Raw genomic sequence first — 57,509 nt, forward strand, 5'->3', positions numbered from 1 at the left:
TCTGGCTCTTTTTCTTCGACAGTATCTTTTTTAACGACTTCTTTTTTTTCGGTTTTTGTTTGATTAATAGGGGTTCCCTTTTTAATTTTGGTATTGTTGTTACAGTTTAAGAGAAGTAGGGAAAGAAAAATGACGGAAAAATATTTCATATAAGGATTTCTTCTTGTAAGCTGCAAAATTCAAAGAGAGGTCAATGAATTTCGATAGGTTTATAAATATAGTGCCAAAATTAAAAAATATACCTCTTCCAGCCGAATCATCTCAATTTAAAATGTCTCCACCATTCCGACAGGAACTTATAAAAAGGGAGCAAAAAAAGATGAAATTCGCAAGGAAGGCAGGTGTTATGGCCCTGTTTTATCCAGATGTGACCAATACCACCAAACTCATTTTAATTTTGAGAAAAACTTACAGAGGTGTTCATTCGGCTCAAGTGGCATTTCCCGGAGGGAAAGAGGAGGAGCACGATGATTCCTTGATGGCTACAGCTTTAAGGGAAACCGCAGAGGAGGTTGGTGTGCCAGAGCATCAAATTGAAGTTTTGAGAGAAATGACGCAAGTTTATATTCCGCCCAGTAATTATTATGTCTACCCTTTTATTGGGATTTCCAAAGAAACGCCACGTTTTATCAAACAAGAAACCGAAGTTGAAGAATTATTGGAAATTACTTTTCAGGATATGATAAGCGATTCCAATGTGGTGACAGAAATTGTAAACACGAGTTATCAAAAAGCCATTAGTGTTCCCGCCTTCAAATTAAACGGTAAAATTGTTTGGGGAGCTACTGCTATGATGCTCAGTGAGATTAAAGACTTGTTAAAGCAAGCCCTGTAAATTTCTTACTTTTATTACCTTTGTACCCTTAATTAAGCATGAAACAAACATGGGGTTGATAAAAAAGAATCCTTTCGGACATATCCTTTTTTTGAAAAAGTGGCTCATTAGAAGCATGGGAGCAATAACCCACAGGAGGTTTAGAGGGTTCAATGAATTACAGATTGAAGGATCGGAAATTATCAGAAACCTCCCTGAAACCAATGTGCTATTTATTTCAAACCATCAAACATACTTTGCCGATGTGGTGGCTATGTTTCATGTATTTAATGCGAGCTTGAGTAATAGGGATGATTCTATCAAGAATATAGGATATCTATGGAACCCAAAGTTGAATATCTATTATGTGGCGGCTAAGGAAACCATGAGATCTGGATTTTTGCCTAAGGTTTTGTCTTATGCAGGAGCTATTCCTATTGAAAGAACCTGGAGGGCAGATGGTAAAGAGGTTAACAGGCAGGTGAAAATGAGCGATATTACCAATATCAAAAAAGCACTTCAAGATGGTTGGGTCATTACATTTCCGCAGGGAACTACCACGCCGTTTAAACCCATTAGAAAGGGAACAGCCCATATTATCAAACATTATGAACCCATTGTGGTGCCTATTGTTATTGATGGTTTTAGACGTTCTTTTGATAAAAAGGGCATACGTGTGAAAAAGAAGAATATCCTGCAGTCTATGGAAATAAAGGAGCCTTTGGATATCGATTATAAGAATGAAACCATCGAACAGATTGTTGAAAAGATTGAATATGCCATTGAGCAACATCCATCCTTTCTAAAGGTGATACCAAAAGATGAGGTTGAGGCACATATGGCGCTTAACAACAAGCGTAGGTGGCACCCAACTGAATATTAGATTTCCAGTTTTTTTAATTCTTTATAATTTCTATTAAGGCCTTTTAGTAGAATTCCATACACCAGCCAATAGAATAATAGGAATACGCCAATAAGTAGTACTAAAGCTATGAAAACCGTAGCAAAGAAAATGGCGTAAAACTTAAATATCTCACCATTTGCAGAGGCCTGACTTAGATGGTCGTTTAATTCTTGGTTCTTGTCAAATTCAATAAAAAGAGCCGCAATGAAGCATACGATTAGGTAAATAATATTGAAAGCCACATATTGCTTGACGGTTCTTCTTGTTTTTAGGATATTTTCCATCAGTGCTTTAGCACTATCAGTTACAGAAATTCTTTTGTAATTTTTAAAGAACGCGATAAAAAAGTAAATCAAAATCCCAAAACCAATTATGGCTATAGGGACAAGGATGTTCTCTCCGTGAAGTTCTCTAAAATGCTTCATGCTTTCTGTATCCCTAAAGGCAACGCTTATAAAAGACCAAAAAACAAATTCAATGATGCTGATGATAAATATCCATTTCACAATGGAGGATGATTTCTTTAAAATCATCTTGTAAATATCGTCATAGGACAATTTAGGATAGCTTTTATCCTGTTTTTGCCAATCTTTTTTCAATAATTCTAACTCATCCATAGCACTACGGATTTAAAATGGTTTTTAGCTTGGTTTTAATTCGGTTCATCTTCACACGGGCATTAACCTCGCTTATACCAAGAGTCTCACTAATTTCTCTATAATCCTTGTCTTCTAAATACAAGAAAACTAAGGCTTTTTCAATGTCGTTCAATTGATGTACTGCTTGATACATCAATTTGAGTTGTTGTTCTTCGGTGTCATCATAAGGTTCTGATTTGATTTTAAACTGGACCATATCAAATTCCTGTGTGTTGACACGTCTTTTTGATTTGCGATAAAGAGTTATTGCTGTATTCAATCCTACTCGGTACATCCATGTACTGAATTTGGAGTCCCCTCTAAATTTAGGATAGGCTTTCCAAAGTTGAATGGTGATTTCTTGAAAGAGATCATTGTGTGCTTGTTGGTTATTGGTGTACAGTCTGCACACCTTATGCACAATATTTTGATTCTCCTCAAGTAGTTTTACAAAGCTATGTTCTAACTCTTTACTCAATCAAATGGTTGTTTAGTTTTCCTATAGGTATACGAAAACGTTATAATGTTACAAAACTTATAAAATCTTTATAAAAATAGGCTTTATAAGGGTTTTGCAATACATTTGTTATACAAATTTAGCACCATGAAAATACCTGAAACCAACCTCCCAAGGGTGGTTGTTGTTGGTGGCGGTTTCGCCGGAATCAACATTGTAAAGAAATTGGCTAACAAACCCGTTCAAGTCATTTTAATTGATAAACGTAATTACCATACTTTCCAACCTTTACTATATCAGGTTTCTTCCGCTGGATTAGAGGCCGATGCCATTGCATACCCTCTACGGAAATTTATTAAGCGCTATAAAAATAGTTTCTTCAGACTGACAGAGGTACATCGTGTGGTTTCAGAGGAGAATAGAATTGAAACATCTATAGGGGATATTACTTATGACTATTTGGTTCTGGCTTTAGGTACAAAAACCAATTATTTTGGAAATGAGACCATTCAAAAATTTGGAATGCCAATGAAAACGGTGCCTCAAGCTCTAAATATCAGGAGTTTGATTCTTCAAAATTTTGAAAAGGCTGCCATAGAGGATGATTTGGAAGAGGTTAAGGCTCTACTTAGCTTTGTTATCGTTGGTGGTGGGCCAACAGGCGTGGAGTTGGCTGGTGCTATAGCAGAGTTGAAAAATCAAATTCTCCCACGGGATTATAGGGATTTAAACTCAGACTTGATGGAGATTCATTTGCTGGAGGGTAGCGATCGTGTATTGCCGCCTATGAGTCAAAATGCATCCAAAAAGGCAGAGAAATTTTTAAAACGATTGGGAGTTCAAGTCCATTGTAACACATTTGTAAAAAATTATGATGGGGTAAAGGTAACCACCAATACTGACCTCAAACTGGAATCGGAAACCTTAATTTGGGCTGCTGGAGTTACATGCAGAACAGTTGAAGGATTACGTGACGAATGTTATACAGAACGTAACAACCGACTCAAGGTAAATGAGTATAACCAAGTGTTGGGATATGACAATATTTTTGCTCTTGGTGACATTGCCAACATGGAAAGTAAAGACTATCCAAAAGGGCATCCTCAGGTGGCTCAACCAGCTATTCAACAAGGGAGTTTGTTAGGTAAAAACTTACTTAAATTGATTGCAGGAAAATCGATGAAGAAATTTAAATATATCGATAAAGGTTCCATGGCCACCATAGGAAGAAATAAGGCTGTAGTTGATTTAAAGCCTTATAAATTTGGCGGATTTTTTGCTTGGTTTATTTGGATGTTTGTTCACTTAATGGCCTTGGTTGGATTTAGAAATAGAGTCATTACTTTCTTTAATTGGGTGTACAATTACATCAATTTTGATAAGGCATCACGCTTAATTATCAGACCATTTAAAAAGTTGAACTGATAATTTAAAATAAGTAAATTATATATCTGATTAGTAGATTGTTAATGTGTTGCTATAAATTTTATCTATCGTTGTTTTATAAGGCCTAAAACAATGAAAAGTTGTGCTGTTGCATACGTAAACATAATACTTAAATGTGACATTGCCAAAGGGGTGTAAAATTTATTTATTGCTAGAATGCTATCAGATATCAAAAAGAAAATAGCTCCTAAAAAAACGAGTAAAAAACTGGAGGCTGATACTTGTTTTATTCTTAAGAATGAGGTGACGGCCATGACTAAAATGACTCCCATATATATCGCTACAGGTACCATGAAATCTCCAAGATGATTTTTTAAGAGGAGAAAAATTAAAATAGCATAACTAGCTAAAAGAGCATAAAGTAAATAAGGTTTTTTATGCGGATTTCTTCGCTTTAGAAAAGTTGAAATATACAGTAGGTGGGCCAGTAAAAAGGCAATTAATCCGGCCAGAAAAAAGCTTGAGGTATGTTCTACAAATAGAAGTAAAATGTCACCTGTAAGAGAACAAATTAATGCTAAAAGTGTTAGTAATTTACTTATGCCATCTAGGTGTTTTGCCCGCAATAAAAAGAAGATGATGAGCGATAAAACAAGGAGAGGTTTGGTTATTATTCTATAAGGTTGGAGACTGGCAAAATGGGAGCATATAAGTTCAATGGCCAGTAGCAAGCAAAAAAAGGCGATAAATCCTTTATTTGATGTCATAGGTTTTTAGTTTGTGTGTGTTCCAAATATAAATATTATGTCAAAAATTTAAAAGGAGTTTTATGATGGTTACCAATCCAATTAATAGGATTAAGGAGAGTGAAATCTTTCTGAAACGGTCTTGTGGAATATAGTTAAGTATGAACTTTCCTATGTAGGTTCCAACGAACCCAATGACAAACAAAAAAGGAAGATATGTAAGTTCTTGTTTTTGAATATAGCCATTGTCATAATAAACAAAGGTCCTTGAGAAGTCTATCAATAAGTCAATAAAAGCTGAGGTGGCTATAAAGACATTTTTCTCAAGATTAAAGGCCGCCATGGTCAAACCTCTTATGGCTCCTCCCGTACCAAGCAAGCCAGCTGAAAACCCAGATAGGGTTCCTCCTGCAATGGCATTTCTATTCGTAGGTTTAAATGTGAGAGTGTTTTTTATAAGGAACAACAGGCTTAAAGCCACTAGAAAAACACCAAGGAATACCTCAAGCCAAAAACTATTGACCATTTTAGATAAATAACCTCCCAAAATAACAAAAGCCACAGAGGGAGCTCCTATGTAAAGCAGTAGTCTTTTATCCAATCCCTTTTTGAACAGGAAAACCTTACTTAAATTACTTGATAAGTGAAAAATAGCGGTCATCCCAAGAACCGAATAGAAGTCGAAGTAAAAATTACCTAAAGGAACAAAAAAGACAGAGGATCCAAAGCCGCCTATGGTACCAATTATTTCGGCTACTAAGGCCAACAATAGAAAAACAACCCGAATGTTCATATCTCAGGAAATAGTTCCATTAAGGTACAATTATTTAACCAGAAAAAACATGAATAATGTCAAGTTAAGACATAAGAATCCATAAGGGCTTATGGATTCAAGTTTAGAAGAGAAAGGTTTAATTATTCGGCTGTAACAGGGTCAATTATAGAATAAACTCTTTCTACAGAATTTGCAGGAAACCCACCTTGTTGGGCGTGTTCTCTAACCATTTCTTCATTAGGTGCATTATAAATGCAATAAATTTTATTGCCAGTTACATAACTGTGTACCCATTGAATTTGTGGTCCCATTTTTTCCAAAACACCACAGGATGTTTCAGAAATGGCCTTTAGCTCCGTAGGACTTGATTTACCGATATTCGGAATATCCCGCTCAATGACATATTTAGGCATGACAAAAAGGTGTTAAACCCTACTCGTATGGCTTTTCGGTTCCGCCCCGTTTGGTTTGGTCTCTGGACTCCAAGCTATTAATCAGTCCAAAAATTGGTTTAGTTGTTGGTTTGTTGAAAAAGCATTTAGTCTTCTAAAGGTACAAAAAGGAGTGATACATTTTAAATTTAAATGCGTTTTTATTTTTAAAATGTTAGGTAAAAATGAAGATACACCCAAATTAGAAAGTATTGCTATTAATCAGTATTTGGGTGTATCTGTAAAGACTTAATTGACGGGGGCAGGGGGAATGTAACTTGGTACTACATTCTCGATGGGTTTGATGGATTTTAAGTATTCAAAAATAGCCATCATATCTTCTTCCTTCATATCGACATAAGATTCCCATGGCATGGGAGGCATTAAAGGTCTGCCATTTTCCATTCCTTTATATTTTCCTTTGGTCATAGCTATTTTAAATTGATCGTATGACCAACTTCCTATTCCTGTATCATCTGGGGTAATATTGGCACTAAATGAAACTCCCCAGGGGCCAACAGCAGCTGTTAAACTATTGTTGAACAATAACCATTTATCAGGTCCTAAAGCTTCTGTAACAATCGCTGGGAGGGTATCATTGGCAGGATGCCCCATTAGCCAACGATCTGTATCAGGTACGGGTCCATTGGGTGTCATTTTTTTTGGTGTATGGCAATGATCACAACCTATGGTTTTGGTGAGGTATTCGCCTCTAGTAATTAGTTCTTCTGTTGTGGGTTCATTGGTAACGGTAGTCTCAATAGGTTCCGATTTTTTATCAACGCAGTTAAAAAATAAAATGACAATAAAAATTGGAGCCACACTGAACAGGTTTTTTCGAGTCATGTGGAAAAGGTTTTGGTTGGTTTGTAAAGTTTTGATTTAAGTTAGCATTCTGACATAAATATAATCATTTTTTAATATTAAATTAACTAAAGGTCTAAAATTCAATTATTTATTTATTGACAAGTGAAGATATACGAATATACGATAGAAAGCCACTTAGAGAATTTATGGGCTTAAAAGCTGAACTATTGCCTTATTTTTGAAAAGCAAATGGTATCACAAATAGGCTTATTTGTCATGAAATCCTTTTCCATTTAGGATATGGGAGGTATATTTTTCTATTCTCGAGGCTTTTGTTTTAGATTGTTTAGGAGCTGAGAAATAAATGAGATAGCCTCTTTGTCTGCCCGGTGTTAGTTTGTAAAAAGCCGCTTTGAATGCAGGGTCTTTTTTAAAGACCGTATACAATTCTTCTGGAATAGCTTGCTCTGGAGCTTTGTCTAATTCTACTTTTAACCCCTTTTCTTCCACTTCCATAGCTTCAAAGATGTATTCTTTTATTTTGGAGCGTAATGCTTGAAAGTTTGTTTGTTTATCCAATCGAATCAACCTAACTATTCTGGAATTTTCTCCAGGCTTGTCAAGTATTTGGTATGGGTCTTTTAAAAGTATTCCCTTAAAAAAACTAAGGGTACAATTGTCCTTAAAGGCATTAATTAATAAGATATTGTTTCCTTTGTATGTGTAACAAGGGACGCTCCATTTTAGCTCCTCGGTCAAACCGCATTCCAAAGCTAGAGTTCTTAAATGACGTAATTCATTTTGCCAAAGATGCACCTTGCAGTCTGAAGTTTTGTATAAACTACATCGTCCGCATCCATCTTTTAGATAGAGATCTACGGCCTTATGATTGGAATGAGGTTGCAAAATAAAAATGCATGAGATTAAAAAATAACCTGCTTAATTTTTTAAAAGAATACACCTTTTACATTTTCGAATGATGACTACTTCAAGTTTTCAATAACTTGTTTCATCTTTTTCTGAACTTCTCCAGCTATAGGCCCCAAAGATTCATTTTTTACAGAACTCATGGAGGCAATAGGATCTACGGCAGATACTTCAATATCTCCATTGTCGTGTTCCTCAACAATGACATTACAGGGAAGAAAGACACCAATTTTGTCTTCACTTACTAATGCCTGATGGGCAAAATGCGGGTTACATGCTCCCAAGATGCGGTACTTTTTAAAATCAACATCTATTTTCTTTTTTAAAGTGGCTTGCACATCAATTTCTGTAAGAACCCCAAAGCCTTCTTTTTTTAGTTCGGAAGTAACAAGATCTAGTGCTTCTTCAAAAGAAATTCCATTTAGGGTGGTATTAAAATAGTAACTCATGGTTGTTGAATTTATAATACTTAAAGTTACTAAATTTTATTTCCAAAGTTGCTTTAAGCTACAGTAAATTTATGAGGTTTTAAACGCAAATAAAATGGTGTTAGGTAAATTAAAATCCTGTTTTCTATATGGTAAATTGAGACCATGTATCAACACCATTCTTCAGCTATTTCTTAGGTTTAGAGGAACTAATGTATTTTTATTGAAATCAGATTAAGGTAATAGAAGGATATTTTGCTTTGATAAACATATAAATACCGTAACCTATTAAACCAACAGAAATAACCCCTAATACTAAAGCGCCAAATTGACTTTCAATAAAGCTGAATGCATCTGTTTGGGTACTTACCGAACTGCTAGAATTTAAGCCAGATTTGATTGTTAAAAAAGCCATCAACCCAAACACAAGGCCCCTAGCTGCATGACCAAATCGTCCTGCATTTATCAATATTTTTTGCTGGTTATTACTTAAATCACTTTCTCTAATCTCGTTTCTATATTTTCCAGAATAGGCTCTATACAAATCATAGATGGCTTTTATGGCAAATCCTATTCCAACCATCAAGGCAATAAGGTTGCCATAAGATCCGGAAAAAAGATTTTGGGTTAAAGACGAATTGCTAGAACCAATAAATCCATAGATGGCAAGTTTAAAAGCGTAGAAGGCTAAACCGCCATAGGCCAAACCACTTATAAAGTAAGCAATGCGTGTCGCATAGCCCTTAAAATCGCTTGTTATATTACTGGGATTTTTAAAAACTTGGTAGAACCTCCAAAACAAATATCCAAGCAAACCTAAGCCCATTAGAATGAGTAATACTTGTCCAAAAGGTTGTTTTGCTAAAAATTGTAATGCTCCGGTACTTCCAGCCTTCTCGCCACCATTGCTAAAAGCCGCTAAACCCGTAAGTATACCTATAATACAATATACTGTGCCTTTGGCGGCCATTCCGAATCTGGCAAAGTTTTTTTTATGTGAGCTCATACTATTAAATCTAATTTATATGTATTTGGTGACAATTTATTATCGTCTTTTTTATGATGTTGTTTAGTCGTTCGTTTTTATTTGCAGTATTTCAATCAATTCAACTTCATACATTAGGGTAGAATCAGGATGTGGATAGATATGTGCCCCAGTTCGTTTACTTAATGCTGGTGGTACAATTAGTTTTTTTATTTCTCCTTTTTTCATTCCAACTAATCCCTCGTCAACACCGGCAATAGCTTGACTACCGCCAACCAAAACTTTCACGGGGATTGGTAATGTTCTAGAATCAAATAGCATAGAGTCGTTCATATAGGACATTGTTTCATGAATTAATACTTCCTGTCCCGCTTTCACTGGTACTCCCTTTCCTTCTTGTATAATTTTGTATTTGAGTCCCGTTGAAGTTTTTTTAAATCCAATGTTTTTATCTTTTTTGTTTGAACTACAGCCAACCATGAAAGTGCTTGCTATTAGTAAAATCCAAAAAAAGAAGATAACATTGATGTATTTTTTCATGAATAAGAGTTTTTTGGTTGGGTTTGTGTGTGGATTAGTTCTAGGATTTTATTAATGAGAAACAAGATAACAAAAGTACGGCAACTTTTTGTCCAGATATTTATGCTAGCTTCAAACCGCACATAAGATTCAGGAACTCGAAATCACTGTTAAATTTCTATTTTATCTTTGCTAGTTCTATTAACCTTTCTGAAATAGATAGATTTCATCAATCTTTGCATTTCCCTATTTGAGCTATCAACCAAAGGGCGAAAAAGTAATGGCGCCAAATTCCCAATTGGTTGCAAAACCAATAAAAGCAAGAAGCAAGATGCAGGCTTGGAGAATCATTAGAATAAAGAACAAAAGAATTCTGAGGATTATTCCCCATCGGGAATAATCTGAAGCAAAGGCATTGTAATACCCATAGGCAATGTAACCTAATACCAATACTGGAGTGCCATAGTTGATGCTGGTTGCAATCACTTGACTTTTAGTAAATAGATACAAAAAGAATAGCAAATTGCCCATGGTAGATATGAGTAACATCCCTAGTAATATCATACCGGCAATAATAAAGTGCTCACTTAAGTTCAAGGATTTTCTTTTGAATAACAGTAAACTGTTGATGGCGGCAAATGGAACGAACAGAAATACAATCAATTTTCTTTTTTCTGAAATCATGCGATCCAATCTCTTACTGGCCTCGTCTTGTAATGCAGTGTCATTTATAACATCACCTTGAGCCATGGCCAATTGCTCATAAAAATGACGCAGGAACAAAATCAAACCAAATAAAAACAAGCCAAAAAGGAACAGATTGTAATACCGCCTGCGTTTCCCGTAAATATATTCTAAAGCAGCTTTTCCAGGGCGAAGTAGGGCCTGTTTAGCTGTAAAGACCATGCCTTTTTCTATGCTAAAAGTGCCATGGAGGATATCATTAAATACAAAGTTCTTAAAGGAAATGCGACGTGTATCTGCTTTTTGTCCGCAACCAGTACAAAATTTACCTACTAATTCTTTATTGCAATTAAGGCAGTGGCTGGTGGTCATGTATGAAAGTTTGGGTTAAGTGGTTTTGAACCAAGTTTGTGCTTTAAATATACTGTTTAAATTGAAAAAATGTGCTCATAGCATTCAAGAGGTTTCAAGTTTACCCTGGATAACATCATTTCTTGTTTGTTTGATTTCTATTCAACCATTTTATAACTGTACTATAATTAGTTAAAAGAAGGTAACCAATAATTAAATTTATTCCAGAAAAAATCCAATTAAAATTATCTTGAGAGGTACCAAATCTTTCATTAAAAACCTCATTGAAAGCACCACCTTTTTGAATGGATCCTTTAAATGCTAGAAATGCGTATTGTAGAAAATCGGATAGATTTGAAATTACAAAAAGGCCACCGACTAAAATGATGCCAAGCTTTAAAATATGATCTGGTTTTAAATTTCCAAGTTCCATGGTTTGGTCGTCAAACCCTTTATCTAGTTTAATGAAATCAATAATGAAATCTGTTTTTTTTATTAGTAAATAATAGATTAATAAAGCCAGAAGAGTAAATCCTAACAATCCCAAAATAGGAAGTGCCTCAAAGTCAAAAACCGTATAAATAATGTTTGAGGGAATCCAATTGAATATCGTTAATATTAAGGAATAAAGAGCAAAAATTTTAATTATAATTCTGAAAAAGTCACGTTTGGTCATAAATGATGATTAAAGATTTGGGAACATTAAATGTTGTTACCATTATAAGTTTAAAGATAACTAAAGAGCATAAACTTTGATTTCATCTTCTTACTTTCTTTTCTGCCTATTTGTCTTAAGGAACAGCCTCCAAATCATTCTAATTTTAAGGTTCCTTTTTCACAAAATACTTTATGTAGATAATTATCAAGATTGGAACAAGAACCAGGCCACTAACAAAATTCAATAAGGATGCCCAATCGGTCAATTCATTTCCGCCTTTAGAAACCAAGATCAGTTCGCCCAAAGGCCCTTTTGAAAATAGGGTGTTGTAAATGACATTCCATCCTAAGTGAAGGCCAAAAGGTAGCATCATGGATTTAGTTTTAGAAAAAGCCCATGCCCAAGCGTATCCCATTATTCCGGTTCCAATAAAAACTAAAATCATAGCCATGACATTCCCCAAAACACCGTATGAGAACCAATGATAAACCCCAAAAGCAATAGCAGAAATAAGAATGCCTTTTGATGGACCAATTTTTTGGATGAGTATATATAACAAAGCTCCCCTAAAAATAAGTTCTTCGGTAAAGACAGATTTAAAATCCCACCAAAGGGACTTTAATATTATGGCACTTGTAATATTATCATTTAGGATCCAGGTGGATGATTTTAGATGAGCCTCTAAATACTGAACTACAACACAAAGGATTCCAGTAATTAAAAATCCTAAAAAGAATTGTTTCAATCTTTTGGGTGTAGGGCGGATTCCTAAAACTGAAAGAGTCTTGTTTTCAATAAAGTATAATAGCAACCACGAAATAGCAATTGCAACTAAAATTCCTATCATTTCTTAGTTGGTTTTAAATTAGGTCCATGGACCTTATTATTGATTTGATTGCTAAGTTAAGGAATAACAAGTTGTTTTTGAGGTTGTTGTGATGTTGTTTGTTTAAGAAGTGAATTAAAAATAACGAATTGTGACGCAAGAATTCACTTAATAATCACCCATTAAATCATCATATTTAAATTCATAATTCAACAAGCGCCTCAGTTTCGTGCTATCAATTATTTTGTATTCATTTTTCGAATTTTCATTAAAGGAGATGTAGGAACGTCCTACTTTCTTTGATTCTTTAAGGTAAAACTCACGTCTTTTGGGGTGATTGGCGGAACAGGCATTCAGGGTTTCATTCCAAAGGTCTTTTAAAATGATTTGCTTGATGATTTCGATGCAATCGTCTCTATGAATAAAATTAATATACCCTTCTGGATTGTCAACCGCTTTGTTTGGTTTAATGAAATTTCCTGGTTTCCTGTTATAACCAAACAGTCCGCCAAATCTTAAAATGGTTGTTTTGAATGAGGTGTTGGTAATGAATAATTTTTCAATTTCAACAAGATTACTCTCAATGGTGGGTGTTTCTTCAGTGACAATACCGTTAGTAAATGGATATACAGAAGTGGAACTGATAAATAGGACTTTTTGAACCTTGTGGTGTTGTATTTTATCAATAAGCTTCTTAATATCCTGAATGTTCTTAGAGGTCATAGAAATGATTAAGACATCAGTATTTAAAAAGTCCTGAATGTCCAGATTGGCTGAGCCTATGTCTATAAGAAATGGTTTAACGCCATTTTCAGAAAGTGTTCTGATTTTATCTTTTGAGGTCGTGGAGCCATACACCTCATGTCCTTTTTCAATGAGATCAATAGCTAAGGCAAACCCTAGCCAACCAGATCCTAATATGCTGATTTTTTGGTTCAATTTTTTTGGTTTGTGGGGTGATAGCAAAGTTATCAAATAAAAATAGGTCTTAGATTGGTAGAATGATTTTCCGAATGAAAATCTAGAAGTAATGAATCACATATATTTTATCTGAAAGCTTTAATATTAGTTGTTTTTATAATTTCAAAAGTGTTCAAGTCGTAATCTGTGTTCTCATATTTTTTATAAAAAAAATGAGCATTTCTTCTTTTTATTTTAATGTAATTGAAGGTTTTAAAATTTTCTGAAAAGATGAAATGCTCATTGTACCACGAAATAGGTTCACTTATTATGATATTATCTTTAAGAAAATAGACAAGATATGTTCCCTCAAGATACTGAAATGGGTCATAGGATGGAACCAATACGCCATTTGTTAAATACCCAAGTACTCTGTGGTAGTAATGAGCATCTGTTACAAGAATTTCATCCCATTTTTCACAATAGAATATCTTATCGAAATTATAACTTGAATTAATCTTTAAATTAGAGAGATCAGAGAAATGTGTATTAAAGGACTCTGTAATACAATTACTTGAGAGTGTGTAATTGTTATATGATTTATAAATAGTGCCTAAGCCGAAATAGAGCATTGCCCCTAAAATTATTTTAAATATTATTCTTTTCATCTTTATCCTTGATGGCCCATTTTTTAATCAGTTCGTTTAATGCACCAAAGCCCAATATGGAAAGTAGCATTCCAATGGGCATTCCTATTAAAGTTCGCCAAAATTCTTTCGGATCTCTGCGATAATCAGGAAGGTAAGCCCAATATAAAAACCCTCCAAAAAGGATGATAAAAACAGAAATAATTAGGAATGCAGTCATATGTTAAGTTGTTACTTCTATTTGATATTCAATTGATTTTTTACTTTTGGATGATTCATTATCATCTTTTTAAATACCTCAAATTTTTCGTAGTTATTGGGCGAATCATTGATTTGTTCATAAAAGAAGGATTTGTCCTTTTGAGGATAAATGATGATGGTTTCTCCAAATCGTAAATCAAAAAGTTTCATGTTCAAAATTAAAGTTGAATATCCATCTGGACTTGCCGAAAATACCCAATCAAATTCGTTGTTTTGCGCTTCAAAGGTTCCTTCAGCAGTTAAGTAAGGATAATTTCGAGATTCGACCAAGGTGTTTTCTTTAGAGTTTTTGTCATTTGTTAAAACAAGCAATGTTAATTTATCAATTACGGTGACACTTTCAGGATTTTCATAGGCTCCAATTCGAATGCCTTTAAAAATAAGGTCTCCGCTTTCAATTATAAATGGAACACTAGAGACGGCATAATCATATACAGCCACAGGGAAAGGTGATTTGTTTAAAGGATAATCTTTAAATATTTCAGAATATTGGTCATAGGTTTCAATATCTTGTGCAAATAGTTTTAAATCCCATTTCATACTGTCAAGATGTTGACGGGATTTAATACTTAATTTTTCAATGTCCCATTCTTTTACTTCTGGACTATCTAAAACAGCATTCGTTTTTTCTTTCTCCTGACAAGATGAAAAAGCAAATCCAAAAGCAAGCACTGTCAGTATTTTGGTTATTTTCATAAGGCTATACAATGGTTATTTTCTTATTCGAGTTCTATAAAGCTATTTGAAATTTCTCTATCTAGTCCAATATCGAAGTTTTCATTTTTTATTTCTATGATGCGAAAAAACTCGCGGTTGAATATGGTAAAATAATCTTCAGCAGAATATTCTTCAAAGGCAGGAATAAAAAATCCCATTGTTTTACGCTCTCTTTCATTGTATGACATGAGGTATTCCATCTTTGATTTGGCTTCAGAGATTATGTTTATTTGAACCGATGGCTCTGGCATTCCTGTTACGGCATAAACCTTTTTGGCATTTTCCCAGCCATCTCCTTGGAACCCCCAACTTTTCATACGTTTAGAGTGACGGTTCATTATGGTTGTTTCCATATGGTCGGTATAGACACTTTGGTAGATGTATTGTGGGTGGATGCGGTGAGTCTTGGCAAGATCTAAAATAGTTTGACTTACAACGACGTGTCCTGGGTGCCCATAACCGCCAATCTCGTTATCTAAGGTGAAAATCACTGAGGGGTTAAAGGAATTGACACTTTGTATTATTTTTTCTGCCAACAATTCTACATTAAAAGTTTTGTGGAACTGGTTTTTTGGTATGGCATTGTAAGTTACATTGGCCGTGTCTATTCTGAATTTCTCGTTCCTGAAATCAAAAAAAGTAACTTTATCCAACAGCTTTTGGCAAGCCTGCTGATGGGCACTATCTCGCTCAGGATTTATGGGTGTTGACAAAACCTGGATTTCCCATCCTTTCTTATTTAAAAGCGATATAGTTCCTGACATGGCACACATATCGTCATCGTGTGCTATAATAATCATGGCTCTTTTATCGGCTAGTTGTTCTAGAATGGTATCATTTGGATAGGTCTCAATTGGAGCATAGATAGTAACGTCTTCTCTGTTACAACCCGATAATACAATTGCCAGTACTGCAGTAACCATTATAATGGTAATTTGCCTATTATGTTTCATATTTTGAATATTTGCCAACGGTCTTTTCTATGAACAGCTGAGGTTTTTATGTCCTAATTTTTGGGTTTAGCACCTAGCTTTGTATTTTGTTTATACTTTCATTTTATCACCATAGCTTCTTTAACTTAATCACCTTGATTACAGCAGTTTTTATTTTACTAGTAACGCTTTTATTTCTTTTGCTAGTTTATCAACGTTACCTTCTGAATTTCCAATGGAAATATATCTGATAATTCCCTTTTGGTCAATTAGGAAGCTTTTGGGAATGCCTCCGGTGGCATATTGGTCCCAAATTTCTTTTTTCGGGTCAAAACCCACATTAAAGTTAACGCCGTATTTTTTCATTTTGTCCATTTTTGCTGCAACTTTCTCTTTGCTTTCACCAATAGAGATGGCTATTAAGATAAAATCATCCTCTTTAAATGGTTCAAGTATTTTTTCAGGGAATTCTGCAAATTCCATGAGGCAAGGTGCGCACCACGTAGCCCAATAGTTTAAAAGCACTACTTTCCCTTTTAAATCTGAAAGGGATTTTTTCTGTCCATCAATCATTTCAACAGTAAAGCCAATGGCGGGGTCGTTAATATTTAGCCTTAATTCGTTGTCTGTATTTTTTTCTTCGGGAGCAACTTTAATGGCAGTCGTGTTTTTATTTTCGCGTTCTAATTTTTCTTTTTCTGTTAGCACTTCTACTTTGATGATAAATTCTCTATCGCCAATTTTATCTCCAAATTTTTGGGCGAGTTTGTTTCGTTCTTCCTCCGTAACTCCTTTATTCATCCCTTTAACCCATCCTTGTTGGTCTAATTCATTGAGTTTTTCTTTAGTGATAATCTCATTATTGGCAATGATGACATATTCTGGCTTCTTGATATCTTTTTCTTGAGCAAAGAGTGTAAATCCAAAAAGTATGAAGATGAGTGCAACAATTTTTTTCATGGTCGTTTTAAGGTATTTAGTTTGTTGTTTGATCTTTTTGGTAATTGTTTTTGTGATACCGCCGTTTCGGCTTAGTAAGAATTAAAGATAGTCAAAGAAAGCTGACATTATAAGTTTGCGAGGATTTTCCGAGTAGGCAAGAACCAAGCAATTATTTTTACACGGTGTTAGCTACTGTACTTTTTTAAATAATATTCGCATACTTCATAAGTTTCCTCAAAAGCAGAAAAATTAAGATATAAATTCCATTTCTTATTGTACTCTTGATAAGAGCCATGTAAAATCAAGTCTCTATCATCTTTAAATCTTCCTTTTAAAAAATCCAAACGCGTATCCAAATCAATTAGTACATTTTCTCTATCTATCCCAAATTCGCTTCGATATTCTTTTAATGTTTTATCCTTTCCGAGCATTAAAGATAGTCTTGTTTCATCAATAGTTATGTCTTTTTTCCAAGTAACGTCTCTTAATAATCTATTTAGTGACATGTATTTATCTTCCGAGAAATTTTCTCCTAGTTCGTGAGGTATTGAAAGAAAATTAGCTAATTGTCTCACCATTCCTTCAATGGTTGTCATTAGGATTAAATTGCATCCTCTAAATAGCTTTTTGTCATAACATTTAATAGCTTCATTAATGCTATCAGCGAATGAAAGATAAAATTCCTGATGTTTGAGGTTTGGAATAATTTTAGTTTTGATTTTTTCTAATAAATCAGGTAAATGTTTTCCTAAATCGTCTAAATCCAATTCCCCTTTAGATATTTGAATTGCTTGTAATACAGTTACCCTTCTTGACCATAGAATTTCTGTTCTAATCGCAATATGAAAAGAATTCGATAACATGAATGTAAGGTCTGGTTCGAAAGGTCTGTTCAGACTAATATTGAATGATTTTTCCTTTTCGCTTTTTAAGTTATCACAATAAATCTTGATTTTGTCTTCATCTAATTCCTCCATTAGTTGTTTTACGTATCTAGATAAGTTTTCAATACATTTTTCAGTTTTGAGTTCCTGACGTTTTGTAAGTTTATCCAGACCAGGCGTAATTGCAAATTCCTTCATCTGCATCATGCAACGATCTATTGTTCTTTTAATTCCATTTTCGCGTTCCAGGTAGTCATTTTGAATATCTGTTGGATTTTCAAAATCAAAAATTTGAGTTTTTAATTTGTCAATTATTTCTCCAATTGTAAGTGAATGCGATATCATTTGAGGTATTGTAGCTAACAAGTGAACAAACACACTAGTGTGTTTATCTTATCTTATATACACACCTTAAAAATACATAAAATTCTTACTTAACGCTACGAGTTTAATATCAGCAAAGAGAAGATCTACTGAAAATCACTGATAAGATTTTCCTTTTACCTTTTCAATCACAGGTTACAATTCAGGCATTTGTTTTTACAATTGAGTCAGCTTCCTTTTTAAAAAGGCTGCTTTTGTCTCAATTTTGAGGTATCAATCAAAAACAAAACAGGGCATCAATCAATTTAATGTTACCTTTAATATCCCAACAGAGATTATATGAAAAAGCTTCGTAAAAATACCATCCTTGTTTTCATCATCGGTAGTGTGGTATTTGGAATAGGAAACTCCCTCTCATCAAAAGGGTTTCATTTTGAGTCTACTAAAGGCCTGATGGTCAATTTCCTGTTCTATCAAGCCTATGCGTTTCTGTTGGGGTATAGTAACATGTATTACTTTGCCTTTTTGGAACGCAAACAGTGGAACAATAGCTTAAAACGCATTTTTGTTGGTATTTTCGGTTCGGTTCTTATAACCCTCTTGGGTCTATTTGTACTCAATCTTTTGACCGCAGTGTATTATGACGGTTATACGGTACGAGCTTTTTTAAGTCAAACCTCTTGGAACCAATATGCCTTTGGTGTGTGGATCACCTTGACCATCGTTATCATTTTTCATCTGGTTTATTTTTACAACCGCTACCAACAAAACAAAATCAAGGAACAAAAGGTAATTGCTGGTACGGCTAGTGCCAAGTTTGATGCACTTAAAAATCAATTGGACCCCCACTTTCTGTTCAATAGCTTAAATGTGTTGACCAGCTTGATAGAAGAAAACCCCGATGCGGCACAAAAGTTTACCACCTCACTATCTAAGGTATACCGCTATGTGTTGGAACAAAAAAATAAGGAACTGGTAGGGGTCGAAGAGGAGTTGCGGTTTGCAAAAACCTATATGTCTTTATTAAAAATGCGGTTTGAAGACAGTATTGTGTTTAGCATCCCAGACCAAGTAAGCGACCCAGAAAGTAAAGTAGTACCCCTATCGTTGCAATTGTTGCTTGAAAATGCCGTAAAACACAATATGGTAAACAACAAGCATCCGTTGCACATTAAGATTTATGAAGATAACGGGTATTTGGTGGTAGAGAACAACCTGCAACCCAAACAAATAGTAGGTAAAAGCAGTGGTGTGGGACTGAGTAACATCAAGCAGCGTTACCAGCTTTTAACAGACAAACAAGTAAACATCAATCAACAAGCAAACAGGTTTGCCGTGGCAATCCCTATGCTTACAAAACAAGTATCAATCATGGAAACAATCAATTTTGACCAAAACGGTTCTTATGAAAGAGCCAAAAAGAAAGTAGAAGAAATCAAAGGATTTTACAGCAATGTGTTTTCTTACCTCATTGTAATACCCTTTCTTATTTTTATCAATTACAGAACCTCTTGGGAGTTTAAATGGTTTTGGTTCCCTCTTTTAGGTTGGGGTATTGGTATTGCATTTCATGCCTTTGGGGTGTATGGTTTTGGAAAATCCTGGGAAGAACGTAAAATCCAAGAGATTTTGGATGAAGAAGAACGCAAACAAAGCAAATGGAGCTAATCATGGAAACTAAATTTGAAAAACAACGCCGAATTGATCGAGCTAAAAGACAGGTAAAACGCATCAAGGGTTTTTATACACATCTATTGGTGTATGTGGTAATCAATATTTTTATTTTGGTAGTCAATTTTTCTAGGACAGGGCTAGGAGAAAACACCTTTCAGTGGGAGAATTTCAGCACGTTGATATTTTGGGGAATCGCCTTATTGATACATGCAGCTTCTGTGTTTATGCCAAACATTATTTTTGGCACCGAATGGGAAGATCGCATGATCAAAAAGTATATGGACAAGGAAAAACAGGGTTGGAAATAAAACACTTACCAAAAGAATTTTAAAACACTATGATGCAAGTAATAATTATTGAAGACGAAAAACCATCGGCCAGAAGGTTGCAGCGCATGCTGGAAAAACTAGACATGCAGGTTCATACCATGTTACATTCGGTAGAGGAATCTATCGCTTGGTTTCAAAATAATACGCACCCAGATTTGATTTTCTTAGACATTCAGCTGAGTGATGGTCTGTCGTTTGAAATCTTTGAGGCATTAGATATCAAGTCTTCCATCATTTTTACAACGGCTTATGATGAATATGCTCTAAAGGCCTTTAAGCTGAACAGTATTGATTATTTGCTGAAGCCGATAGATGAAGAAGAGTTGGAAGCGGCCGTAAAAAAATACCAAACCATGGCTCCCAAACCATCTGTGACACTCAACTTTGATGATATCAAGCAGCTTTTGGTCAATCCGATAGAACGGGAGTACAAAAAGCGTTTCTCGGTAAAAATTGGTCAACATATCAAGCTGGTCAATGTCGAAGATATTGAATGCATTTACAGTGAGAACAAGGGCACTTATTTGCATACCGTAGATGGCAGGAATTATTTAATAGACCCAACCTTAGAGGAACTGGAGGTCGAATTGCCTCCCAATCAATTTTTTAGGGTGAATCGTACGTTTTATGTTCAAATCAATGCCATCAAAGACATCATAAGTTATACCAATTCCAGACTTCAAATCAAATTGCAAAGCTATCAGGAACAGGAGGTGATTGTGGCTAGGGAACAGGTTAAGAATTTTAAGGATTGGTTGCAGTGATTTTCGGTTAAATCTCATTTTAAGGGTGTTTATCAAAAAAGTTTTGCAAGTTGATTTAATAATAGTAGCTTTATTTTAAACAACTTGAAAATGAAACATATAACTACCCTGCTACTATTGCTTTTTATGTTACAATCCTTCGCCCAAGATTGGAACATGTATCCTTACGAACCTGTTGGGCAAATTGCTTTTCCTTTGGATGAAGGTCGTCATGATGGCGAGGAAGTAGAGTGGTGGTACACCTCGGGCTTTTTTGAAGGCGCTACTTCTGGCACTTCATACAGTTATATGGTAAGCTATTTCTACTATCCCGCGGCTGGCTTTGATGGATTTCGAATACTGAATATCACTAATTTGGACACTGGTACTTTTTACAAAGATGTTCTACCAGTCACTTATACAACCATGTCAACGACTTCTTTGGACATTGAAGCAGCTATTTTTTTAGGTGGTACCGAAACTTGGTCCAATACGTTGGACGGTTCCAACAATCCCATACCTTTTGAGTATGACTTGAGTACGGGAGCTAGTTTTGGTGATTTAACCCTGAATATGGATGTGACTAAAAGACCACTTTTGGTTGGGGATGATGGCTTTGTAGACCAAGGTTTGGATCGATATTCCTATTATTATTCCTTTACTGGGGTCTCTTTATCGGGATCATTGAGCTTAAACGGCACCACCGAAGCTATTACCGGAACCGGATGGTTGGATAGGCAATACGGAAATTTCAATCCTTATTCCAGTGAAGATTACGAATGGTTCAGCTTGCAATTGTCTAATGGCATGGATATCAACCTTTGGAATATTTTTACCGCAGAGAGCAGCATTCCTGATGCGCCTGAATATCGCATTCTTTCAGCGTATGTAGATGAAGATAACCAATACACAACCGCCGACCTAAGCATTGAAAGAGAAGCGTTTTTCTGTACAACCGAAGATGGCGAAGAGAAATGCTATTCCAAACAATGGCATTTAACATCCGATATCAATGATGTCGATCTAGTGATGACTGCTCAATATGAAGATTCTGAAATGCAATTGCCTTTCCGTTTTTATGAAGGGGCCACAACCATAGACGGGACTGTCAATGGGGTAGAAGTGACAGGAATCGGCTTTGCTGAACTATTACACGGTTATGAACATCCAGAGGTTGCCATAACCACACCTACAACTGTTTTTGAAACGGGTCCTCCAATAACTTGGGAGTTAAATAACCCTGATGATGGTAGACCAATTTATTATGACCTTTCATACAGTGTGGATGATCAAACTACCTTTTTACCATTGGTAGAAAACACCACGGAACTATCTTATTTATGGGAAAGCCCAAGCATTAGTGAAGATGATGTCTTATACTTTAAATTGTTTGCTTATTCGGTGGATGGTACTTTAAACAATGAAATTATTGCAGGTCCTTTTACTGTCAATTTGTTGTCAATGGATGAGGTATCTTTTTCTGAAGTTAAAACCTATCCAAACCCGATTCAGGATACTTATTATTTACAATTTCCCAATGTTGTAAATGGAACGTGGCAATTGTTTGATATCAATGGCCGAAGCGTATCAAGTGATGCCTTTCAAGAGGTTTCTATGCAACAAATTCCCGTTGCAAGTTTGTCCAAAGGCGTTTATTTCCTGAAAGTAGAAGTAGATTCTAAGACTTGGATGAAAAAACTGGTTAAACTGTAGCAGTTATTCTTCAATACGGTTGTCATCAAAAGCAGATGGCAATAATTGGGGAATGATCTTGACAATTAAAGGGAGTAGAAGGGAGCCTCCTGGTAATAAAAAGATTGCCAGACTAGGAATGGTCTTTATGATGTCCATCAATTGGTGATTGACCCTTTTTTGTTCTTCCTCTGTTAAATCTCTTACAGTTGATTTGGTAATCAATTTCATAAGGTCCTTGCTTTGGGAAACCTCTTTAAGCAAGCGCTTGCTATTCCGTTTCAATAGTAAATTGACCAATTTACTGGAGTTGGAATAAAAGGTCTGTACGATGTTTTTGGAACTGAGCAATCCTATTTTTTCCTTATGACTTTGGTAAAAGTGAGTCAAAGCACTTAAGGAGTTTTCGACCCTGTCTTGGGGTAGATTAAGTTGTATGCCTAATTGCTTTAGGATATCTTGTTCGGTTTTTTCAACCACCATATCGGTCCATGCCGCCATACAAGCCAAATCCATGATGTAATACTTTTCTAAATCCTCATTTATGAAGGTGATACCTTCCTCCAAGCTGATGGTGGGATGATTTTGAAAGCGCAAAGAACGCTCCAGCAAATCAATCAAGGTATCATCATATTTTGATTTTTTGACTTTAGAGTCCAATACTTTCAAAACGATGGATTCAATTACGGCCTCCAAATGCTGTAAATGGCTATTGGTAATTTTTCCTCGTTTCAAAAAATGTTGGTAGGCCAAGACATCAGTAAACAATAAGGCATTGGTCACAAAGTAATTAAAACTTTTCCCAATAAACTTATCCTCAATCAAAACCCTTTTGTGTAGAATATGCTCTAGAAGGGCATGGGATTTCAGTTCTCCCAAAAGCTCTGTGAAAAAGGTGGGTTTATGGGCATCTATTTCCTTGTAAAATTGGATGACAGAATCCAAAAAGGAAGTGTCTGTAATATGATTGTCCTTATAGATATAATAAAAGGAAAGTGCCAGATTGATTTTACATAACTCTTCTTCAGTATAGTCATAAAAATCAAAACTATTATTAATGACTTCAATGTTGCTGCCATATATAAAGCCACAAGTCCTTAACTCATCATAAAATTGAGCAGGGGATTTTTGAGTCCAATCTATGGATTCTTTGCCTAAAACCTTGGTGAGTTTCTTGATCCAGCCTTTACTAGAAGGGTTCATTGCTATCAACTTTATCGGGGGATAAAGATATTAGATTCTTTCAAATCCATAACATCTTTTTTGTGTTAACAAATATTTAACAAAACCGCTTTTGGAGTAATTGCGTAGGTAGAGGTGAATGCAAAAAATAATTAACAAAACCTCATGATTATGAAAAAAACAAAATGGATTTTAGGAATCGGTCTACTAGCTGTGGCTGGTTTCTTTTTAGTAGCAGCAGATCATATCGATGCGCCTGCAGTACAAGGTGGTTCAAGCGACATCACCGATTTTTATGCTTTTCAAGGTGAAAACACAAACAACATTGTTTTTGCCGTCAATGTAATGGGATTATTAAGTCCTACAGCAACCGCCGATGCTATGTTTGATGAAAATGTATTGATTGAATTCAACATAGACAATACTGGAGACAACGTAGAAGATTTGGTAATTCAGGCCATACCAAGAGATGGCAAGATGTATTTCTTTGGACCTGCTTCACCAGGAACCACCGGTTTAAGTAGCACCATTTTAACCAACAACATGTTGGGTTCGGTAGATATTTCTGCCTACGGTTCGGCTGCAATGACAAATAGTAACAACGGTGCTATGATGTTTGCTGGACCTCGTGATGATCCATTTTTTATGGATTTTGCTCAGTACAGTGAGATTATAGCAGGAAATGCTTCTGGATTTAATGATCCGGGAAGTGACACCTTTGCCGGAACCAATGTGCTGTCTGTAGTTGTGGAAGTGCCAAAATCTAGTGTTGGTGGTTCAGGAACCATAAACACATGGGTAGAAACAAAAAGAAAACAATAAAAACTTTAAATCACGAAATTATGAAACGAATAACATACATAACACTAGCAGTCTTGCTAGCAGCTTTTACTTTTAATTGTTCAAATGATGATGATAATATGATGGGTGATATGGATAATACCAACCAGCCATCAGAACCAGACTTTTCGGGGACTTACATGCAGGAAGACCAAGTGGCGAGACCTGCTGTAAATACGGTGTTTACATCTCCATCATCAAAGGATATCTTTAATATGACCATTCCTTCGGAACAAGGTGCCGCTTTTCAATCCATGTTTCAGACAAACTTAGAGGGCTTAAGTCCGGCTTATGCCAATCCTGGTGACATGAATGCCTTGGGATTGGATTCAGCCACTTTTACGGGATTATTGGCCACTGATGTCTTAAATGTTAGTCTAGATGGTACCACCACTTTTTATGATGGTACCAATGTCTTAACGGGTAGAGCACTGGCTGATGATGTAATAACAGTAGAATTGCTTTTGATTTTTGGAGGTGAGGATTTTTCAGAAAATCCAACCCTTTCAAATGATCATGTAGATGCAAACGACAAACCTTTTTTGACCTCATTTCCATACCTGGCTTCGCCATGGTAGTTTAAACATATCAGGGTATAACAGCCCGTTATATCCTGATATTTTTACCAATGAACCATCCTACAAACCAAACAAAACTGAAATACCATGAAAACAAAACATACATTTTTATTACTTCTGGTTTGCCTTGTATTCAGTTGTAATACAGACACCAGAAAGAAGAGAACAAGGAATGTGACAAACGCGCATGATTATCGTGGATTTTTTGAGTTGAAAGAGAATGAGGCGCTGCAAAAGGCAAAAAGCGAATATGCTTTTTGGGAAAAAAAGCTAGAAAAAGAACCGAGTCAATATCCGTACCTTGCTAAAATAGCAGCGTCTCAATCTCAATTATTCACGATTACAGGAGATATCAAGTATCTCAAAGAGGCTGAATCAAATCTTACAGCCTTAAATGAAAAATCTCATTACACCAATTCGGGTAGTTTAAGGTCTTTAGCCCATAACTATATTTCGCAACACCGCTTTAAAGAAGCGTTAGCACTTTTAAAAAAGGCAGAGACTCAGGGAGAGCGATTGAAATCGACCCAAAAGATGCTTTTTGACGTGCATTTGGAACTTGGAAATACCGCCGAAGCCAAACACTATTTGGAAACTATTAAAAACTTAAGCGACTTTGATTATTTAATTCGCTTATCAAAATGGAGCGATCATCAGGGTAATTTGGAGGCTGCCATTAAGTATATGGAAAAAGCACAAATTATTGCAGAACGTTCCAATGTTAAGAGCCTTAAGGAATGGTCGTATACCAATATAGCAGACTTTTATGGACACCACGGTGATATTGAGAAATCTTACAACCATTACATAAAGGCATTACAATTAAACCCAAATAACGCCTATGCCAAAAAGGGGATTGCTTGGATTGTCTATTCGCATGAAAGAAATCCAGAAGAGGCTTTAAAAATTTTAATTAGTGTAAGTAAAGAACATAACGCTCCAGATTATCTGCTTCTTAAAGCAGAAATAGCATCGTATATGGGAAAAAATAAAGAAAAAGAAACCTATTTGGAAACTTATGTGGCGGCTGTAAAAAGGCCAGAATATGGCGATATGTATAATGCTTACAACGTTTTATTATACACCGATGAATTCAATCAAGCACAGAACGCTATGGTTTATGCTCAAAAAGAAGTAGCCAATAGGCCTACGGCTTTATCATATGATTTGCTAGCATGGGCTAATTTAAGTGAAGGAAATAAATTAAAGGCTTTAGAAATAGCTCAGTCTCATGTTGTTGGAAAAACTTTTGAGCCAACAGCGCAATATCATTTGGCGGAAATTTTTAAGGCCAATGGCTTAGAGAATGAAGCACAAAAAATCAAAACAGAATTACTTGAAAGTACCTATGAACTTGGTCCTTTAATGGAACAAGAAATTAAGAAAATTTAAACATTTGACACTATTAGCATTTAGTATTTTCGCCAAAAATTATCCCCTATGATTAAATCATTACTCACTTTCTGTTTATTGTTTATTATTAGTTCCTTAGCCCAAGGGCAAACCATGCAAGGGCATGTGTTGGATGAAAATAATAAACCTCTAGATGGTGCTTATCTATATAATGAAAATTCAAAAAAGCATGCGCATTCCAACGAAAGTGGCAGTTTTATTTTGGAAGGCAATCAGGTAAACGACTCGATAACTATAGGGTTGTTAGGATTTGAAAAAAAGATACGTATAGTATCTCAAGAAGATTTGAATAACATGGTAACAATTCATTTGGTAAGTAAAGCATTTTTACTGGACGAGTTGGTATTGACCAATGTGGTCAATGCATTGCATACCGTAGCAAAATTAGATTTAGAAACCAATCCTGTTAATTCATCTCAAGATATTTTGAGGAAGGTTCCAGGGCTTATCATCGGACAACATGCAGGAGGAGGAAAGGCAGAACAAATCTTTCTACGCGGTTTTGATGTTGACCATGGTACCGATGTGAGTATCTCGGTAGACGGTATGCCCGTAAATATGGTTTCTCATGCCCACGGTCAAGGGTATAGCGATTTGCATTTTCTTATCCCAGAAACAATCAACAGCATTGAATTTGGCAAAGGTCCTTACTATGCCGAGAAAGGAGATTTTGCTACCGCAGCTTACGTCGATTTTAATACAAAAGAACGGTTGGATGATAGCGAAGTTCTTTTTAGCTACGGACAATTTAACTCCTTGCGCACTGTGGGATTGTTTAATTTAATGGATAAGAGTAGTTCTCAAAATGCCTATGCTGCTATCGAATACATAGAAACGGATGGTCCCTTTGAATCGCCTCAAAATTTTAACCGATTAAACCTTTTCGGGAAGTATACAGCGTTGTTAAAAGACCATGATAAGATTTCATTAAATGTTTCCCATTTTACCAGTCGTTGGGATGCTTCTGGACAAATCCCGCAACGGGCGGTTGATAGTGGTTTAATTTCAAGATTTGGTGCCATAGATGATACTGAAGGAGGAAATACCTCTAGAAGTAATATCAATGTGTCCTACATGAAATTTATGGATGATCATACGAGTGTAAAAGCCAATGCATTTTATTCGCACTATAATTTTGAGCTGTATTCTAACTTCACTTTCTTTCTGGAAGACCCTGTTAATGGTGATCAAATAAAGCAATATGAGGATCGAGATATTCTAGGTTTTAATGCCGAAATTAAAAAACGTAAACAGCTTGGGGACATTGATATGAATATCTCCTCTGGGGCAGGTTTGAGGCATGATATCATTAATAATATAGAGTTGTCACATACATTGAATAGAATTGAAACTTTGGAATACTTGCAATTGGGTGATGTGAATCAGACCAATCTGTTTACGTATGTCAACACCGAATTTCTATTTGGTGCCTTAAAAGTAGCCCCAGCCTTACGATTGGATTATTTCAAATTTATGTATAACGATCAATTGGCAGATTCATATGCAACCCAAAGTAATTCCAAAACCGCTTTGTCTCCCAAATTGAATGTGTTTTTTACGCAGAATGAGAATTTACAATGGTATTTGAAAAGTGGTATAGGATTGCACTCCAATGATGCTAGAGTTGTGCTACAGGAAAGAAAAGATATTCTTCCAAGAGCCTATGGTGTAGATCTGGGAACTACATGGAAGCCAATCCCGAAAATGTTAATGAATGTCGCTGTTTGGACCTTATTTTCAGAACAAGAGTTTGTTTATGTAGGCGATGCTGGTATCGTGGAACCAAGTGGTAAATCTGAAAGATATGGGGTAGATCTTGGGGTTCGTTATCAATTTACCAATTGGTTGTATGTAGATACCGATGCTACCTATACCCACGCAATAGCATCAGAGGAACCTAGTGGAATGGATTACATTCCTCTAGCACCAGACTTTACTTGGACGGGTGGTCTGGCTGTGGTTGATTTGAAAGGGTTTAGTGGTGGAATTAGATATCGTTACGTTGATGATAGACCAGCCAATGAAGATAACTCAATCGTGGCCGAAGGTTATTTTGTGACCGATTTTAATGTAGCCTATGAATATAAAAACATGGGAATAGGGATTACTATTGAGAATTTGTTTGATGTAGATTGGAACGAAACCCAGTTTGCCACAGAATCGAGGTTGTTTAATGAACCAGAACCAGTTGAAGAAATACATTTTACACCTGGGACTCCCTTTTACATTAGAGGAAATCTCACTTATAAATTTTAGAGTAAACTAACCTCTGTCCAAAGTTATTGGGGGATTTGTTTGGTAGAGTTTTTGTTGGTTTGGAAGCGTCATTTCACATGGTTGGAGGGCGCTTCTTTTTTATGGCTTCTCGTGAAGATTGGAGGTTCTTATGTCAACAGGTACCAGTTCAGGTAAAATGCTAACTGGTGCATTTAAGAAAAAATAGGCGGTAGCAGACACATCATCACTTCTATAAAAGTTGGTCCAACCTTTCAATATATTGGGATGGGTAAGGTCAACCGGCTGTGGCATTTCAAGGAGTTTGTGGAAGCTTTTATTGCTTACGCTTATGGGTTTCATGGGCACCCCGTTCTTAATCATTTCCCGAACTTTTTCTGCTGGAGCTCCACCAATTTGTTGAATGGTCACTTCCATATCTTCATAAAAAAACACAGGATCAGGAATGTGATATCTGTAGAAAGCATATTCCCCTTTTTTAGCGTCAGCTATAGGTGAGCCTTGGTATTGATGACTAAAAGGCCCTTGGCCATAGGCTGTTCCGATGTAGTCTTCAGTGCCCGATCCAACCAAACTAGGATATTCCTTATCTCCATCTAAGTAAATTTTAACCTCTCCCTCTCCAAACCAAGTATCTTCATAGACGGGGTCTGTAAATACACCAATATTAGTTCCTAAAAATCTCCCAGAGCCTTTGATTTTGGGAAGCACTTTAAAATCCTCAGCCAATTTGGTATGAAGGTCTCGGCTCCAATAAGTATGAAAATAAAGCACATTTTCTTGATGCTCTTCCATAAGCACATCCACATCAAAAAAAATAGCCTCTAGATCTTTTTGAGATTCGTTGGTAACTGTAATTTTTGCCTCAGTTTTAAATGGCATGGGAATAATACAGTTAAAAGATCGTCCTTCTGGGTCACTAAAAAGGGCACTTTCAAAAGGAACACGTTGGCCCAAACCAACTCCGAAGAAATCCCCTATGGGAACCGATACGGCTGGCTTGTCACTGCCGTCCCAAAACATTTCAATTTTAAGGGAACGCAGCATCTCAGGACTTCTATCACTAAATGTTAACCAAATACGCTTAATAGTGCCGCTGCCTTCAAGATTTACCAAATTAACAGACGTGCCAGCTTTGATGTTATCAAATGCATGTCCCTTGGCTCCTTTATTTTCTATACCACCTTGCCCTTTATCTCCTGATATGTTTTCAAAACTCACCCATTTGGTATGCTTATTTTTAGGAAGTTGATATAACTCTTGGGAGAATAGGGTAGGGCTCCCACTTATAATAAATAAAAGGACTAAAAGCGATAGTTTATGAATTAAAGACATAGTTTTATGAATTTGTTTCCACGGCACCCAAAGTATATAATTGATCCATAGTTGGAGACTCACTACCTCCAGCTGGTTCTAAGGTAATTCCAAAAGCTTCAGAATCATAAATATTCTCTAGGGTGAAAATTTTATTCTCATTTTCGGTAAAATCATCAATAGTTCCCAAACTTGTAGGCGTTAATGGGCTAAGGGTCAAAGACCAAATTTGATATACATTACCGCTAGGAGGTGTTGGAAGTCCTTGCAAATCAAAATAAATCTTATCATGATCTTTATCCCAATAGGCCTTTGCATAAGCCTCCGGATAAACAGCTTGTCCTGTTAAAGGAATAGAAATGACATTTTTATCTCTTATAATCGATAAGATTTGTTTGGTTTCTACCAATTTTTGATCTGTTTTTTCTAATTCAACCTCTATCAATTCCTTCTCTGTTTCTACAGTTTGAATATCAGATTCCAATTGCTGCTTTTGATTGAACAACCAAATAAGTCCGGCAAACAATAAAATGGAAGCTGCCCAACCGGTATACGCCATCCAGCCGGTATTGGGTCTTCTTATTGGAACAACTTGATTTGCTAAGCCTAATTTTTCCTTTACTGAGGCAAATAGATATTTAGGGTCAGAAGGAGATGCCATTGCCGTTAAAGAAATAATGGATGCTTCAATTTTTAAAACCTCTGAAAGGACCTCGGGAGATTTTAAAAGCATGTTATACACTTCCTCATTTTCTTGGTCTGAGAGCGCACCGGCTACATAAAGCTCTAATATTCCAGATTCTATAAATTCCTTTTCGTTCATGAGTTCACATTGAGCATGTTTCTAAGCTCATTAATACAATTTCTGTTTCTTGTTTTAACGGTGCCTATGGGCATATTTAATTCTTCCGAAGCTTCTTTTTGAGTAAAACCTTTGAAGTATAATAACTCAATAATTTCAATACATTTATTCGCTAATTTCTTTACAAAGTTTTGAATGCCTAAGGCATCCATTCGACTGTTCAAGTTTTCTTGATTCTCTAAAATATCTACGAAAAACTGGGCATTGAGGTTTTTCTTAGAATTTTTAAACGTTTTGGAGCGGGTTTTATCTATTGCTGTATTTCTCGCTATATTAAGAATCCATGTAAAAAAGCGCCCTTTCTTAGCAGAGTACGTATGGGAATGATTCCAAGCCTTAATAAATACATCTTGAGTTAGTTCTTGAGCAGTATCGTGATCTCTTACAATATTGAAAATAACACCATGCATACTTTCGGCATACATGTTATATAAAGTTTCAAAGGCTTTTTCATCTTTCTTTTGAAAACTTTTGACCAAATGGGTTATGTCCATATTGTGGGATTTGTAGGTTTGAATTTATAAAATATTATTTTAATAAAAAAAGCTACCTGTTTTAGGTAGCTTTTTAAAAATATCGAAATAAATAACTATTTATTCAATAATGCCTCCGCAACTCACGCGTCCTCCAGCATCACCAGTAGGTTGCGTAGTAAAGTCATCGGTTCCTTGATGCACGATTACGGCTTTTCCAACAATATCTCTGTTAGGGTCACCACATCCTATACACCATTCACCACCTGCGTTGAAGGTAATAGTTCCATTACCATTTTCATCGGCAGTAAAGTTTCCGATGTCTCCTTTATGGAAACCTTCGGCAGCACCCCATTTTCCATGAGGCTGATTTGTAGGGTTCCAGTGTCCTCCTGTTGAAGTCCCATCTGGAGCCGAACAATCTGCTTTTTCATGAATGTGGATGGCGTGAGAACCAGGCTCTAAACCTTCAAAAACGGCCACAACGGTTACCTGCCCGTCTTTATCAGTAAAAACGGCATTTCCAGAAACCTGAGTGTCACTTTTAGGTTCCATAGCCAATTTTATCTTTTTGACTTCTACTTTAGTTTCAACAACTTGTTCTTCTGTTACGGTTTCTTCATCTGCTTCCTTTTTCTTGTCGCTTTTACAGCTAGCAAATACAAGAGAAAAGGCACATAATGCGATAACTACTTTGTTCATAATGGTTGAGTGATTTTAATGTTTAAAACTAAAATTACATAGAAACCCATAGAATCTAAAATTATTAAGAAAGGTTTATGATAAATGTCATAGTTTAACCCCTGCCTTACTTGTAATTTTGAATTCATAAAGTTAGGTATGAAAACATCTTTGGTAACAAAGTATAATGTGGCTGGTCCCCGTTATACAAGCTACCCTACGGTGCCTTATTGGAATTTGAGCACTTTCTCTAAGGGACGTTGGGAAGATTCTGTAATACAGGCATTTTCTGAAAGTAACACTTCGGAAGGTATCAGTATTTATATACACTTGCCCTTTTGTGAGAGCCTGTGTACATTTTGTGGTTGTAACAAACGAATTACAAAAAGGCACGATGTAGAGTTGCCTTATATAGACCAACTGTTGAAAGAATGGAGTTTGTATTTGGAATTGTTTGATTCCAGACCCATAATCAAAGAACTTCATTTAGGTGGTGGGACACCAACCTTTTTTTCCCCAAGGAATTTAACCAAACTCATTCAGGGCATTTTTAAAGGTGCCGATAGGGCCCCTGAATGGGAGTTTAGCTTTGAAGGTCACCCCAACAACACCACCAAAGATCATTTACAAACACTTTTTGATCTCGGTTTTAAACGAGTGAGCTATGGCGTTCAGGATTATAATGAAACTGTCCAAAAGGCGATTCATAGAATCCAACCCTTTGAAAATGTAAAGCGAGTGACCGAATGGGCCAGGGAAATAGGCTATACCTCTGTGGGGCATGATATTATTTTCGGACTGCCGTTTCAAACTCTTGATAATGTTCTTTACACCATAAGAAGAACCCAAGAGCTCATGCCAGACCGTATTGCATTCTATAGCTACGCCCATGTGCCTTGGATCAAAGGAAACGGCCAAAGAGGCTTTAAGGATGAAGATTTACCGGCTCCCGAAATCAAACGGGCACAGTATGAAATGGGTAAGGATTTATTACAACAAGTAGGTTATACTGAGATAGGTATGGATCATTTTGCCTTACCTTCAGATGGCCTATATGAATCTATGGTCACCAAAAAACTTCACAGGAATTTTATGGGATATACGGCTTCCAAGACCCAGATGATGATTGGTTTGGGGGTATCTGCAATTAGCGATAGTTGGTATGGTTTTGCCCAAAATGTGAAGACATTAGAGGAATATCAAGAACTTATTAAAGAAGGAAAATTACCAGTATTCCGCGGTCACATGTTGAATGAAGAAGATTTAATCATCCGTAAGCACATATTAAACCTTATGTGTCATCAAGAGACTTCTTGGGAAAATCCCAATCAAAAATTTAAGGAATTACAAAGTACGTTGGCTAAACTTTCTGAGATGGAAAAAGATGAATTGATCAGTATAGAAGCCAACGGTTTGAAAATAACGGAAAAGGGAAGACCTTTTGTACGTAATGTGTGTATGGCTTTTGACCTGTTACTGCAAAGAAAACAGGCAGATAAACAATTATTTTCAATGACTGTGTAAAAGGTCGGGAGCTTTAAATAATATTTTTAACTTAGTACAAATTTTAAACAACTTAATCATTACCATGAATAAAATTATTGTACCCATCGATTTTTCTGATTATTCAGAATACGCCTTACAGGCTGCGGCTTCTTTGGCGAAAAAAAACGACGCTGAAATTCTTGCTTTACATATGTTGGAGCTTTCTGATTTTATGTTGACAATTTCTGGTTCTGCATTAGATGAGCAAACGGTGTTCTATTTAAAAATGGCAGAGAAGAAATTCCATGAATTTTTAGATAAGCCCTATTTAGAGGGTATAGAAGTTACCCCAATAGTAAAGCATTTTAAATCGTTTGTTGAAGTAAGTGAAATCGCAAAGGAGCATAATGCCGATCTAATTGTAATGGGATCACATGGTACACATGGCCTACAAGAAATGTTTGTGGGGTCCAATACTGAAAAGGTCGTAAGACATTCTGAAATCCCTGTACTGATTATCAAGGAAGAATTGAAAAGTGTAGGTTTTGACAATGTTGTATTTGCTTGTGATTTTTCAGATGAGGCTATCCCAGCTTATAAAAAGGCTACTAAAATATTAAGCGAATTAGGTGGTCAATTGCATATCTTATATGTAAACCAACCAGCTGAACGTTTTAGAAGTTCTGACGAAATTGAAAACAAACTTAAAGAGTTTTTAACCAAGGCAGATTGTAACACGGATAACTTTAAAAATGTAGCCATAACCAATGCATACACCGTAGAGCACGGAATCTTTGCTTATGCTGATAAAACGTCAGCCGATTTACTAGCTGTGGCCACTTACGGAAGAACAGGAATTGCACACTTCTTTGAAGGCAGTATTTCTGAAGATGTAGCAAATCATGCGAAGCTACCGGTTTTAACTTTCAAAATTTAATTTTAGTGATGAACAATCAGTAAGGGCAAAAACAAGCTCTTACTGATTTTCGTTATTGAAGAACCTTCCATTAACCGTTGTAAGACGGTTTCTTTTTTTGCTATAACGCCTGCTAAATCAATAGTGTGAACTTGCTCATAAGTCAAAACGGCATCGTGAAGGGATACCCCATGAATGTAATGGTAGCTGTAATTTCCTTTAAATTGAACTAACTTAAGCTCATCTTCTTTTATTCTTAAGGGATCATCTGTTTTCGTCACTCTCAAGAAATGGAATCTTGGGTTATGGGAGGCCATGACGTTTAATATCTCATTAAATTCGTCACTGTTTAAATGGTCATCATCACTCAATGGTACCAGAAGACTGTTTGGTTCCTTATAGTTAAAATCCCTTGGTATAACCAAGGTAGGTTTCTTGATGTTTCTTATGATTTGAAGAGTGTTAGATCCAAAAATTACTTCCATTACATTGGATGCTCCATTGTATCCTGCAACCAAAATATCAATCTTTTTTAAGGCAATAACTTGATTAATGGCACTTAAAAAATCATCATAGTCTATAAGGTACTGAAAAGAATGATTTGGGTTCTTATTGGTGTTCTCTAATTCCAAACAAGCTCTTTCTAGAGCCTCCTTTTCATTGGCTAGCAAACTACTATAGATATCTGCTTTAGGATCTTTGATAAGTTCGCTCATGGTAAAATCATTGGGCCTATGCACATACATTAAATAAAATTCACAATTTTCCTTATGGAAAAAATGAAGGGCATAATCAATAGCGTTTACAGCGCTTTTAGAGAAATCGGTAAGTAGGAGAATTCGTTTCATAACCTTAATTTTCGTACAATTAAGATACAAAAAAATAGGCTTTTAATTAATGACAATTCATGGAACTTGTAGCCATATCCACCATAGGTTTTGGAGAAATATATGGGATTCCTAATCCAAGTCCTCTTAAAATAAATAAGATGCCAATAATGATTACAAACACAGGGATGGCTTTTTGAATACGTTGCTTAATGTTGGCGTTCAAAAACTTACCCAGATAAATGGCTGAGGTCATGAGAGGAATTGTACCCATACCAAATAAAATCATGTACATACTGCCTTCCATGGCATTGGCGCTTACTAAAGATCCAAACACGGCCATATATACCAAACCACAAGGTAAAAAACCATTAAGGAATCCGATGGTCAAAAAAGTATCTGCCGTTTTTTTCTTAAGCGATTTTCCTAAAGCCGATTTGACTTTAGAAATTAATTGATAGATAGGTTGCGAGATTTTAAAGCGGTTTAATTTGTGTGCAGGAATTAAAACCAAGACAATCATGGCGGCTCCAATAACTATAGAAAGTTGTTGTTGAAATCCAAATAGATACAAACCCTTACCAACCAGTCCAAACATCAAACCAATCAAGGCATATGCTAGTAACCTTCCTATATGGTAGGTGGTAATCTGACTGACTTTTCTAAAGGAATTAGTCCTGTCTACGGGCAACATAAAGGCAATGGGACCACACATTCCCACACAGTGAAAACTTCCCAAAAGCCCAAATATGAAAGCCGACCACAACATTTAATATTGGATATCTTCTTTAAATAAATAATTAATGTTCTTATATTGCCAATCTACTTTAATGTTCCAACGGCCATCTGATAAACGCGTGTCAGGTATGAGCAAATTATGTGTGGACAATGAGATTGGCGTCTCAAAGTCCGATTGTTTATCGGATGGCCTATATAGGAACACTTTTCCTGAAATTTTGGTGATATCCATTTCCTCAGGGAATTGAATCACCAAACCATCGTTGGTTTTATTTATTTCTAAATTATGTGCCAAATTCTTGGCATTGTTTTGTTTGTTGATGTCCTCCTGAAATTTGACTTCTTGCTTATAATAGTCTTCGGTCACCAATTCATGGTTGTATTTTTCGTTGGTACTCATGTTAATGACAAAATACATGATAAACGAAATGAATGCTATAAATGCAATAACGATACCGGTTCCCCAATTAAATTTCATTTGTTACGAGGTTTATGTTTAATTATAACTTCTTGGGCCTAAAAAGTTGACACTGGTAGTTTCAATCAGCTTTTCTTTGCTGTAAACATCAATTGTCAGTTTTACTTTATCGTCCTCCAAATTAGCTTTATCAATTTCTATAAATATGGTTCCTTCAGCTAGTCCTTGCTCTGGGACATGAATGACATCTTCTGTAGAAACCAGTTTGATTTCACCTTCAACACCCCTAAGTCTAAACGTTACATGGTTATACTCAAGAGAAGTTTTGTTGATGATTTTATAGGTGAACACATTACTTATAATGTTTCCTTCCTTATGTTCATATAGTTGCCCTGGTAATCTCAAAATACGAGCATCTAAATCACTTCGTAATAATAACATTCCGGCAAGTACTCCAGTCAAAATGGTCAGAACGGCGATGTAGCCTTTCATTCTAGCTGTAAGCTTGAACTTTTCCTTTTTCTCTATTTCATCTTCACTAGCATACCTAATAAGTCCTTTGGGTAGATTGATGCTTTCCATAATATGATCGCACTCATCAATACAGGCGGTACAATTGACACATTCCAACTGTGTTCCGTTCCTGATGTCTATACCTGTAGGACATACATGCACACATTGAAGGCAGTCAATACAATCACCATGTCCCAAGGCTTCGCGATCTTCATTCTTTCTGAACTTTTTACGTCCGTTTTCACCTTCTCCTCGTTTATGGTCATAGGCTACTACAATGGATTTGTTATCCAAGAGTACACCTTGTAAGCGTCCGTAGGGACAAGCAATGATACATACTTGTTCTCTAAACCATGCGAAAATAAAATAGAAAACAGCAGTAAAAATTAGTAGTGGGAAAAGAGTGCCCAAATGCTCTGCGGGCCCATCTGTAATGTCACTAATCAATTCATCGCTTCCTATCAAATAAGCTAAAAAGATGTTGGCTATCAAAAAGGATATGATGAGAAAAATAAACCACTTTAAGAGTCTTTTTCTAATCTTTTCAGCATTCCACGGCTGGTTGTCCAGCTTACGTTGCTTGTTTCTGTCTCCGTCAATCCAGTATTCAATTCTTCTGAAAACCATCTCCATAAAGATGGTTTGCGGACAAATCCATCCGCAGAAAATCCTTCCAAAACCAACAGTAAAAAGGGTAATGAAAACCACCCCAATGATCATCGAAATAACAAATAGATGAAAATCTTGTGGCCAAAATGGAAATCCGAAAATGTTAAAGCGGCGCTCCAGAACATTGAACATGAGGAATTGGTTGCCATTTATTTTAATAAAGGGCGCAGCAAACAAAAAGGCTAATAGGAAGTAGCTTACTATTTTACGTTTGTCGTAAAACCTTCCACTTGGCTTTTTGGGATATACCCAAGCACGCTTACCTTCATCATTGATGGTACCAATTGAATCTCTAAAGTTTTCGTTTTCTGGAGCTTCCATCTTGTGTTATTCTCTAAGTAAGATATCAGTAGAATCTACCTTTATAACTTGTTCTTCAATAGTTGCAGGTACTTCCACATCTTCTACATTGACCTCATCCGTGGTCCAAATATCACCTTGTGGTTCTTTTGGTTCAGCTGGAGTGGTACCTTGTAAAGACAATACATAACTGGCAACTTGTGCCATTTCTGATGGCTTTAAACTTTGTTTCCAGGCAACCATTCCTTTTCCGGCACGTCCACCTTCTGATATGGTATGGAATACATTTTTAATACCGCCGCCTAAGATCCAATATTCATCGGTCAAATTTGGTCCAATACCACCACCACCATCAGCTTTGTGACATGCTACACAGTTTTCTTGAAATATAACTTTTCCAGCATTTAGGTCTGAGGCATCAGTCAATATTTCTACAGTATTGAAATCAACCAAATCTTTTGCGGTTTTTTTGTACTCTTCAATAGATATTTGGGCTTCAGCATATTCTTGTTCCAATTCTTCAAATTGATTGGCACCATTAAATACATGGTATCTCAATAAATAGATAGCGGCAAAAATGATAGAGGCGTAGAAGCTATACAACCACCATGGTGGTAGGGAGTTATCAAGCTCTTTAATGCCATCATAATTGTGATCTAAAATAATTTCATGTTCTTCCTCAATTGGTTTTTGGTCTAAGGATTTTTTATAAATATTTTGAATCCAACCTATCAATTTAGAAGGCTTTTTGGCTTCAGCCAAATAGGTTTCTTTGGATTTCTCGTCCAAACTTTGAAAAAGTATATTCTCTAGGGAACTTACAATAGCCTCTATTCCTATCAGGAACATTAATACCAAAACCAAGAATAGGGCCACCATTGGGAATTTAATAAATGCCGGTTCGTTTCCAGAATCTATAAAATACTCAGCTAAGGCTGCAATAGCAAAGAAGATGACCGGTACTCTGATCCAGCCTGGAATTTGTCGTCTCATAATTCTGCGTTTTGTTGGTTATCTAATGGTAATTGGCTTACGGTATTGATGTATTCTTTTTTTGCGGTTATAACCCACCAAAAGAGGATAACAAAAAATAAAAAGAATATGAGGAGCGATATCATGGGATAGATTTCTATCCCAGTGATACTTTCTAAGTGATTTTTTACAAATTTTAGCATGGTTGATTAGTTTTGAGTAGCACCAAGTTCTTGTTCTAATTCTTGAACCTTAATATCGGTTCCAAGGCGTTGTAGATAAGCAATCAAAGCTACAATTTCACGGTTTCTCATTTCTACAAAATCACTACCTCCACTTTTCTTATCGGCTTCATAGGTTTCTGCAAAATCAGGATCGGTATAGAGGTTTTCCTCAATTTTGGTTCCTTGAGCTAGCATGTTTTCTTGTGCTTTGGCAATGTCTTCATCTGTATAAGGCACACCTAATTTCACCATGGTTCTCATTTTGGCTTCCGTTTGTGATTTGTCCAATTCATTTTTAATCAACCATGGATAAGGTGTCATAATGGAACCAGAAGATGTACTGGTAGGGTCATACATATGGTTTAAGTGCCAGTTGTCTGAGTATTTACCTCCCACACGGTGTAAGTCGGGACCAGTACGTTTACTTCCCCATAGGAATGGGTGATCATAAACATATTCGCCAGCTTTGGAATACTCCCCGTAACGTTCTACCTCACTTCTGAATGGACGCACCATTTGGGAGTGACATCCCACACAACCTTCTCTAATATAGATGTCTCTACCCTCCAATTCTAGAGGCGTATATGGTTTGACTGTTGAAATGGTGGGTATGTTTGATTTGACCATAATGGTTGGTACAATTTGAATCACCCCACCAATAAGAATGGTGATAGTAGCTAAAATGGTTAACTGAATAGGTTTTCTTTCCAACCAAGTATGGAAGCTTTCACCTGCAATTCTTCTTTTAGATACACGCTGTAAAGCAGGAGCTTCTGCCAACTCATCGGTTACTGAAGACCCTTGTTTCATGGTCATGATGATGTTGTAGGCAAGGATAAACATTCCGAAGATGTACAAGGAACCACCTATGGCACGCATCCAATACATTGGGATAATCTCAAATACGGTTTCTAAAAAGTTTCCATATAGTAAAGTTCCATCAGGATTGAATTGCTTCCACATAGTAGCTTGAGTAAATCCAGCTACATACATAGGTAAGGCGTATAAAACAATTCCTAAAGTGCCTATCCAAAAATGGAGGTTAGCAAGCTTGATCGAGAATAAGGTTGTTTTGAACAATCTAGGTATCAGCCAGTAAATCATACCAAAGGCTAAAAATCCGTTCCAAGCCAAGGCACCAACGTGCACGTGGGCTATAATCCAGTCAGTAAAGTGGGCTATGGCATTAACCGTTTTTATAGATAGGGTAGGTCCTTCAAAAGTAGCCATACCATAACCAGTAATGGCCACAACCATAAACTTCAATACAGGGTCAACTCGCACTTTGTCCCAAGCGCCTCTTAAAGTCAATAGACCATTAATCATACCTCCCCAAGAAGGCATTAACAGCATGATAGAGAAAGTGGTTCCTAAATTTTGCGCCCATTCTGGAAGCGCAGTATATAATAAGTGGTGTGGTCCTGCCCAGATATAAATAAAGATCAAGGACCAAAAGTGTACAATAGATAATCTATAGGAATAGATAGGTCTGTCTGCCGCCTTAGGTACAAAATAGTACATCAACCCAAGGAATGGTGTGGTTAAAAAGAATGCTACGGCATTATGTCCGTACCACCATTGAACCAAGGCATCCTGAACTCCGGCATATACCGAGTAGCTTTTCATACCACTTACAGGCAATTCCAAACTGTTGAAAATATGAAGTACAGCAACCGTGACAAAAGTGGCTAAATAGAACCAAATCGCCACATACATATGGCGTTGACGACGTTTTAAAATGGTACCGATGAGGTTCCATCCAAAGGCAACCCAAATCAAGGCGATGGCAATATCAATAGGCCATTCCAATTCGGCATATTCTTTAGAGGTGGTTAATCCCAATGGTAGGGAAATAGCGGCAGCAACAATAATTAATTGCCACCCCCAAAAATTAACATTACTTAAAAGATCACTGTACATCCTGGCTTTAAGCAACCTTTGAGAGGAATAATAAACACCAGCATAAATGGCATTACCTACAAAGGCAAAGATGACAGCGTTGGTATGCAAGGGTCTTAAACGACCAAAACTTAACCAAGGGATTCCCTCTGTAAGAGTGGGAAATAGAAACATAAAGGCAAGGAGTAACCCTACCAACATGCCCACTACGCCCCAAACCATGGTGGCGATCAAAAACTTTTTGACAATTTTGTTGTCATAATAGAACTGTTGAATTTCCATAATTAATTAGTAGTTGGATTGTGGTTTGATGATTTATTTTTTGACTTGGTTTTAACCAATTCGTCTTCAAAGAGCATTCTAACAGACGGCGTGTAACTGTCGTCGTACTGTCCGCTCCTGACGGCTGTGATAAAGGCAATAAAGAATATTATTGCTACAATCACACTAATAGTGAGTAGAATATAAATAACGCTCATACCTAATTAAGAGTTTAGTTCAAATTTATAATGGCTCCAAGTTTTAAAACATGATTTTTATCATGATTTCTATTTTTTATCATTTTAATTTTCGTCCTAAATAATTGGTTGCTACCGTAGTAAAAATGACAATGCTTATGGAGCTCAATGGCATTAATATGGCAGCGATCACGGGTTTTAGTTGGCCAGTAACGGCAAAATAAAGACCGATAACATTATATATGAAGGAAAAAATAAAACTCCACTTAATGATTTTTATGGCCGACTTGGAAGCCATAATGTAGTCGTTGAGCTGGTTAAATTTACCAGCATCCAAAATAGCATCACAGGCAGGGGAGAAGACATTGATGTCTTCTGAAATAGCAATACCCACTTCGCTTTGGGCTAAGGCACCCGCATCATTCAATCCATCTCCTACCATAAGTACTTTAGCGCCTTCACTTTGATGGTATTTGATGTATTCTAGTTTATCCTGGGGCTTTTGGTTAAAAATCAGTTTGGTTTTGGTGGGTAATAATTTTTTCAGGTTTTCTGCTTCACCTTCATTATCACCTGATAAAATAACCAAATCAAATGTCCTTTTTAATTGGTTGAATAACTTAGACAACCCTGGTCGGTACGAATTGTAAAAAGTATACTTTCCTTTATATTGGTCGTTACTGCTTATATGGACTGAAGTACTCAATTCAGGTAGGGCAGATACTTGTCCTACAAAAGCTGGTGATCCTATTTTGATTGTGTTTGAACCATCGGCAGCAACAATCCCTTTTCCTAAGTGTTCTTCAAAATTGGTTAAAGGCACAATTTGGTGTTCGGCCAATAATTGGTACAAAGAGCGACTCAAAGGGTGGTTGGAACCCCTAAGCGAACTCTTTAAAAGCGCTTCTTCTTCTCTTGAAAGTTGGATGCCCTCATAATTGGCAGTACTTTTTTTATTGGCAGTGATGGTTCCTGTTTTATCAAAAATAATGGTGTTGATCTGCGCCAATTGCTCAATTACCGAGGCGTTCTTTAGATAAAATTTCAACTTGCCAAAAATACGTAGCAAATTACCCAATGTAAAAGGGGCTGCTAAGGCTATGGCGCAAGGGCAGGCAATAATAAGTACGGCCGTGAAGACATTCATAGCTTTAGACATATCCACAAACATCCAATAGCTGGTGGCCAAAAAAGCAATACTTAATACGGCAATGGTAAAGCGTTTGCTTATAGTGTTGGTTAAAGTTGTAAAGGCATCTTCCTTGTTTTTGTTGAAGACATCATTACTCCATAATTGAGTGAGATAACTTTGCTCGACAGATTTTAAAGCCTCAACCTCTATAACACCAGAGGTTTGTTTGCCTCCAGCAAACAGTTTGTCTCCTGAGGCTTTGTGGACAGATTCAGATTCGCCAGTAACAAAACTGTAATCCACGTTGGCATTCCCATTTATAAGAATGGCATCTACCGGAATCAACTCCTCGTTTCTTATCAATAACCTGTCACCTTGTTGTATGTCATAAACTTGGATGGGTGATTCTTCGCCTTGATCCAGTTTGGTAACCGCAATGGGAAAATAGGATTTGTAGTCACGCTCAAAGGAGAGGTACGCATAGGTCTTTTGTTGGAAGAACCGTCCCAGTAATAAAAAGAAAACCAAGCCTGTCAAACTATCAAAAAAGCCAGCGCCCAAATCAAACATGATTTCAATGGTACTTCTAACGAAGAGTACCAAAATACCTAGGGCAATGGGAACATCAATATTAAGTATTTTGGAACGTAGTCCTTTAAATGCCGAAATAAAATAATCTCTACCGGCATAAAAAACTACTGGTAGGGAGTAGGCAAACATCAGCCATCGGAACAGGCCTTTATATTGATCCAGCCAAAATTCGTTAACTTCAAAGTACTCAGGGAAGGAGAGGAACATCACATTCCCAAAGGCAAATCCAGCTACACCTAGTTTATAAATGAGACTGCGGTTTACCTTGTTTTTTCCTGTATTGTAATCTTCAAGAGAAATATAGGGCTCATAGCCTATACTACTTAGAAGCAAAACCAATTCTTTTAAGGAAAAAGTGGTTGTTTTATAAGTGGCCCGTACTGTTTTTTGCCCAAAATTAACTTGTGAAGCCGTAATGTTTGGATTTAATTTATTGAGGTTTTCTAATATCCAAATACAGGAACTGCAATGGATGTGTGGAATTTTAAGCGTCACTATTTGAGTTTGCCCGTCATTAAATTCCAGTAACTTATCGATGATGGCTTCTTGTTCTAAGAAGTTGTATTTGCCTTCAATTTCTTTGGGAGTCGCACCAGGGGCTTGTTGTAAATCGTAGTAGCAAGTGAGATCATTTTCATGGAAGATCTCATAGACGGTTTTACAACCGTTACAACAAAAAGATTTTTCGTCAAAAGTGATGCTCTCGTTTTCACATGGATCACCACAGTGGAAACAGTTTGTTTGTTCCATAAAACTTGCTCAATTTACCTAAGACAAAAGTCTGTTTTAAGATATTAAAAAAATATGATAATTGTCAGCTTTTCACTAATTTTACGGTAGATTTCGAAGATATGAGTAAATGTGAACAATGCATCGTCAAGCAATTTAATTCTTTAAAAGCCTTAACCAAAGATGAACTGATTAGGATCTCTGGTTGTAAGGAATCTAGAACCATCAAAAAAGGGGAGATTATTTTTGAAGAAGGTGAAATTCTTAACGGTATATTCTGTATTAGGGAAGGTATTTGTAAGCTTTCCAAATTGAGTTCCAACGGTAAAGACCAAATTGTTAAATTGGTAGCTCGAGGGGACATTATGGGGCAACGGTCCTTGATTGGTGATGAGTCAGCCAATCTAAGTGCTGTGGCTATCAATGATATGGAAGTTTGCTTTATTCCTAAAAGTGAGATTCTGGACGACCTTCAAAAGAACAATAACTTTTCAATGACTATGTTGCAAAAGATGGCTGATGAACTGAAATTATCAGATAACATTATTGTGGACATGGCTCAAAAGAGTGTCAAGCAAAGAATGGCAGAAGCCTTGGTTCAGATTTATGAAACCTTTGGAACTGAAGAAAACGAAGCCTTAAGCGTGATTCTTTCAAGAGAGGATTATGCTAATATTGTGGGGACAGCCACGGAATCGGCTATTAGAATCCTGTCCCAATTCAAGAAGGAAGGACTTATTAGTACCAAAGGGAAACAAATCATCATTGAAGACGTCAACGGATTAAGACGGGTGGAGTAACTAATCTCTCTCTTTCTCTCTTTTTTGGTTTATGCTTAGTTTTTTAATCAAATCTCCCAAACCTTGTAAAAGCTTAGTGGCTGTAAGCTCAATAATAATTCTATTAAAGGCAATGAGGTAATCACTTTGGGTCCTGGGAGTGCATATTATTGTTAGTTAAAGATTTTTTTTACGCAACCTTTTTAATATGTTTACATCTAGAAAGAAACTAACATTATGAACAACCTACTAAGAATCCCTTTATTATTTACTATCACATTTTTACTATTTGCCTGTCCGTCTGATGATGGAGATGACGCATGTACCAAAACCATTGTTATCCCTCAATTTTATGTTTCGGGTAATCAAACGTATTATATAGACCGTACTCAAGAAGTACCTTGTGACTTCCCAGAACCTACAAATGCTGTACAAATAGAGCCACCTGCACTTGAAAATTTTTCTTATGAAGTATTGAGTTTCGTTTACACACCAGATACAGGTAACAATACCTCAAGGTTACAATTTGAAATTCAGTTAAACAATCCGAATGATTATGCAGTTACCGGTGTACCCTTAGTCACTTTGAATATAGATGGTATGATTAGTTCTTCAAGTTATTCTAATGGAACCTTGGATCCTTGTAATGAAATAGATTCTGATTCTTATTGCATTTTGAGTGTGGATCTGGAAGCATCTCTAGATTTAGGAGCCCCAGCAAGTGTAGAACTTGTGACAGTTGAGTATTTTTTAACTAATTAAGTGTTTAGGAATTCGTTAAAACCTTAATGGAACTGTCATTCAGAACCTGTCTGCCGATAGGCAGGCGTAGCGAAGAATCTTAACCTAGCTATAAAGGATTCATCAGTCGCTCATAGCCTCCTTCTAAATGACAAAGTCTTATATGTCATCCGGAATCACCACCCATTGTCATCCTGAACTTGTTTCAGGATCTACTTTATTATTAACTGTTAATTGGTCATTGCCAATTGTTAATTGATGAACTCATTCAACCGCTTCCATATCAGCTTGTGGTAATTCTCCATCCATTTTTTTGGTTTGGTTTTTAAGGTATTCATCAAGAAAGTCTACCACTTTACTATAGGCTTCTATTTGATTTTCTTTTTTCACAAAGCCATGGCCCTCATCTTCAAACAACACATATTCTACGGGCACGCCATTTTCCCTTACTCCAGCAACAATTTCATCACTTTCCACTTGCAGTACCCTTGGGTCTTGTGCACCCTGTAAAACCATAAGCGGTTTGGTAACTTTATCGGTGTGGAAAAGGGGAGAGATACGTTTTAATCTAACCGAATCGGCACTGTAGGGATCTCCTAATTCCAAATACAATGATTTGCGGAAGGATTCCCAATAAGGGGGAATACTTTTGAGGGTTCTCATCCAGTTGGTTACCCCAAACAAATTAACACCTACATTAAACTCTTCGGGGGTATAGGTTAGGGCTGCCATAGTCATGTAACCACCATAAGAGCCACCTATGATTCCTATTTTATCTGCATCAATTTCTGGTTGGGTTTGAAGCCAATTTTTCCCTTCAACACAATCTTGCAAATCTTTTTCACCGTGGTTTAAGTCATCCATCTTATAGAAGGTTTTACCATAACCACTACTACCGCGATTGTTTACCGCCAGAACAGCATACCCATGATTTACCATGTATTGGAGCAAGGAGAAGTAACTTTGTCTTGTTTGTCCGCCGGGACCACCATGTACCCAAACCATGGCAGGTACTTTATGGTCTTTTGAAGCTTGATGTGGCAGGTAATAAATGGCTGGTATCACGGTGCCATCAAAGGATTTGTAACGCACCACTTGTGCTGTGACCAAATCATCGATATTAATGTCTTTGTTTAAAACATTGGTAATCCTGTGTAATGCCTTGTTTTCAATATTATAAGTATACAAATCAGAAGGGGTGTTAGACCCGCCCACATACAAGCGCATCCATTTTTCATCATCACTAAAACTCACACTGGTAATACTCATTTGACCAAAATCGGGTAGGTCTAGCGGTTGTTTGGTAGCTGTTTCTGTTACTTCTACGGCATTTTTTCCATCCTCATTTACATAGACTACCATATAGGTGCCATTTTCAGTAAAAACTGCACCCATAACATCCCAATCCTTTTGTACAACGATTGATTTTTCTTTGGTGCTGAGGTCATAAGCCATCAAATAAGAAAATTCCTGACCATCATCGGTGGTGTAGTATAGGGTTGTATTGTCTTTGGAAAAACCTTGGGCCGAATTCGCACTAAGCTGGTCATTGATCTTAGTAGATTCCTTGGTTTGCATGTTGTAGAGAAACAGGTCGCTATCGTTGGTGTTTAGGGACTGACTCAATGCAATATATTGCTCGTCACCAGAAATGGCACTAAAGTCCATACCGTCATTATTCTGGTAGACCAAGCTGGGTTTAAAGGTGTTGATATCCATTTTATACACATCAAAATACTTGGGGTCTCGTTTGTTTGATAAATAATAAAACCCTTGTTTATCTTCTGTCCAATCTAGGAATTGGGATTTAGCCTCTTTCTCTGGGGTAAGATCTGTCAGGGTCCCTGTGGTGTCTCTGAGGTAAATATGGTCTATTTCATCGCCATTGCCATCGGCTGACAGCAACATGCGGTCATCACTTGGAAAAAAAGACTGGGCAAAGTATGAGGTGCTGTCTGAAGCGGTTATGGGCGTGTAGTCCCCTCCCTGGGTTGAAACAGTGTACGCATTGTAGATGCCTGACTTGTTACTACTAATGAGTAATTTGGAATTATCATGAGAAAAGCTACCACCGCCTACGGACTCATTATCCATAAACTGTTCAATAGTATATTGTGGGATTTCTCTTTGGGCTGTTTCGGTTTCTTTGGTTTGGTTTTCGTTCTTGCAGGATACAAGAATAAGTACAAAAATAAGGAGGATGGATTGCTTCATGATATCGTATGTGATTGATTATAAGCTATAAATATAATCAAACTTTACGTAAAGCTCTTATAATGAGGCAGAAAAGTAAATAGAGGTTCTAATTCTCTTGAAAGCCGCAACCCTGACTGTCTGGAAAAATAATTTACAGCGCAATTCCTGCTGAAATTTAAGGCTAACATCCTGAACACTAAAGTCTGTCATCCTGAACCCCATCCCTTGTCATCCTGAACCCCATCCTTTGTCATCCTGAACTTGTTTCAGGGTCTAATGGTCGATACATGTCCTTCCATTCTGGATTAAGGCCTTCAATAAGATTAATTTTCCAATCCCTGTGCCAATTTTTTAACTGCTTTTCTCTCTTTATAGCGTCATAAACGTATTGAAACTCTTCATAATATACCAGTTTCCTTAATTTATATCTAGATGTAAAACCACTATTAGAACTAAGATGTCGTTCCATTCTATCATCTATACCTCCTGTAATACCAATGTATAAGACGCCTCTTGGTTTGTTTGTAAGAATGTAAACCCAGTAGTTGTGATAGGCACGTCTCCTCATGTATTAAAAATAGTGATTTTGTGATAAGATGCTGAAATAAATTCAGCATGACAGTTCGTTTATTGAATCCCATCCCTTGTCATCCTGAACTTGTTTCAGGATCTAATGCCAATTGTGAACTGTTTAAACCTTAATGAAACTGTCATTCAGAGCGTAGCGAAGAAACTTAACCTGGCTATAAAGATTCATCAGTCGGTCATAGTCCTCCTTCTGAATGACATTGGGCTGTTTATCATACAGTACTTGTTATCTTCGATTTCAGAATCTAAATGTCATCAAGACGTTCCTATCTGGTTATTTCAAACAGCAACAACTCGGTGTCATCATTGGGAAGAAAGGTGGTGCCTATCTGTTTCAACCCGAGTTTGATTAATAGGTTTTGGGAGGATACATTGTCCTTGGTGGTAAATCCTCTGAGGGTTTCTATGCCAAAATGGGTAAAGGCGGCTTCCTTAATACAATGGGCGGCTTCAAAACCGTACCCCATTTTCTCATAGGCAGGTAGAAAGGCAAACCCAATATCAATGCCGTCTACGCCTTCCCGAGCGTAAAGTCCGCAGGTGCCTATTTTCTTTCGGTCTTGCTTCCTGATCAAGGTGTAATTTGAAAAGCCCAAACGCTCTAGTTGGGGCAGCACCTTCACACGGATGTAACTTTCGGCATCCACTTCTGTTTTAAGGTGGCGGTCGCCTATGTACTTTAACCACTTGGGGGTATTTAAAAGCTCTAAAATAAAAGCCGCATCCTTAACACTGGTAGGTCTTAGGAGGAGTCTTTCGGTTTCAAAGGTTTTATAGGCCATGGCTGTTTTTATGCGGGGTCACCCAAGTAACCGTACCCAAGGTAGTAAATTGGAACAGATTTTCAGAAGAAAAACACTTCTAAAGAAATAACTATCACTTTAGTCTTATGACGACCTTGGGCTTTTGTAAAGCGAATCACGTAGGCCTATGTGGCTACTTCTTTTTAGACTTGCCTTTGCCGTTTCCTTTGCTTTTACTGTTTCCTTTGCCTTTGTTCTTGTTTTTGCCGGCGTTGTTTTTTAATTGGTGGAATTCAGGAGAACCGGGTTTGATGCCTAGTTCTTTGGCGATAACGCCCCAACCTTTCTTTTTGTTGGTTTCATACACCGTAATCACGCGGTCAATAGGGACTCTAGAGAGTTTGGAAAGTTCAAATGCCAAGTAAATTTCTCCAGGTGCCATGTGCAGGCTTGTGTGCATGTGGTCAATTTTCTTGCTGCTCACACCAAAAGACAGGCTTAGATCGCTCCTAAAGGCACTAAAGTTGGCCGTGGCTCTTGTGTTGATACTATTTAAATCGGAGTCTAGTTGTACGCTGCCGGTGTTAAAGGTAATCTGTGCCGAAGCTGAAAAGGCCATAAGGGCCAGTAGAAAGAAAATGCATTTTCTTATCATATCATTGTAGGTTAATGGTTCATGTTTGCTGTTCTAGTACGAGACACCTTGGGGAGGTGGCAGGTATTTAAACAAGCTTGTTTGCTCTGGTTGCTTATTAGGGCGTTCTATCTCCAGAGGGATAGAATAGCTAAAATAGTCATTTTTTTGGTTTTTGGTTGTTTGTTTATGGTTGATGGTAGGCGCGGATTAAAAGTCTGTGTTATCGGGCCGCTTTCTATGTGTTTTAGGGTTTTTTGGTCGGGTGTGCCCGAACTACCCGAATATGACCCGAATATGACCCGAAGATAACCCGAAGATAACCCGAATATGACCCCCTTGGATTTTTTTGGTTGTTTGTTTTTGGTTTTTGGTTTATGGTGGTGTTCGGATTGAAATTTATATGTCATAGGCTCTTTTTTGATGTTTTTTGAAAGGAGGTCATTTTTATGAGGTTTTAAATTGTAATTCGGGTGGTTGTGTGAAAAATGCAATAATCTGGTTATTAAGTTATTGCGTTTTTGAGATATTTTTAAAAAATGGTTTATTTTTCTGATATTCAAAATGTTATGGGGTTAAAATTTTTTGTTGGCGTATTGCATTTTTTTATATGTTTGAAATCGCTGACCTACTTTAACACGAGTCGCAACGCGTTAAAAACTGGGACGCTTTAGGATATGCGACGCCTAAACCATTCTTCTCCCAAAAAAACTAATCGATAGCATTACGCATTTATTAATTGATAGGTCTTTGTACCTGTTATTTTCACTAACCGACTTGTTGTATGGTTTAGCCACTGTATGACAGTCCCAAATCTTTTTCAAAATGGCTAGAAATAATTCCTTTATTAAACTGGAAGGTTCCCTTGATGGGTTGACCTTCTATAGACGAAACGGCGAAAGCCTTGTAAAGACTACCAACAAGGTGAGTAAGAACCGTATTATGAACGATCCTGCTTTTAAGCGAACGCGAGAGAACATGCAGGAGTTTGCTGGCGCCTCGGCTTCAGGAAAAGCATTTAGAGATGGTTTTGCTGGATTGGCCCAATCTATGGGAGACACGTATTTGAGTGCCCGTTTAAGTGGGTTGATGAAACGTATCAATAGCCAGGGTGCTGGTGATCGCGGTGAACGCGATATTGATGTGGTTACTTTTCAAGACCTGTTTCGGAATTTTGAATTTAATAGAGCTACGGTTTTTGATTCGAAATTTTTTGCACCCAGTGCCTTACCGAGTATTAATGCCAGTAGGGACCAAGTGACTTGGTCTATACCTGATTTTAACACCGATTCCTACATCCACAAACCCGAGGGAGCGACCCATTTTAGGTTGGTTTTGGCGGGAAGTTATGTTAGCAATTACGGGTATGTATCTGGTGTAAAAGGGTATGAGCCTGTGGATGACAGTGTTAATGGTCGTGGTGGTTTTGAGGCCAGTGCTGAGATTGCCTTAGGAGGTATGGTAGGTGCTGCCACGGACCTAACGATAGACTTTACCGCACTGGGAGCGATTCCTGTTTCTTCTGCATTATTTGTGGGGGTAGGGATTGTGTTTTACCAAGAGGTGAATGGTAACTTTTATGAGTTGGCCCAAGGTAACTGTATGAAAATTGCAGTGACGGGATAGACTCTATAGGTTTGCCTGATTTATTAAAAACCCGCCTTGGCTTTGGGAGAAGACTGGGGTGGGTTTTTTGGTTGGTGGTTTTTGGTTGTTTGTATATGGTTTCTGGTTGGTGGGGAGGTTTTGAAGACGGTTGGCGTAGGGTGGGACACGAGCATGATGCTCTTGCCAGCTTAGGGGTGTACCACGCGATAGAATCGCGCGGTAGCAGGGTTCTCATCGGCAATTATAAGATGCGTTTTAATGCCGTTTATATTTTGTTGTGCTAACTTTCATCTTTAATTTTCAAGACGCTTTACTTCCTCATCAATTTCAAGTATTAATTCGTTAGACTTATCTATAACGCTAGTGTAATTGCGTAATTTAAATATTCTTAAAAAAATAGCTTCCTGAAGGTCTTTCACCAATTGGTCATCCTTCATTAACGACTCATAATTTTTTATTATTGTTTTATAATACACAACACTATCCTCTTCCCCATAATTACGGTATTTTTTATTGTTCTTGTCTAGTTTTAGATACTTTTGATACGGCTTTAAAAATTGGAAATTTCTACTTGGGGACTTGTCGCGACCCATTCCTATAATTCTAACAAAACTTAGCTCATAAAGATTCGCTATTTTTTGTCGTAAAGTATCATTACTAAGAGTTTCCAGTCCTGCAGATTTTAAAGCTTCAAACCCTGACATTTTAGGGAAAAATTGATCATCGTCATCAGCAAGTATTAGATCACGAGCAATGGAATCGTCGAAGGGGAGTTCATTAATAATATGATCTCTTAATCTAGCATTATTTACAATTCCCTTATCATACCGGGAATGGCCCCTTTCTAAATCCTCCAAGGAAACCATTATGTCATCTTTAATTTCTTTATATATTTCAATTTCTAAGATTTTTGTTTTTCTGTCTTCATTCCAATTATTCAGTTGTAGTGCAACTAAAATTCCAATAACAACAAGCACTATTTCTCCGATCGCATATTTCAGATACTTTCCAGTATTACCTTCTAGAAGTAAGTTTTGTCTAATTTTTCTAAAGAATTTTATCATTGGTTAGTGGTTGGTTAAAATGAAGTACAACGGTTTGCGGACAATGCTCGCGTTACGGGTTTGGTTTTTTTGTTATGTCGGAAGTTACGAATTAATATTGTTGTGGAAATTCAATTTCATTTATTCAGCTAGTAATGCACATTATACAATGTTGTAATACATTAATCGGGATAATATTGGGTTACAATCATCTTACCATTTGGCGACCAATGTGCACGACCAACTCTAATATTTTTGGGCGTTACTCGATATTCTTTTATGGATTCAAGATTTATTATCCAAAGTGAATATTCGCCATTGACTCTTCTTGAGAATAGTATGTTTAATCCGTCTGGTGACCAGTCTGGGCGCTCATCACAATATGTGTTTTGAGTTAGTCGCATTTGTCTTGATCCGTCAGGTTTCATTATATAAATCTCACTATTTCCATCTCTTTCTGAATTAAACGCGATCCAATTACCGTCTGGGGAAAATGTGGGATCAGTATTGTCTGTGTTCGAAAATGTAAGTTGTGAAACATTTGAACCGTCTGGTTTCATTATATAAATTTCACGATTTCCAGTTCTATCTGAGGAAAAAACCACCTTTGAACCGTCAGGTGACCAATCTGCCCAACCATCTCTTGAGGGATTTTCTGTAAGTCTTATTCTATTTTTTCCATCATTATCCATCATCCAGACATCCGTATTTGAGCCAGCATCATATTGGAATAATAATTTCGATCCGTCTCCTGACCAAGCCCCATGATCCTCTTTTGCCTTATCATATGTAAGTCTAATAACATCTGTTCCGTCAGGCTTCATTTGATACAAATCGTTTGAACCTGCTCTGTTTGAATCAAAGATTATTAAACTTCCATCTGGCGACCATTCTGGTTCTTCATCTGCAAATTCATTAGATGTAAGCCTAATCAATTCTTTGGTGTCAAGATTGAAAATAGCAATCTCACTTGATGTTCGCTGAGAATAAATAACCTCTTGAAAAAGAAGGAAGATTATTATTGAAAGCAAAATTCTTATTAGCATGGTATAGGATTATGCATTACTACGGCCCCGTTTTGTGCATTAATTTGGTCAGCCGTGGTTAGTGTTTGTTTATATGGTTCATATTCTTTTACCGGTTCAGCCCTGCTGAGGGCTTGGCGTTTGTTGTGTACAGGTTTTATTTATTCAATATTATAATTCGGATTTCGAATGTCACTTTTATGAACTTTGTGTACATTTTTAATCATATCTCTTTCACAAGCTCCGAATTCCGCAAAGTTCTTTTTCGCCTGGTTTAGTGAAACTCTATTTGCTCCTTCTTCATAATTTGGCTCAGTCCGTTGAATAGGATCATCCTCCCAAAAACAAGTTGTGCAAATTTGGTAAGTTCCGTTTGGCTTTTCATTTAAAGTATTGTAACCGCAACATTCACAATAAAACCTTCCATTAGCTTGAGCTCTTTGAAATTCAACAATATCTATCAATTCTTTATCAGGGAATTTTTTTAAAGAATCAGCTATTTGATTTTCTGAATACTCATTAGCGAAGAAAAGTCGATAGCTTTCATAATTGGTTTTTGTCAATTCCGAATTTAATTCTTGGAAGTATTCATAATCGATATCACACATTTCTCGTAAATAGTCTTCAATAATATCTTTTAATTCCCAAGTATCTATATCTAGTGCAGTTCGGCCTTTAATTCTGTGTAGTTTAATATGTGGTTTATCTATTTTCAACTTATTTTTCCAGTGTGTGGCAATTTTTTATACCATTACTAAAATTATTTTTATTCCTTGATTTGTGGGGGTATGATTACGTTTTTGTCTCAGATCTTGTAGAAATTCGTTTTTTTATTCCAATTCCGTCATTGTAAGTTTCAATTCAGTTTTATGGAATGTTCTTAATTCTATAGTTTTTTCTTTTTTGTTTTCAATTAAGTAAGGCACGTCTCCATCCAAAAATAAGATGTCAAATCCTTTGTGATTAATTCGTTCCCAGCGTGATGTTTTAAATCTTGGGTCTTTAATTGATTTTCTTGTAAAAGTTGAGTCGGTTACAAAGTAAATCGTGTCTTGAAAGATTTCATTTTGCCAAGAAAATGTTTTTCCAATCAGTTCAACTTTTTGATTGTTTTTAAGTTTTTCTGATAATTTTCTGTAGATATGTAAGTGCTCATTAATTGGAGTTTTCACCACTAACGAATCTGAATTAACTTTTACAATTTCATAAGCTTCCGAAGGATTGTCTTCGTGATGCTGGTCATTGAAAATTATTTTTTCAGAGAATAACATTCTTTTACTTTCTCGAATTTGGTTAGTTCCGAAGTTTCTGAAAGAACCTTGAGCATAAACTTTATTGTTTTCAAAAGTCATAAGGTTTTGAATTGCAAAAGGCATATCCAGATTTTCAGAGTTAAAAGACAAGGAATAATCACCAATCCAAGTTCCTTTCAAATCTTTGTCGGTTTGACAAGCAGATAGAAAAAGGATTAAAATGGATGATATGATTGCTGTTTTTCTCAAATTTACGGCAAGGTGCTATATCCTTACTAAAATAGGTTTTTATTCTTCATTTGTGGTGATGTGATTGCTTTTTTGACATATTAAGTTCTGGATGATACTATGGTAATGGTGTGGTTGGTTAACTTGATGAGATGCTGAAATCCTTCGTCTGGCTCAGGACAGGCTTGGTTACGTATGAAAGTTCATTTACTGAACCTCACGCTAGCGCGAGCGTCCAGCTCGTACCTCAATCCAAGCACCAACAACTAAATTGAAATGAAGGTAATAGTAAGTGATGCCTAAAGACAAGTTATAGCGTTCACCATTATCATTATCCTTTATCAATAGTTCTCGATACACCTCCCTGCGGTCGGCACTCGAACTGACTACGTCTTGTTAATCCCAAGCGTGATGTCACTTCGAGTGATCGTTCAAAGAGCAACGAAGAACGATTGTATCGAGAAGTCAGAAGCTGTAGTCCCATTGTTAATTGTTCATTGTTAATTGAGTATCGTCTAGCCTCTTGGTTCTTGGTTCTTGCTTCTTTTCCATTAAAAAAATCATAAAACCCGCCCAAAACTTGACAACCAACAAAAGAATATCGTAATTTTAATGTGCTATGACAAACCCAAACCCTCAAAGGAAAGGCTTCGTTTTTAAAACCTACGAGGCACCATACCAATCGCCTTTTGATAAACTCTTCGATATCTTTAAGGAGCTTATTACTTATACCTCTGGAGATTTTGACGAGGCCATCGACTGGTTGCGCGATTTGGATGACGAATATAAGTTAACTTCTGCCGAGTATACCATTGACGATTTTATTGAAGACCTGAAGAAAAAAGGATACATCCGTGAGGAGATAGACCCCGACGGACAAGGCGGAATGGCTATTACTGCCAAAACCGAACGGGCCATCCGTCAGCAGGCACTGGACCAAATCTTTGGGAAAATAAAACGCAGTGGTGCTGGTAACCATCGCAGTAAAACCCCTGGGGTGGGCGATGAACATACGGGGGACTTTAGAACCTATCAGTTTGGTGATGCGCTTGACAAAGTCTCTATGACCGAGAGCCTAAAGAATGCCCAGATCAATCATGGCATTGGTGATTTTACCATGGCCGAGGATGACCTGGTGGTAGAGGAGACCCTCCACAAATCACAGATGAGTACCGTGCTGATGATTGACATTAGCCATAGCATGATTCTTTATGGCGAAGACCGCATTACCCCAGCCAAAAAGGTAGCCATGGCACTGGCCGAACTCATTACCACACGCTACCCCAAGGATACCTTGGATATTTTGGTGTTTGGGAACGATGCTTGGGCTATTGAAATTAAGGACTTGCCCTACTTAAAAGTAGGGCCTTATCATACCAATACGGTGGCGGGCTTGCAGTTGGCCATGGATCTACTGCGAAGAAAAAGGAATACCAATAAACAGATTTTTATGATTACCGATGGGAAACCCAGTTGTGTGCGTTTGCCAGACGGGGAGTACTATAAAGACAGTGTGGGGTTGAACCCCTTTATCACCAACAAGTGCTATGCCATGGCCCAACAGGCTAGAAGGCTGCACATACCCATCACCACCTTTATGATTGCCAAGGATGAGTACTTGATGCAGTTTGTAAGGGAGTTTACCTATGCCAACCAAGGGAAGGCCTTTTATACAGGGCTGAAAGGACTGGGGGAAATGATTTTTGAAGATTATGAAACCAATAGGAGAAAGCGTATTAGGGGATAAGGTAGTTGGAAGGTTGTAAAGTTAAAAGTTGAAAAGTAAAAGTTAGAAAATTGATACATGTTGTCACATCAAGCGCACCTTGCTTGCCGGCAGGCAAGGTCGAGATGTTTCAAAAAGCGAAATATAAATGAAAATAGAAAATATCAAAACCTTTGGACAATTAAAGGAAGCAGGCTATCAAAGTAAGTCTATCAAAGACGAACTTAGGGATAACCTCATTCAAAAAATAAAGAACAACGAGCCTACCTTTGAAGGTATTCATGGGTATGAAACCACGGTGATTCCTGAATTGGAACGCGCCATCCTGTCTAGGCACAATATCAACCTATTGGGGTTGCGCGGACAGGCCAAAACCCGTCTAGCCCGATTGATGGTCACTTTGCTAGATGAGTACATTCCTGTGGTGGAAGGCTCTGAGATTCACGATGACCCGTTTCATCCCATCTCCAGATATGCCAAGGAGTTGTTGCAGGTGAAGGGTGACGAGACACCTATAGGCTGGTTGCACCGTGAGGAGCGTTTTGCCGAAAAACTGGCTACCCCAGATGTGACGGTGGCCGATATCATTGGGGATGTAGACCCCATTAAAGCGGCAAACTTGAAACTGAGTTATGCCGATGACCGTGTGATTCATTACGGAATGATACCACGGGCCAATAGAAGCATTTTTGTGATAAATGAGTTGCCCGACTTGCAGGCGCGTATACAGGTGGCCTTGTTTAATATCTTGCAAGAAGGCGATATTCAAATACGTGGGTTTAAATTGCGACTGCCTTTGGATATGCTGTTTGTGTTTACTGCTAATCCTGAGGATTATACCAATAGGGGAAGCATTGTAACCCCACTTAAAGACCGAATCGGGTCCCAGATTTTGACGCATTACCCCATAGATATAGAAACCGCTAGGTTGATTACCGAACAAGAAGCCAAGGTGGTCTCTGGACAAAAGGAGCATATCATGGTTCCAGATCTGGCAAAAGATCTGCTGGAGCAGATTGTTTTTGAGGCTCGGGATAGTGAGTATATTGATGCCAAAAGTGGGGTGAGTGCCCGACTGAGTATCACGGCTTTTGAAAACCTTTTGAGTACGGCTG

General features: G+C 36.9%; 62 protein-coding genes (2 of these 62 cut by a window edge). 18 read left to right on the forward strand and 44 right to left on the reverse strand.

Features of this window, described 5'->3' with window-relative positions; all coding sequences use genetic code 11:
• On the reverse strand, positions 1–149 hold the 5' portion of the coding sequence (locus LOK78_RS11375) for a peptidylprolyl isomerase (protein ID WP_232634981.1). It extends 556 nt beyond the left edge of the window; only the first 149 of its 705 coding nucleotides appear in the window; its start codon is at positions 147–149; the stop codon falls past the left edge of the window.
• A gap of 170 nt (positions 150–319) precedes the next feature.
• Here LOK78_RS11375 and LOK78_RS11380 point away from each other — a divergent pair, with 170 nt between their 5' ends.
• Together LOK78_RS11380 and LOK78_RS11385 are read left to right on the forward strand one after the other, a co-directional pair.
• Entirely contained in the window at positions 320–835 is a 516-nt protein-coding gene (locus tag LOK78_RS11380) for an NUDIX hydrolase (RefSeq protein WP_336245953.1), read from the forward strand.
• A gap of 49 nt (positions 836–884) precedes the next feature.
• Positions 885–1,697, forward strand: coding sequence for a lysophospholipid acyltransferase family protein (locus LOK78_RS11385; protein WP_053971710.1), 813 nt, complete (start codon positions 885–887; stop codon positions 1,695–1,697).
• Here the strand turns inward: LOK78_RS11385 and LOK78_RS11390 are convergent.
• The gene (locus LOK78_RS11390; RefSeq protein ID WP_232394916.1) at positions 1,694–2,335 is read right to left on the reverse strand and encodes a DUF8845 family protein; all 642 of its coding nucleotides are present in this window, start codon (positions 2,333–2,335) and stop codon (positions 1,694–1,696) included. The two genes, LOK78_RS11385 and LOK78_RS11390, sit on opposite strands and share 4 nt — an antisense overlap.
• A 4-nt stretch (positions 2,336–2,339) precedes the next feature.
• Positions 2,340–2,834: an RNA polymerase sigma factor gene (locus LOK78_RS11395; RefSeq protein ID WP_053971712.1), complete on the reverse strand. Its 495-nt coding sequence runs from the start codon at positions 2,832–2,834 to the stop codon at positions 2,340–2,342.
• Positions 2,835–2,960: 126 nt separating this feature from the next.
• Between LOK78_RS11395 and LOK78_RS11400 the strand changes: the two genes are divergently transcribed.
• On the forward strand, positions 2,961–4,238 hold the full coding sequence (locus LOK78_RS11400) for an NAD(P)/FAD-dependent oxidoreductase (RefSeq protein ID WP_232634982.1): 1,278 nt from the start codon (positions 2,961–2,963) through the stop codon (positions 4,236–4,238).
• A 65-nt stretch (positions 4,239–4,303) separates the two neighbouring features.
• On the opposite strand, the gene LOK78_RS11405 is transcribed toward LOK78_RS11400, so the two are convergent.
• The 18 genes from LOK78_RS11405 to LOK78_RS11490 all read right to left on the reverse strand — a co-directional run bounded on the left by LOK78_RS11405 (position 4,304) and on the right by LOK78_RS11490 (position 17,964).
• Positions 4,304–4,966 (reverse strand): lysoplasmalogenase, encoded by a 663-nt coding sequence (locus LOK78_RS11405; protein ID WP_232394914.1) that lies wholly within the window; start codon positions 4,964–4,966, stop codon positions 4,304–4,306.
• Positions 4,967–5,006: 40 nt separating this feature from the next.
• A complete protein-coding gene (locus tag LOK78_RS11410; protein WP_232634983.1) occupies positions 5,007–5,738 on the reverse strand; it encodes a sulfite exporter TauE/SafE family protein in 732 nt (243 codons plus the stop codon).
• A gap of 122 nt (positions 5,739–5,860) precedes the next feature.
• Positions 5,861–6,133: a DUF4242 domain-containing protein gene (locus tag LOK78_RS11415; protein ID WP_053971716.1), complete on the reverse strand. Its 273-nt coding sequence runs from the start codon at positions 6,131–6,133 to the stop codon at positions 5,861–5,863.
• Positions 6,134–6,400: 267 nt separating this feature from the next.
• On the reverse strand, positions 6,401–6,997 hold the full coding sequence (locus tag LOK78_RS11420) for a diheme cytochrome c-553 (RefSeq protein WP_232634984.1): 597 nt from the start codon (positions 6,995–6,997) through the stop codon (positions 6,401–6,403).
• A gap of 228 nt (positions 6,998–7,225) precedes the next feature.
• Positions 7,226–7,864 carry a YdeI/OmpD-associated family protein gene (locus LOK78_RS11425; protein ID WP_232634985.1) on the reverse strand — a complete coding sequence of 213 codons (639 nt, stop codon included), beginning with the start codon at positions 7,862–7,864 and terminating at the stop codon, positions 7,226–7,228.
• A 77-nt stretch (positions 7,865–7,941) separates the two neighbouring features.
• A complete protein-coding gene (locus LOK78_RS11430) occupies positions 7,942–8,334 on the reverse strand; it encodes a DUF302 domain-containing protein (RefSeq protein ID WP_053971720.1) in 393 nt (130 codons plus the stop codon).
• Between the two features lie 208 nt (positions 8,335–8,542).
• Positions 8,543–9,319 carry a DUF1206 domain-containing protein gene (locus LOK78_RS11435; RefSeq protein ID WP_232634986.1) on the reverse strand — a complete coding sequence of 259 codons (777 nt, stop codon included), beginning with the start codon at positions 9,317–9,319 and terminating at the stop codon, positions 8,543–8,545.
• 63 nt (positions 9,320–9,382) lie between these two features.
• Positions 9,383–9,838, reverse strand: a complete 456-nt coding sequence (locus tag LOK78_RS11440; protein ID WP_232634987.1) for an FKBP-type peptidyl-prolyl cis-trans isomerase — start codon at positions 9,836–9,838, stop codon at positions 9,383–9,385.
• A gap of 237 nt (positions 9,839–10,075) precedes the next feature.
• Positions 10,076–10,873 carry a DUF3667 domain-containing protein gene (locus LOK78_RS11445; protein ID WP_232634988.1) on the reverse strand — a complete coding sequence of 266 codons (798 nt, stop codon included), beginning with the start codon at positions 10,871–10,873 and terminating at the stop codon, positions 10,076–10,078.
• A gap of 115 nt (positions 10,874–10,988) precedes the next feature.
• Positions 10,989–11,528 carry a hypothetical protein gene (locus LOK78_RS11450; RefSeq protein WP_232634989.1) on the reverse strand — a complete coding sequence of 180 codons (540 nt, stop codon included), beginning with the start codon at positions 11,526–11,528 and terminating at the stop codon, positions 10,989–10,991.
• 145 nt (positions 11,529–11,673) lie between these two features.
• On the reverse strand, positions 11,674–12,357 hold the full coding sequence (locus LOK78_RS11455) for a CPBP family intramembrane glutamic endopeptidase (protein WP_232634990.1): 684 nt from the start codon (positions 12,355–12,357) through the stop codon (positions 11,674–11,676).
• 147 nt (positions 12,358–12,504) lie between these two features.
• Positions 12,505–13,275, reverse strand: coding sequence for an NAD(P)-binding domain-containing protein (locus LOK78_RS11460; RefSeq protein WP_232634991.1), 771 nt, complete (start codon positions 13,273–13,275; stop codon positions 12,505–12,507).
• A gap of 107 nt (positions 13,276–13,382) precedes the next feature.
• On the reverse strand, positions 13,383–13,904 hold the full coding sequence (locus tag LOK78_RS11465) for a hypothetical protein (RefSeq protein ID WP_232634992.1): 522 nt from the start codon (positions 13,902–13,904) through the stop codon (positions 13,383–13,385).
• Positions 13,885–14,103 (reverse strand): hypothetical protein, encoded by a 219-nt coding sequence (locus LOK78_RS11470; RefSeq protein ID WP_232634993.1) that lies wholly within the window; start codon positions 14,101–14,103, stop codon positions 13,885–13,887. Before LOK78_RS11470 ends, LOK78_RS11465 begins: the two co-directional genes overlap by 20 nt.
• A 17-nt stretch (positions 14,104–14,120) precedes the next feature.
• Positions 14,121–14,840, reverse strand: a complete 720-nt coding sequence (locus tag LOK78_RS11475; RefSeq protein ID WP_232634994.1) for a hypothetical protein — start codon at positions 14,838–14,840, stop codon at positions 14,121–14,123.
• Positions 14,841–14,863: 23 nt separating this feature from the next.
• Positions 14,864–15,814 carry a PIG-L family deacetylase gene (locus LOK78_RS11480; protein ID WP_232634995.1) on the reverse strand — a complete coding sequence of 317 codons (951 nt, stop codon included), beginning with the start codon at positions 15,812–15,814 and terminating at the stop codon, positions 14,864–14,866.
• A gap of 150 nt (positions 15,815–15,964) precedes the next feature.
• Positions 15,965–16,753 carry a TlpA disulfide reductase family protein gene (locus tag LOK78_RS11485; RefSeq protein ID WP_232634996.1) on the reverse strand — a complete coding sequence of 263 codons (789 nt, stop codon included), beginning with the start codon at positions 16,751–16,753 and terminating at the stop codon, positions 15,965–15,967.
• A 167-nt stretch (positions 16,754–16,920) separates the two neighbouring features.
• The gene (locus LOK78_RS11490) at positions 16,921–17,964 is read right to left on the reverse strand and encodes a hypothetical protein (protein ID WP_232634997.1); all 1,044 of its coding nucleotides are present in this window, start codon (positions 17,962–17,964) and stop codon (positions 16,921–16,923) included.
• Positions 17,965–18,282: 318 nt separating this feature from the next.
• On the opposite strand from LOK78_RS11490, the gene LOK78_RS11495 reads away from it, so the two are divergent.
• The 4 genes from LOK78_RS11495 (at position 18,283) to LOK78_RS11510 (ending at position 22,402) form a co-directional block, all read left to right on the forward strand.
• Positions 18,283–19,611 carry a 2TM domain-containing protein gene (locus tag LOK78_RS11495; protein WP_232634998.1) on the forward strand — a complete coding sequence of 443 codons (1,329 nt, stop codon included), beginning with the start codon at positions 18,283–18,285 and terminating at the stop codon, positions 19,609–19,611.
• A 2-nt stretch (positions 19,612–19,613) separates the two neighbouring features.
• Positions 19,614–19,925 (forward strand): 2TM domain-containing protein, encoded by a 312-nt coding sequence (locus tag LOK78_RS11500; RefSeq protein ID WP_053972122.1) that lies wholly within the window; start codon positions 19,614–19,616, stop codon positions 19,923–19,925.
• Positions 19,926–19,957: 32 nt separating this feature from the next.
• Positions 19,958–20,710 carry a LytR/AlgR family response regulator transcription factor gene (locus LOK78_RS11505; protein ID WP_232635099.1) on the forward strand — a complete coding sequence of 251 codons (753 nt, stop codon included), beginning with the start codon at positions 19,958–19,960 and terminating at the stop codon, positions 20,708–20,710.
• A gap of 90 nt (positions 20,711–20,800) precedes the next feature.
• Positions 20,801–22,402, forward strand: coding sequence for a lipocalin-like domain-containing protein (locus tag LOK78_RS11510; protein ID WP_232634999.1), 1,602 nt, complete (start codon positions 20,801–20,803; stop codon positions 22,400–22,402).
• A gap of 3 nt (positions 22,403–22,405) precedes the next feature.
• Here LOK78_RS11510 and LOK78_RS11515 read toward each other — a convergent pair whose 3' ends face one another.
• A complete protein-coding gene (locus LOK78_RS11515; RefSeq protein WP_232635000.1) occupies positions 22,406–23,584 on the reverse strand; it encodes an LETM1-related biofilm-associated protein in 1,179 nt (392 codons plus the stop codon).
• 150 nt (positions 23,585–23,734) lie between these two features.
• On the opposite strand from LOK78_RS11515, the gene LOK78_RS16685 reads away from it, so the two are divergent.
• The 4 genes from LOK78_RS16685 to LOK78_RS11535 all read left to right on the forward strand — a co-directional run bounded on the left by LOK78_RS16685 (position 23,735) and on the right by LOK78_RS11535 (position 28,650).
• On the forward strand, positions 23,735–24,385 hold the full coding sequence (locus LOK78_RS16685; protein WP_255673745.1) for a DUF4331 family protein: 651 nt from the start codon (positions 23,735–23,737) through the stop codon (positions 24,383–24,385).
• A gap of 20 nt (positions 24,386–24,405) precedes the next feature.
• The gene (locus LOK78_RS11525; protein ID WP_255673746.1) at positions 24,406–24,981 is read left to right on the forward strand and encodes a DUF4331 family protein; all 576 of its coding nucleotides are present in this window, start codon (positions 24,406–24,408) and stop codon (positions 24,979–24,981) included.
• A gap of 87 nt (positions 24,982–25,068) precedes the next feature.
• On the forward strand, positions 25,069–26,373 hold the full coding sequence (locus LOK78_RS11530; RefSeq protein ID WP_232635001.1) for a tetratricopeptide repeat protein: 1,305 nt from the start codon (positions 25,069–25,071) through the stop codon (positions 26,371–26,373).
• A gap of 48 nt (positions 26,374–26,421) precedes the next feature.
• Complete coding sequence (locus tag LOK78_RS11535; protein ID WP_232635002.1) at positions 26,422–28,650, forward strand: TonB-dependent receptor; 2,229 nt, start codon at positions 26,422–26,424, stop codon at positions 28,648–28,650.
• Between the two features lie 99 nt (positions 28,651–28,749).
• Here LOK78_RS11535 and LOK78_RS11540 read toward each other — a convergent pair whose 3' ends face one another.
• The 4 genes from LOK78_RS11540 to LOK78_RS11555 all read right to left on the reverse strand — a co-directional run bounded on the left by LOK78_RS11540 (position 28,750) and on the right by LOK78_RS11555 (position 31,980).
• Complete coding sequence (locus tag LOK78_RS11540) at positions 28,750–29,964, reverse strand: glycoside hydrolase family 172 protein (RefSeq protein WP_232635003.1); 1,215 nt, start codon at positions 29,962–29,964, stop codon at positions 28,750–28,752.
• A 4-nt stretch (positions 29,965–29,968) separates the two neighbouring features.
• Positions 29,969–30,766, reverse strand: coding sequence for an anti-sigma factor (locus LOK78_RS11545; protein ID WP_232635004.1), 798 nt, complete (start codon positions 30,764–30,766; stop codon positions 29,969–29,971).
• Positions 30,763–31,299: an RNA polymerase sigma factor gene (locus tag LOK78_RS11550; RefSeq protein WP_232635005.1), complete on the reverse strand. Its 537-nt coding sequence runs from the start codon at positions 31,297–31,299 to the stop codon at positions 30,763–30,765. Before LOK78_RS11550 ends, LOK78_RS11545 begins: the two co-directional genes overlap by 4 nt.
• 99 nt (positions 31,300–31,398) lie before the next feature.
• A complete protein-coding gene (locus LOK78_RS11555; RefSeq protein ID WP_053971738.1) occupies positions 31,399–31,980 on the reverse strand; it encodes a superoxide dismutase family protein in 582 nt (193 codons plus the stop codon).
• 138 nt (positions 31,981–32,118) lie between these two features.
• Between LOK78_RS11555 and hemN the strand changes: the two genes are divergently transcribed.
• The gene (gene hemN, locus LOK78_RS11560; protein ID WP_232635006.1) at positions 32,119–33,483 is read left to right on the forward strand and encodes an oxygen-independent coproporphyrinogen III oxidase; all 1,365 of its coding nucleotides are present in this window, start codon (positions 32,119–32,121) and stop codon (positions 33,481–33,483) included.
• 64 nt (positions 33,484–33,547) lie between these two features.
• Positions 33,548–34,381 (forward strand): universal stress protein, encoded by an 834-nt coding sequence (locus LOK78_RS11565; protein ID WP_232635007.1) that lies wholly within the window; start codon positions 33,548–33,550, stop codon positions 34,379–34,381.
• Between the two features lie 2 nt (positions 34,382–34,383).
• On the opposite strand, the gene LOK78_RS11570 is transcribed toward LOK78_RS11565, so the two are convergent.
• From LOK78_RS11570 to LOK78_RS11610, 9 genes are all read right to left on the reverse strand, one after another.
• Entirely contained in the window at positions 34,384–35,208 is an 825-nt protein-coding gene (locus LOK78_RS11570; RefSeq protein ID WP_232635008.1) for a universal stress protein, read from the reverse strand.
• Positions 35,209–35,254: 46 nt separating this feature from the next.
• Positions 35,255–35,956 carry a sulfite exporter TauE/SafE family protein gene (locus tag LOK78_RS11575; protein ID WP_232635009.1) on the reverse strand — a complete coding sequence of 234 codons (702 nt, stop codon included), beginning with the start codon at positions 35,954–35,956 and terminating at the stop codon, positions 35,255–35,257.
• On the reverse strand, positions 35,957–36,403 hold the full coding sequence (locus LOK78_RS11580; RefSeq protein WP_166960461.1) for a FixH family protein: 447 nt from the start codon (positions 36,401–36,403) through the stop codon (positions 35,957–35,959).
• A gap of 18 nt (positions 36,404–36,421) precedes the next feature.
• Positions 36,422–37,846, reverse strand: coding sequence for a cytochrome c oxidase accessory protein CcoG (ccoG, locus tag LOK78_RS11585; protein ID WP_232635010.1), 1,425 nt, complete (start codon positions 37,844–37,846; stop codon positions 36,422–36,424).
• Positions 37,847–37,852: 6 nt separating this feature from the next.
• Positions 37,853–38,818: a cbb3-type cytochrome c oxidase N-terminal domain-containing protein gene (locus LOK78_RS11590; RefSeq protein ID WP_053971745.1), complete on the reverse strand. Its 966-nt coding sequence runs from the start codon at positions 38,816–38,818 to the stop codon at positions 37,853–37,855.
• The gene (locus tag LOK78_RS11595) at positions 38,815–39,000 is read right to left on the reverse strand and encodes a cytochrome c oxidase subunit IV (protein WP_053971746.1); all 186 of its coding nucleotides are present in this window, start codon (positions 38,998–39,000) and stop codon (positions 38,815–38,817) included. Before LOK78_RS11595 ends, LOK78_RS11590 begins: the two co-directional genes overlap by 4 nt.
• Before the next feature lie 6 nt (positions 39,001–39,006).
• Entirely contained in the window at positions 39,007–41,202 is a 2,196-nt protein-coding gene (gene ccoN / locus LOK78_RS11600; protein ID WP_053971747.1) for a cytochrome-c oxidase, cbb3-type subunit I, read from the reverse strand.
• 2 nt (positions 41,203–41,204) lie between these two features.
• Positions 41,205–41,399, reverse strand: a complete 195-nt coding sequence (ccoS, locus tag LOK78_RS11605; protein ID WP_053971748.1) for a cbb3-type cytochrome oxidase assembly protein CcoS — start codon at positions 41,397–41,399, stop codon at positions 41,205–41,207.
• Between the two features lie 79 nt (positions 41,400–41,478).
• Positions 41,479–43,851, reverse strand: coding sequence for a heavy metal translocating P-type ATPase (locus LOK78_RS11610; RefSeq protein WP_232635011.1), 2,373 nt, complete (start codon positions 43,849–43,851; stop codon positions 41,479–41,481).
• A gap of 101 nt (positions 43,852–43,952) precedes the next feature.
• Between LOK78_RS11610 and LOK78_RS11615 the strand changes: the two genes are divergently transcribed.
• Both LOK78_RS11615 and LOK78_RS11620 read left to right on the forward strand, forming a co-directional pair.
• Positions 43,953–44,630: a Crp/Fnr family transcriptional regulator gene (locus LOK78_RS11615; RefSeq protein WP_053971750.1), complete on the forward strand. Its 678-nt coding sequence runs from the start codon at positions 43,953–43,955 to the stop codon at positions 44,628–44,630.
• Positions 44,631–44,846: 216 nt separating this feature from the next.
• Positions 44,847–45,371, forward strand: coding sequence for a hypothetical protein (locus LOK78_RS11620; protein WP_232635012.1), 525 nt, complete (start codon positions 44,847–44,849; stop codon positions 45,369–45,371).
• 243 nt (positions 45,372–45,614) lie between these two features.
• Here LOK78_RS11620 and LOK78_RS11625 read toward each other — a convergent pair whose 3' ends face one another.
• The 5 genes from LOK78_RS11625 to LOK78_RS11645 form a co-directional block, all read right to left on the reverse strand.
• The gene (locus tag LOK78_RS11625) at positions 45,615–47,564 is read right to left on the reverse strand and encodes a S9 family peptidase (protein ID WP_232635013.1); all 1,950 of its coding nucleotides are present in this window, start codon (positions 47,562–47,564) and stop codon (positions 45,615–45,617) included.
• 232 nt (positions 47,565–47,796) lie between these two features.
• Positions 47,797–48,114 carry a GIY-YIG nuclease family protein gene (locus tag LOK78_RS11630; RefSeq protein WP_232635014.1) on the reverse strand — a complete coding sequence of 106 codons (318 nt, stop codon included), beginning with the start codon at positions 48,112–48,114 and terminating at the stop codon, positions 47,797–47,799.
• 286 nt (positions 48,115–48,400) lie between these two features.
• Complete coding sequence (locus LOK78_RS11635) at positions 48,401–48,916, reverse strand: GNAT family N-acetyltransferase (protein ID WP_232635015.1); 516 nt, start codon at positions 48,914–48,916, stop codon at positions 48,401–48,403.
• A gap of 154 nt (positions 48,917–49,070) precedes the next feature.
• Entirely contained in the window at positions 49,071–49,532 is a 462-nt protein-coding gene (locus LOK78_RS11640) for a hypothetical protein (protein WP_232635016.1), read from the reverse strand.
• A gap of 107 nt (positions 49,533–49,639) precedes the next feature.
• Positions 49,640–49,921, reverse strand: coding sequence for a hypothetical protein (locus LOK78_RS11645; protein WP_232635017.1), 282 nt, complete (start codon positions 49,919–49,921; stop codon positions 49,640–49,642).
• 415 nt (positions 49,922–50,336) lie between these two features.
• Between LOK78_RS11645 and LOK78_RS11650 the strand changes: the two genes are divergently transcribed.
• Positions 50,337–51,137, forward strand: coding sequence for a hypothetical protein (locus tag LOK78_RS11650; RefSeq protein WP_232635018.1), 801 nt, complete (start codon positions 50,337–50,339; stop codon positions 51,135–51,137).
• A gap of 275 nt (positions 51,138–51,412) precedes the next feature.
• Here the strand turns inward: LOK78_RS11650 and LOK78_RS11655 are convergent, their stop codons facing one another.
• From LOK78_RS11655 to LOK78_RS11670, 4 genes are all read right to left on the reverse strand, one after another.
• On the reverse strand, positions 51,413–52,183 hold the full coding sequence (locus tag LOK78_RS11655; protein ID WP_232635019.1) for a DUF6090 family protein: 771 nt from the start codon (positions 52,181–52,183) through the stop codon (positions 51,413–51,415).
• A gap of 161 nt (positions 52,184–52,344) precedes the next feature.
• The gene (locus LOK78_RS11660) at positions 52,345–53,208 is read right to left on the reverse strand and encodes a TolB family protein (RefSeq protein WP_232635020.1); all 864 of its coding nucleotides are present in this window, start codon (positions 53,206–53,208) and stop codon (positions 52,345–52,347) included.
• Between the two features lie 140 nt (positions 53,209–53,348).
• Positions 53,349–53,903, reverse strand: a complete 555-nt coding sequence (locus LOK78_RS11665) for a CPCC family cysteine-rich protein (RefSeq protein ID WP_232635021.1) — start codon at positions 53,901–53,903, stop codon at positions 53,349–53,351.
• A gap of 114 nt (positions 53,904–54,017) precedes the next feature.
• Positions 54,018–54,689 carry a hypothetical protein gene (locus LOK78_RS11670; RefSeq protein WP_232635022.1) on the reverse strand — a complete coding sequence of 224 codons (672 nt, stop codon included), beginning with the start codon at positions 54,687–54,689 and terminating at the stop codon, positions 54,018–54,020.
• A gap of 598 nt (positions 54,690–55,287) precedes the next feature.
• On the opposite strand from LOK78_RS11670, the gene LOK78_RS11675 reads away from it, so the two are divergent.
• Positions 55,288–56,415: a vWA domain-containing protein gene (locus LOK78_RS11675; protein WP_232635023.1), complete on the forward strand. Its 1,128-nt coding sequence runs from the start codon at positions 55,288–55,290 to the stop codon at positions 56,413–56,415.
• A 127-nt stretch (positions 56,416–56,542) separates the two neighbouring features.
• Positions 56,543–57,509: the 5' portion of a magnesium chelatase gene (locus LOK78_RS11680; protein ID WP_232635024.1), read on the forward strand. Its footprint extends 500 nt past the window's final position; the window shows 967 of its 1,467 coding nt (coding positions 1–967); its start codon is at positions 56,543–56,545; the stop codon falls past the right edge of the window.

It is taken from the genome of Mangrovimonas futianensis (assembly GCF_021245805.1).
In the GTDB taxonomy this organism is placed as follows: Bacteria; Bacteroidota; Bacteroidia; order Flavobacteriales; family Flavobacteriaceae; genus Mangrovimonas; species Mangrovimonas futianensis.

Bases quoted from the DNA above. Each gene is read 5' to 3' on its own strand.
- LOK78_RS11635 (WP_232635015.1), bottom strand. From the start codon at position 48,916: ATGGCCTATAAAACCTTTGAAACCGAAAGACTCCTCCTAAGACCTACC.
- LOK78_RS11490 (WP_232634997.1), bottom strand. From the start codon at position 17,964: ATGATATCGCATTCACTTACAATTGGAGAAATAATTGACAAATTAAAA.
- LOK78_RS11405 (WP_232394914.1), bottom strand. From the start codon at position 4,966: ATGACATCAAATAAAGGATTTATCGCCTTTTTTTGCTTGCTACTGGCC.
- LOK78_RS11410 (WP_232634983.1), bottom strand. From the start codon at position 5,738: ATGAACATTCGGGTTGTTTTTCTATTGTTGGCCTTAGTAGCCGAAATA.
- LOK78_RS11645 (WP_232635017.1), bottom strand. From the start codon at position 49,921: ATGACATATAAATTTCAATCCGAACACCACCATAAACCAAAAACCAAA.
- LOK78_RS11550 (WP_232635005.1), bottom strand. From the start codon at position 31,299: ATGGACATAACCCATTTGGTCAAAAGTTTTCAAAAGAAAGATGAAAAA.
- LOK78_RS11530 (WP_232635001.1), top strand. From the start codon at position 25,069: ATGAAAACAAAACATACATTTTTATTACTTCTGGTTTGCCTTGTATTC.
- LOK78_RS11570 (WP_232635008.1), bottom strand. From the start codon at position 35,208: ATGAAACGAATTCTCCTACTTACCGATTTCTCTAAAAGCGCTGTAAAC.
- ccoG (WP_232635010.1), bottom strand. From the start codon at position 37,846: ATGGAAGCTCCAGAAAACGAAAACTTTAGAGATTCAATTGGTACCATC.
- LOK78_RS11545 (WP_232635004.1), bottom strand. From the start codon at position 30,766: ATGAACGAAAAGGAATTTATAGAATCTGGAATATTAGAGCTTTATGTA.
- LOK78_RS11660 (WP_232635020.1), bottom strand. From the start codon at position 53,208: ATGCTAATAAGAATTTTGCTTTCAATAATAATCTTCCTTCTTTTTCAA.
- LOK78_RS11465 (WP_232634992.1), bottom strand. From the start codon at position 13,904: ATGAAAAGAATAATATTTAAAATAATTTTAGGGGCAATGCTCTATTTC.
- LOK78_RS11590 (WP_053971745.1), bottom strand. From the start codon at position 38,818: ATGAGACGACAAATTCCAGGCTGGATCAGAGTACCGGTCATCTTCTTT.
- LOK78_RS11420 (WP_232634984.1), bottom strand. From the start codon at position 6,997: ATGACTCGAAAAAACCTGTTCAGTGTGGCTCCAATTTTTATTGTCATT.
- LOK78_RS11540 (WP_232635003.1), bottom strand. From the start codon at position 29,964: ATGTCTTTAATTCATAAACTATCGCTTTTAGTCCTTTTATTTATTATA.
- ccoS (WP_053971748.1), bottom strand. From the start codon at position 41,399: ATGAGCGTTATTTATATTCTACTCACTATTAGTGTGATTGTAGCAATA.
- LOK78_RS11640 (WP_232635016.1), bottom strand. From the start codon at position 49,532: ATGATAAGAAAATGCATTTTCTTTCTACTGGCCCTTATGGCCTTTTCA.
- LOK78_RS11470 (WP_232634993.1), bottom strand. From the start codon at position 14,103: ATGACTGCATTCCTAATTATTTCTGTTTTTATCATCCTTTTTGGAGGG.
- ccoN (WP_053971747.1), bottom strand. From the start codon at position 41,202: ATGGAAATTCAACAGTTCTATTATGACAACAAAATTGTCAAAAAGTTT.
- LOK78_RS11475 (WP_232634994.1), bottom strand. From the start codon at position 14,840: ATGAAAATAACCAAAATACTGACAGTGCTTGCTTTTGGATTTGCTTTT.
- LOK78_RS11430 (WP_053971720.1), bottom strand. From the start codon at position 8,334: ATGAGTTACTATTTTAATACCACCCTAAATGGAATTTCTTTTGAAGAA.
- LOK78_RS11595 (WP_053971746.1), bottom strand. From the start codon at position 39,000: ATGCTAAAATTTGTAAAAAATCACTTAGAAAGTATCACTGGGATAGAA.
- LOK78_RS11525 (WP_255673746.1), top strand. From the start codon at position 24,406: ATGAAACGAATAACATACATAACACTAGCAGTCTTGCTAGCAGCTTTT.
- LOK78_RS11580 (WP_166960461.1), bottom strand. From the start codon at position 36,403: ATGAAATTTAATTGGGGAACCGGTATCGTTATTGCATTTATAGCATTC.
- LOK78_RS11435 (WP_232634986.1), bottom strand. From the start codon at position 9,319: ATGAGCTCACATAAAAAAAACTTTGCCAGATTCGGAATGGCCGCCAAA.
- LOK78_RS11575 (WP_232635009.1), bottom strand. From the start codon at position 35,956: ATGTTGTGGTCGGCTTTCATATTTGGGCTTTTGGGAAGTTTTCACTGT.
- LOK78_RS11450 (WP_232634989.1), bottom strand. From the start codon at position 11,528: ATGACCAAACGTGACTTTTTCAGAATTATAATTAAAATTTTTGCTCTT.
- LOK78_RS11675 (WP_232635023.1), top strand. From the start codon at position 55,288: ATGACAAACCCAAACCCTCAAAGGAAAGGCTTCGTTTTTAAAACCTAC.
- LOK78_RS11625 (WP_232635013.1), bottom strand. From the start codon at position 47,564: ATGAAGCAATCCATCCTCCTTATTTTTGTACTTATTCTTGTATCCTGC.
- LOK78_RS11510 (WP_232634999.1), top strand. From the start codon at position 20,801: ATGAAACATATAACTACCCTGCTACTATTGCTTTTTATGTTACAATCC.
- LOK78_RS11565 (WP_232635007.1), top strand. From the start codon at position 33,548: ATGAATAAAATTATTGTACCCATCGATTTTTCTGATTATTCAGAATAC.
- LOK78_RS11415 (WP_053971716.1), bottom strand. From the start codon at position 6,133: ATGCCTAAATATGTCATTGAGCGGGATATTCCGAATATCGGTAAATCA.
- LOK78_RS11620 (WP_232635012.1), top strand. From the start codon at position 44,847: ATGAACAACCTACTAAGAATCCCTTTATTATTTACTATCACATTTTTA.
- LOK78_RS11480 (WP_232634995.1), bottom strand. From the start codon at position 15,814: ATGAAACATAATAGGCAAATTACCATTATAATGGTTACTGCAGTACTG.
- LOK78_RS11555 (WP_053971738.1), bottom strand. From the start codon at position 31,980: ATGAACAAAGTAGTTATCGCATTATGTGCCTTTTCTCTTGTATTTGCT.
- LOK78_RS11485 (WP_232634996.1), bottom strand. From the start codon at position 16,753: ATGAAAAAAATTGTTGCACTCATCTTCATACTTTTTGGATTTACACTC.
- LOK78_RS11440 (WP_232634987.1), bottom strand. From the start codon at position 9,838: ATGAAAAAATACATCAATGTTATCTTCTTTTTTTGGATTTTACTAATA.
- LOK78_RS11610 (WP_232635011.1), bottom strand. From the start codon at position 43,851: ATGGAACAAACAAACTGTTTCCACTGTGGTGATCCATGTGAAAACGAG.
- LOK78_RS11400 (WP_232634982.1), top strand. From the start codon at position 2,961: ATGAAAATACCTGAAACCAACCTCCCAAGGGTGGTTGTTGTTGGTGGC.
- LOK78_RS11385 (WP_053971710.1), top strand. From the start codon at position 885: ATGGGGTTGATAAAAAAGAATCCTTTCGGACATATCCTTTTTTTGAAA.
- LOK78_RS11445 (WP_232634988.1), bottom strand. From the start codon at position 10,873: ATGACCACCAGCCACTGCCTTAATTGCAATAAAGAATTAGTAGGTAAA.
- LOK78_RS11650 (WP_232635018.1), top strand. From the start codon at position 50,337: ATGGCTAGAAATAATTCCTTTATTAAACTGGAAGGTTCCCTTGATGGG.
- LOK78_RS11515 (WP_232635000.1), bottom strand. From the start codon at position 23,584: ATGAACCCTTCTAGTAAAGGCTGGATCAAGAAACTCACCAAGGTTTTA.
- LOK78_RS11655 (WP_232635019.1), bottom strand. From the start codon at position 52,183: ATGATAAAATTCTTTAGAAAAATTAGACAAAACTTACTTCTAGAAGGT.
- LOK78_RS11615 (WP_053971750.1), top strand. From the start codon at position 43,953: ATGAGTAAATGTGAACAATGCATCGTCAAGCAATTTAATTCTTTAAAA.
- LOK78_RS11630 (WP_232635014.1), bottom strand. From the start codon at position 48,114: ATGAGGAGACGTGCCTATCACAACTACTGGGTTTACATTCTTACAAAC.
- LOK78_RS11495 (WP_232634998.1), top strand. From the start codon at position 18,283: ATGAAAAAGCTTCGTAAAAATACCATCCTTGTTTTCATCATCGGTAGT.
- LOK78_RS16685 (WP_255673745.1), top strand. From the start codon at position 23,735: ATGAAAAAAACAAAATGGATTTTAGGAATCGGTCTACTAGCTGTGGCT.
- LOK78_RS11380 (WP_336245953.1), top strand. From the start codon at position 320: ATGAAATTCGCAAGGAAGGCAGGTGTTATGGCCCTGTTTTATCCAGAT.
- hemN (WP_232635006.1), top strand. From the start codon at position 32,119: ATGAAAACATCTTTGGTAACAAAGTATAATGTGGCTGGTCCCCGTTAT.
- LOK78_RS11455 (WP_232634990.1), bottom strand. From the start codon at position 12,357: ATGATAGGAATTTTAGTTGCAATTGCTATTTCGTGGTTGCTATTATAC.
- LOK78_RS11505 (WP_232635099.1), top strand. From the start codon at position 19,958: ATGCAAGTAATAATTATTGAAGACGAAAAACCATCGGCCAGAAGGTTG.
- LOK78_RS11535 (WP_232635002.1), top strand. From the start codon at position 26,422: ATGATTAAATCATTACTCACTTTCTGTTTATTGTTTATTATTAGTTCC.
- LOK78_RS11390 (WP_232394916.1), bottom strand. From the start codon at position 2,335: ATGGATGAGTTAGAATTATTGAAAAAAGATTGGCAAAAACAGGATAAA.
- LOK78_RS11500 (WP_053972122.1), top strand. From the start codon at position 19,614: ATGGAAACTAAATTTGAAAAACAACGCCGAATTGATCGAGCTAAAAGA.